This window comes from Agrobacterium sp. GD03872, assembly GCF_029840625.1.
Taxonomy (GTDB): domain Bacteria; phylum Pseudomonadota; class Alphaproteobacteria; order Rhizobiales; family Rhizobiaceae; genus Agrobacterium; species Agrobacterium fabrum_A.
The window spans coordinates 1-57,671 of record NZ_JAOCCY010000001.1 but is presented as its reverse complement, the minus strand read 5'-3'; the positions used below and the strand labels follow the sequence as shown (position 1 = coordinate 57,671).

The window sequence follows — 57,671 nt, the reverse complement described above, 5'->3', positions numbered from 1 at the left end:
CCTCTCTCAAGAACGGCCTGCTCCATATCGATCTCATCCGCAACATTCCGGAAGCCATGAAACCGCGCCGCATTGCGATCTCGTCCGACAGCGCCGACGCGCCGAAGACCATCGAAGCCCAGATCACGCCGGCTCAGGTCAACTAAGATTTCCGCGATGAAAAAAGAACGGCCCCTTTACGGGGCCGTTTTTATTTACGGAAATCCTTGCGTCAGCGAACGGATACCGCCACGGCTTCCGCAGCAGCCGCTTCCGCAATCGCCGCCTTTTCATGGGCCTTGCGGGCATAACGCTGGGCCAGAACCGCACAGACCATCAACTGGATCTGATGGAAAAGCATGATCGGCAGGACGATTGCGCCGATGCTCTGGCCGGCGAAAATCGCGCCCGCCATGGGCACGCCGCTGGCGAGGCTCTTCTTGGAGCCGCAGAAGGTTATGGTGATTTCATCCGCCTTTTCGAAACCCAGCAACCGGCTGCCGAACATCGTCAGGCACAGAACCACCGCCAGAAGCAGAATGTTGATGAGGATGACCACGCCGATGTCCCTCAGCGAAAACGTGTGCCAGATGCCCTCGATCACCGCATCGGAGAAAGCGAGATAGACCACCATCAGGATCGAACCGCGGTCGACGGGAGACAGTAATTTCTTGCGCGCCCGGATCCAGTCGCCGATCCACGGCTGCAACGCCTGGCCGACGATGAAGGGCAAAAGCAGCTGCAGGAAAATCTGCAGGAAGGCGTCCAGCGAAAAACCGCCGCCATGGCCACCGACAGTGAAGAGGAAACCGACCAGCAACGGCGTCAGAAACATGCCGAAAATATTCGACGCCGAGGCCGAGCAGATCGCGGCCGGCACATTTCCGCCGGCCATGGAGGTGAAGGCAATGGAAGACTGCACGGTGGACGGCAGCACACAGAGAAACAGCACGCCCATATAAAGCGGGGCCGGCAGGATGCTTTCCGGAATGAAGCCGATTGCCACGCCGAGAAGCGGAAAAACGCCGAAGGTGACGAGCAGGATCACCAGATGCAGGCGCCAGTGCAGGATACCGGCAATCACCACATCCCGCGAAAGCCGCGCGCCATGCAGGAAAAACAGAAGCGCAATCGCGAGTTTCGTCGCAAGGCCGAAATATTCCGCCGGCTCGCCGCTGATCGGCAAGATGGACGCCAGGATCACGGTGGCCACCAGCATCATGGTGAAACGGTCGGGCAGGAAACGGGTCATGGTAAGTCTTTCCGGCATCGGTTTTGCTTGAAACGGGCGCCACTATCGCTCATCATGATTTCGGATGCAAAGATTAACAGTTATCACGATTTGAGATAATGCTGAACCTTCAACATCTTGCCAGCTTCGTCATGCTGCAGCAAACCGGCAGTTTCACACTGGCTGCCGAGCGGCTGGGCATTGGCCAGTCCACCGTCAGCCAGCACATTCAAAGGCTTGAGGCAACGCTAGGCCGCCGGCTGATCGCACGCAGCACTCATCAGGTGAAACTGACGGGTGAGGGCGAAGCGCTTTTGGGTTATGCCCGCAACATGCTGGAAATCGACAGCAAGGTCTCCTCCCTCTTCAGCGAAAACCGCCTGCGCGGGCGGTTGCGGCTGGGTGTATCGGAGGATTTCGTCGCCAGCCGGCTGACGGCCATTCTGGAGGAATTCATCCGCCTTTATCCATTGGTGGATCTGGAACTGACGGTTTCGCTGAGCGGCGTTCTTTACCAGATGCAGGATAATGGCGAGCTGGATGTGGTGCTGGCCAAGCGGCGTCTTGGCGACAAGCTGGGTCACTTTCTTTATCGCGAACCGCTTGTCTGGCTGGCGCGCGACCCGGAGCGCATGCTGAACCAGCCGGACGCCTTGCCGCTGATCGCCTTCCCGCCGCCGAGCATTACCAGAAAGGCGGCGCAGGAAGCCTTGGACCGGGCCGGCCTCTCCTGGCGGATCGTCTGCACCTGCGGCAGCCTGAGCGGGCTGACCGCTGCGGCAAGAGCGGGCATGGGCATTCTGGTACAGCCCCGCAGCATGGCCCCCACCGGCCTCAGGGAAATTGCAGCGGGTGTATTGCCGGCTCTGGAGGACGTGGAATTCGTGCTTCAGCCGAGCAAGGGCACGGACACGAAGCTGGTGCGCGCCCTTTCCGATCTCGTATCGAGCAAGAGCATCGCGCCCGGCAGCTTCGTATAGATTTCCGGGCGCAGACCGCTTCACGCCTTTGCGGGAAATGCCCTAGTTTTGCCGTTTCGAGAGGCAGCGGCCGACGCTGTCACGCCAGCCGGCAATGGCGTCTTTCCGCTCGCCTTCTTCCATATCCGGGCTGAAACGGCGGTCACGCCGCCAATGGTCGGCAAAGGCCTTGCGGTCCGGCCAGATGCCGGCGCGGGAAGCCGCAAGCCAGGCCGCGCCGAGAATGGTCGTTTCCAGGAAGACCGGACGGTCCACCGGCGCCGCAAGAATATCCGCCAGCCGCTGCATGGTCCAATCGGAGGCGACCATGCCGCCATCGACCCTCAGCACCGTCTTGCCATTGTCCCCCGCCCAGTCCTTGCGCATGGCGTCCAGCAGATCGAAGGTCTGATAGGCGACGCTTTCCAGCGCCGCGCGCGCGAATTCAGCCGGGCCGGTGCCGCGCGTCAGGCCGAAGATCGCTCCACGCGCCTCGGCATCCCAGTAAGGCGCGCCAAGACCGGTAAAGGCCGGCACAAGATAAACGCGCTGATTGGAATCGGCCTTTTCGGCAAGCGCGCTGACTTCTGATGCAACCGAGATGAAACCGAGCTCATCGCGCAGCCATTGCACGGCGGCGCCGGCAATGAAGATCGAACCTTCCAGCGCATAGGTCGTCACGCCATCCAGACGGTAAGCGATCGTCGTCAGCAGCCGGTTGGTGGAGGCGACGCGATCCGTGCCCGTGTTGAGAAGCGCGAAGCAGCCGGTGCCATAGGTGGATTTCATCATGCCCGGCTCGAAGCAGGCATTGCCGATCACAGCCGCCTGCTGATCACCGGCCACACCGAGGATCGGGATTTCCGCACCCAGAAGCGACTTGTCGGTCACGCCGAAATCGGCCGCGCAATCCAGCACCTCCGGCAGCATGGCGCGGGGAATATCGAGGATCGACAGGAGTTCATCGTCCCATGCGTTATCCTCGATATTGTAGATCAGCGTTCGCGAGGCATTGGTGGCGTCGGTCACATGACGGCGGCCGCCGGTGAGACGGTAGATCAGGAAACTGTCGACGGTGCCGAAGCAGATGTCTCCCTTCACAGCCTTGTCGCGAAGGCCGCTGACACTATCGAGAAGCCATTTCAGTTTCGTGCCGGAAAAATAGGGATCGAGCAGCAGACCGGTCTTTTTCGAAAAGAGCGGCTCCAGCCCTCTTCTTTTCAGATCTTCGCAGATGGGGGCGGCGCGGCGATCCTGCCAGACCACGGCCCGATGCACGGCCTCGCCCGTGTTCCGGTCCCACAATACCGTCGTTTCGCGCTGGTTGGTAATACCGATCGCCTCGATATCGGAGGCGGCGATGCCGGCATCGGCAAGCGCCAGCCGGATGGTTTCGAGCACGCTTTTCCAGATATCCTCGGCATCGTGTTCGACCCAGCCGGAGGCTGGGAAATGCTGCGGAAATTCTCGCTGTCCGACACCGATGACCCGCATGTCGCGATCAAAGACCATCGACCGTGTCGATGTCGTCCCCTGATCGATCGCCAGAATATAACCGCCCATCATGCTACTCCCTTTCAGACGCAATGACCGGGGCGGCAAGCCGCCCCGGTTTCAGATTTTACGCAGACATCACTTCTGCCAGCTTTTGACCAGTTCGTCGTAATTGACGGTGACCGGCTTTTCCTTTTCGTTGGCGATCTTCAGCTGCGGCGCCAGATTGCCCTTCGAAACGGCATCCTTATTCCAGTATTCGATATCGTGCTCTTCCGCCAGTTTCGGGCCGATATCGCCCTGAACGCCAGCGCGTTCCAGACGGCTCATGACCTTTTCCTGCTCGGCGCAGAGAGAGTCCATCGCGGCCTGCGCGGTTTTCGCACCCGACGAAGCATCGCCGATCGCCTGCCACCACAGCTGCGCCAGCTTCGGATAGTCAGGAACGTTGGTGCCGGTCGGTGACCACTGTACGCGGGCCGGCGAACGATAGAACTCGATGAGACCGCCGAGTTTGGACGCCCGATCCGTGAAGCTCTTGTGGTGGATGGTGGTGTCGCGAATGAAGGTCAGGCCCACATGGCTCTTCTTCACATCCACGGTCTTGGAGGTCACGAACTGCGCGTAGAGCCAGGCGGCCTTGGCACGGTCATCGGGAGTGGATTTCATCAGCGTCCACGAACCCACATCCTGATAACCGAGCTTCATGCCGTCCTTCCAGTAAACACCATGCGGCGAAGGTGCGACGCGCCATTTCGGCGAACCGTCCTCATTCACCACAGGCAGGCCGGGCTTGGCCATATCGGCGGTAAACGCCGTGTACCAGAAGATCTGCTGGGCGATATTGCCCTGCGCCGGCACGGGGCCGGATTCGGAGAAGGTCATGCCCTGCGCTTCCGGCGGCGCATATTTCTTCAGCCATTCGAGATATTTCTCGATGGAATAGACCGATGCCGGGCCGTTGGTATCGCCGCCGCGCGCCACGCAGGAACCGACCGGCTGCGACTTGTCGTTGACCTTGATGCCCCATTCATCGACCGGCAGACCGTTCGGCAGGCCCTTGTCGCCGTTGCCGGCCATGGAGAGCCAGGCATCGGTGAAGCGCCAGCCGAGCGAGGGGTCCTTCTTGCCGTAGTCCATATGGCCGAAGACCTTCTTGCCGTCGACATCGCGGCCGGTGAAGAATTCGGCAATATCCTCATAGGCCGACCAGTTGACCGGCACGCCGAGGTCATAACCGTATTTGGCCTTGAAATCGGCCTTGTTCTTGTCGTTGTTGAACCAGTCGTAACGGAACCAGTAGAGGTTCGCGAACTGCTGGTCGGGAAGCTGGTAGAGCTTCTTGTCCGGCGCCGTCGTAAAGGCGCTGCCGATGAAGTCCTTGAGGTCGAGACCAGGGTTGGTGACGTCCTTGCCTTCATTGGCCATGAAATCGGTCAGGTTGCGCACTTGCTGGTAACGCCAATGCGTGCCGATAAGGTCGCTGTCATTGACCCAGCCGTCGTAAAGGTTCTGGCCGGTCTGCATCTGGGTCTGGATTTTTTCGACGACGTCACCTTCCTGGATCAGGTCGTGCGTGACCTTGATGCCGGTAATGGCGGTGAAGGCCGGAGCCAGAACCTTGGATTCATATTCATGGGTCGTCAGAGATTCGGAAACGACCTTGATTTCCATGCCGGCGAAGGGTTTCGCGGCATCGACAAACCATTGCAGCTCCTTTTCCTGGTCGCCACGCGAAAGCGACGAGAGATCGCCGACTTCCTTGTCCAGAAACTGCTTTGCTTCCTCCATTCCGGCGAAAGCGGAACCCGTCATTGCCAGCAGCATGGCTGCCGTCGTCGTCATCAGATGCCTTCGCATATCAGTCCTCCCAAGGGTTGCGATTGCATGAAGTCTGCGGGTGCGGTTTTCCTCCGCCGCACCTTTTTCCTGCTCTAGACAAAACGGAAAACGCCGATGGCGTAAACCAAGGATAGAGCGAGAGCCCACCACAGGTTCGGGCCGACCAGCCCGAGCCATGCGAGATTGATGAAGGCGCTGCCGAGCAGCGAGATGAACAGCCTGTCGCCGCGCGTGGTCTCGAAGCGCAACAGGCCGAAGCGGGGATTGCCGCCGGGCGAGAGATATTCCCAGAACCACATGCCGACGAGCAGCAGGGCGATGGCGCCGAAAAAGGCCGCCGTCTGCCAGGTCCAGGCCATCCATGAAAAATCGGGCATGTTCATCATGGTCAAACCCTCCCGAGCGCGAAGCCCTTGGCGATGTAATTACGCACGAACCAGATCACCAGCGCACCGGGGATCAGGGTCAGCACCCCGGCGGCGGCAAGCAGGCCCCAATCCATGCCGGCGGCCGAAACGGTGCGCGTCATGGTCGCGGCAATCGGCTTGGCGTCCGTCGTCGTCAGCGTGCGGGCGATCAGAAGCTCGACCCACGAGAACATGAAGCTGAAGAAGCAGGCGACACCGATACCCGAGGCGATGAGCGGCATGAAGATCTTCACGAAGAATTTCGGGAAGGAATAGCCGTCAATATAGGCGGTCTCGTCGATCTCCTTCGGCACACCGGACATGAAACCTTCGAGAATCCACACCGCCAGCGGCACGTTGAACAGGCAATGCGCCAGCGCAACGGCGATATGCGTGTCGATCAGCCCGAAAGCCGAATAAAGCTGGAAGAAGGGCAGCGCGAAGACGGCGGGCGGGGCCATGCGGTTGGTCAAAAGCCAGAAGAACAGGTGCTTGTCGCCAAGAAAGCGATAACGCGAGAAGGCGTAAGCCGCAGGCAGCGCCACCGCGACCGAAATCACCATGTTCATGACGACATAGATGATCGAATTGATATAGCCGGAATACCAGGAGGAATCGGTGAAGATCGTCCGGTAGTTCTGCAAGGTCGGCTGGTGCGGATAAAGCGTCATGGACGAGACGATTTCCGTGTTCGTCTTAAAGCTCATATTGACGAGCCAGTAGATCGGCACCAGCAGCAGCAGGATATAGATCGTCGGCACCAGCCAGGAAAACCGCGACGGCCCATGGTGGCGACGCCGTGTATTGACGGCGAAGCCGGATCGTCCTGTCGCGGCGGCTCTTGCCGGCGAATTGCCGATGCCGTTGCGCTCCACGCCTGTGGTGATATCAGAGGCGCTCATGTCTCAAGTCTCCGCGTCGTGGCTGGTCATGACGGTGTAGAACACCCAGGACAGCAGCAGGATGATGAGGAAATAGATCAGCGACATGGCCGCCGCCGGCCCGAGGTCGAACTGGCCGAGCGCCATCTTCACGAGATCGATGGACAGGAAGGTGGTGGAGTTGCCCGGGCCGCCGCCGGTGACGACGAAAGGCTCGGTATAGATCATGAAACTGTCCATGAAACGCAGCAGGAAAGCGATCAGCAGCACCCGCTTCATCTTCGGCAGCTGGATGTAACGGAATACTGCAAAACGCGACGCGCCATCGATCCTGGCTGCCTGATAATAGGCGTCCGGAATGGAAACGAGGCTGGCATAACACAAAAGCACGACAAGGCTCGTCCAGTGCCAGACATCCATGATGACGACGGTGATCCACGCATCGACCGGATCGTTGACATAGTTGTAATCGAGCCCGAGCTGATTGGCGTAATAACCGAGCAGGCCGATATCGCTGCGGCCGAAAACCTGCCAGATCGTGCCGACGACATTCCACGGCACAAGCAGCGGCAGCGCCATGGTGACGAGGCAGACCGGCACGCCGATGCCGGATTTCGGCATCTTGAGCGCGATGAAGATGCCGAGCGGAATTTCAATCGCCAGGATGATGCCGGAAAACAGCAGGTTGCGCCCCAGCGCATCCCAGAAACGGTCCGAGGCAAGGATTTCCTCGAACCATTGCGTTCCCGCCCAGAAGAACTGGTTATTGCCGAACGTATCCTGCACCGAATAATTCACGACGGTCATCAGCGGAATGACGGCGGAAAAGGCGACCAGCACCAGCACCGGCAGCACCATGAACCATGCCTTGTTGTTCCAGCTCTTTTCCATGGTCAGGCCCCCATCTTTACACGCCACGAGTCGGCGAAGACGCCGATGGCGGCCGGATCGAAGCGAACACCCGCTTCCGCCGGGATTTCCTCGTCTTCGGCAACAACGATCGCCAGCTTCTGGCCGGCGAACCGGGCGCGCACGATCTTCTGCCGACCGATATCCTCAACCTTGTCGACAGTGATGGGCATGCCGCCCCGTTCCAGCCGGACGAATTCCGGGCGGATGCCGATCTCGATGCGTTGGGCTCCCTCAACCTTTGGCGCACCGGCCAGCGGCACGCCGAGACCGCCGACAACAGCTGTCGCGCCGTCGATACTGGCGGGCAGCACATTCATGCCCGGCGAGCCGATGAAGTAACCGACAAACGTATGTCCCGGCCGTTCGAAAAGCTCAGCCGGCGTGCCGATCTGGACGATCTGCCCGTCATACATGACCACAACCTTGTCGGCGAAGGTCAAAGCCTCGGTCTGGTCGTGGGTGACATAAACCATGGTGAAACCGGACTGGCGGTGCAGTCGTTTCAGCTGCGAACGCAGCACCCATTTCATATGCGGGTCGATCACCGTCAGCGGCTCGTCGAAGAGGATGGCGTTGACATCGGACCGCACAAGCCCGCGCGCCAGCGAAATCTTCTGTTTCTGATCCGCCGTCAGTCCCCGCGCGCGGCGTTTGGCCATGCCGGAAAGGTCGGTCATTTCGAGGATTTCCCGCACCCGACGGTCGACTTCGGCTTCCGGCACTTGGCGGTTGCGCAGCGGAAAGGCCAGATTGTCATAGACCGTCATCGTGTCGTAGACGACCGGGAACTGGAATACCTGCGCAATATTGCGGTCTTCCGTGGCGAAATCCGTCACGTCGGTTCCGTCAAAGGCGATGCGGCCTTCGGAGGGGCGCAGCAGCCCGGAAATGATATTGAGCAGCGTGGTCTTGCCGCAGCCGGAAGGGCCGAGCAGCGCATAGGCGCCGCCGTCCTCCCATTCGTGATGGACTTCCTTCAGCGCATAGTCGCCGGCGGCCTGCGCCTTTGCGTTATAGGCGTGTCGGATGTGATCGAGCGTGATGCGTGCCATGACCGATCTCCCTCAGGCCGCTTCGCCGATGGCGCGGCCATTCGCGTCAAAGGCCATCAGGTGCTTTGTATCGAGAAACAGCTCTATGTCCCTGTCCGGCTCGATGTCGTGAATGCCATGCGCCAGCATGACCCAGCGGCGGCCCGAAAATTCCACATGCACGAAGCTTTCCGATCCGGCGATTTCCGAAATCAGCGTCCGCGCCCGAATAGATTGCCGAGCCTCGCCCTTAGCCTGCGGGAAAAGATGATGCGGCTGGAAAGCAATGGTCAAAGGTCCATCCGGCACCGCGGCAAGATGCGCCGGCACCGCAATCACCGCCTGGTCGGCACGGGTGAATGCGCCGCCCGCCTTGATGACCTCGATGGTATTGAGCGGCGGGTCTGCAAAAATTTCCGCGGTGACGATATCCACCGGACGCCGGTAAACCTCGATGGTGCGGCTGAACTGCGTTACCCTGCCCTCGTTGAGTGTTGCGGTATTGCCGCCCAGAAGCAGCGCCTCTGATGGTTCGGTGGTGGCATAAACGAAGATCGCACCTGACTCGGCGAAGATACGCGGCAGTTCCTCGCGCAGTTCCTCACGCAGCTTGTAATCGAGATTGGCCAGCGGCTCATCGAGCAGCACCAGATTGGCGTTCTTGACGATGGCGCGGGCGAGTGCCGTGCGCTGCTGCTGGCCGCCGGAAAGATTGAGCGGCGTACGGTCGAGATAGGGCGTCAGCTTCAGAAGCTCGGCGGCTTTCCTCACTTCCCTGTCGATGGTCGCCTGGTCCTTGCCGGCAACGCGCATGGGCGAGGCGATGTTTTCGTAAACGCTGAGCGCCGGATAGTTGATGAACTGCTGATAGACCATGGCGACGTTGCGCTTCTGCACCGGCCATCCCGTCACATCTTCGCCATTGAAAAAGATCGAGCCGGCGCTCGGCTTGTCCAGCCCGGCCATCAGCCGCATCAGCGTCGTCTTGCCCGAAAGTGTCGGTCCAAGCAGGACGTTCAGGCTTCCGCGCTGCAACGTCAGATCGGTCGGGTGAATATGATATTCACCGCCAACCATCTTCGAGACGTTTCGCAATTCAAGCATGGTGATCCAAAGCCTCCTCCGCTTTTATCCGGATCGTCAGATTGCCCTTAAGCGCCCACCTGCAATGTCTTCGACATAATCCTCCAGCCCACGCACCTCTTCCGGGGTAAAAAACAGCCCCTGCTTGGTGCGGCGCCACAGAATATCCTCGGCCGTCAGCGCCCATTCCCGCGCCATCAGCCAGCGAACCTCAGCCTCGTAGAGCGTACCGCCGAAATGCCGTCCCAGCGCCGCCGCCTCTGTCGCATTGCCGATCAGCACCGCCGCATCCGTTCCGTAGCAGCGCACAAGCCGCTCCGCATGACGCTCTTCAAGAAAGGGGTAACGCGACCGCAGCGCCGAAACTTCCGCGGTGTAGGCCTCGGCACCGAAATTTCCACCCGGCAAATGTGAGCCCGCCGTCCATGGCGCACCCTTTTCACCCAGTGCATCGCCGATTTTTTCAAGAGCATGTTCGGCAAGCCGCCGATAGGTGGTGAGCTTGCCGCCGAAAATATTGAGAAGCGGCGCTTCGCCTTCCGCCCCTTCGGTCTTCAGCACATAATCGCGGGTCGCCTCCTGCGCTTTTGACGCGCCATCGTCGAAAAGCGGCCGCACGCCGGAATAGGTCCAGACGATGTCGGCCGGCTTTACCGGCTCCGCGAAATATTCACTCGCCGCATTGCAAAGGTAGCTGATCTCCTCGTCGCTGATCTTAACAGCGCGCGGATCGGCGGTATAGTCGCGATCCGTTGTGCCGATCAGGGTAAAATCCTGCTCGTAGGGAATGGCGAAGATGATGCGGCCGTCCGGGTTCTGGAAGAAATAGGCGCGCGGATCGGAAAACTTCTTGCGCACGATGATATGGCTGCCCTGCACGAGGCGGACATTGTGGACATTGTTCTTGCCGAATGCCGAGGACAGCACCTTGTCCACCCAGGGACCGGCGGCATTGACCAGCATGCGCGCCCGATATGTCCTGCTTTCCCCCGCGGCGTTTTTCGTTTCCACCCGCCAGAAGGCGCCTTCGCGCCGTGCGGAAACAACCTGTGTGCGGTTGAGGATCAGGGCGCCACGCTCGGCGGCGTCGCGGGCGTTCAGCACCACAAGGCGGGCATCGTCCACCCAGCCGTCGGAATATTCGAAGGCCCGCGCAAAAATCGGTTTCAGCGGTTTGCCGGCGGGATCGCGGCGCAGATCGAGCGAGCGCGTGGCGGGCAGAAGCTTGCGACCGCCGAGATGGTCGTAAAGGAAGAGCCCGAGGCGCACGAGCCAGGCCGGGCGCACCCCACCCTTCTGGAACGGCAGAACGAAGCGCATGGGCCAGATGATATGCGGCGCCATGGCCCATAGCACCTCGCGCTCCATCAAGGCTTCGCGCACCAGGCGAAATTCGTAATGTTCGAGATAACGCAACCCGCCATGGATGAGCTTGGTTGCGGCGGACGACGTGCCGGAAGCGAAATCGTTCATTTCGGCAAGCACCACGGAATAGCCCCTGCCGACGGCGTCACGCGCGATGCCGCAGCCATTGATACCGCCGCCGATCACGAAAATATCGTGAATTGCCTCGTCAGACATGGACCCTCCCGTGCTTTCATCGACGCTCTCCTCATCGATATATTGAAAGCACAACCATCTAATTCGAAGACAAAACGAATGTCAAACGAAATCCCGAGGTGTCTTGAATCAGGCGTCGCAACCCTCGGTTTCGATCAGCCGGACATCGTGATCGGCGCAGATGCTGCGGATGGAATCAACAGGACAATGATCGGTGATGAAGGTATGGACCTGCGAAAGATGGCCGATGCGCACGGGGGCCGTCCGCTCGAATTTGAGCGAATCCGAAACCAGAATGACATGGCGCGCATTGGAGATGATCGCCTGCGCCACCTTGACCTCGCGGAAGTCGAAATCGAGCAAGGCCCCGTCCTCATCGATGGCCGAGACGCCGATAACAGCGAAATCGACCTTGAACTGACGGATGAAATCCACCGCCGCCTCGCCGACGATACCGCCATCGGAACCGCGCACCACGCCGCCGGCAATCACCACTTCGATGCCCGGAAAAACACGCAACCTGTTGGCAACATTGATATTGTTGGTGATGACCATCAGCTCGTGATGGTCTGCCAGCGCCTCTCCCACTGCCTCGGTGGTCGTGCCGATATTGATGAAAAGCGATGAATTATTGGGAATGAGGGCGGCGGCAGCGGCGCCGATCGCCTGTTTTTCGGAGGAGGCGATGGCGCGGCGCGCTTCATATTTGACGTTTTCATTGCCGCTGGGGAAAAGCGCGCCGCCGTGGATGCGGGTCAGCACCCGCGTATCGCAGAGGTCGTTCAGATCCTTGCGGATCGTCTGGGGGGTCACCGAAAACCGCGCCGCCAGCTCATCGACCAGCACCCGGCCGTTCGCTTTCGCCAGCGCAACGATTTCATCCTGACGCGGTGTGAGCAGCATTTCACCCTCCCTCCTCTTTCAATTTTTTCGTTTTATTGAAGAGCGAACGAAAAACCAATGTCAAGGGAGGGTTTACGATGGGACGGATCGCAGGTTAGCGGAAACCGGCAAAAATCTTGTTAGCCGGCTTTTTGCACCGGCACGGTATCGGTTCCCTCATTGCGGGTAACGGAAAATGCCGCGGAAACGGTATGGAACGTATCCCCGATGCCAATCAGCACGGGTTCGTTCACGCCGAGTGTCTCGACTGCTGCAGCCAGCTGCGCAAGCGAGCCGCACCATCGTTGCTCATTGGCGCGGCTGACGGAAATCATCACGACCACGGGCGTCGAAGCCGGCATTCCATGGGCGAGCAGACAGGACTGAATATCGCCAGCGGTTCGTCCACCCATATAAAAGACGGTGGTAACGGAGGGGTTCGACAGCGACTGCCAGTCGATATTCTCCGGCAGCTTCCCCTGCCGGGAGTGACCGGTGATAAAGCGCACCGACTGGGCATGGTCGCGATGGGTCAGGGAAACACCCAGGCGCGAAGCCATGGCGCTTGCGGCGGTGATGCCGGGCACAACTTCGACCGGGATATTTTCGGCCTCAAGCGCCGCAATCTCCTCGCCTGCCCGCCCGAAGATCATCGGATCGCCTGACTTCAGCCGTACCACCCGTTTGCCGGCCTTGGCGAGGCCGATCATCATCTCGTTGATATCTTCCTGCCTGCAGCTTTCCCGGCCGCCACGTTTGCCGACCAGCATGCGCTTCGCCTCCCGCCGCGCCAGTTCCAGCACCTCGGCTGAAACGAGATCGTCGAAGAGGATGACATCGGCGGCCTGCAAAGCGCGCACGGCTTTTAATGTCAGGAGTTCGGCATCCCCCGGGCCGGCGCCCACAAGCGTCACCAACCCGGCGTTCGAACGCACCCGACCGGCCTGCGTTCCGATATCCGTGAGCAATCGTTCTTCGCTGCCTTCATCAGGTCGTTCTGTGAAAGCCCGATCAACAAATTTCTCCCAGAAAGACCGCCGCGCGGCACCGGGCGCGAACCGCAGATTGACGCGCTCGCGGATGGTCTGGGCAAGCGTGCCCCAGTCCTTCAGCGAAAGCGGCAGCAATGTCTCGATGCGCCTGCGGATCGCCTGCGCCAGAATGGGCGCACCCCCATCGGTGGAGATCGACACCACCACCGGCGAGCGATTGACGATGGAGCCGAACTGGAACTGGCAGAATTCCGGCTTGTCGATGACATTGACGGGAACACCGGCCGCACGTGCGGATTCATAGAAACTCCTGGCTTCCGCTTCGGTTTCGCAATCCGCCAGAGCCAGCTCCGCGCCGGTGAAGATATCCGGACCCCAAGGACGATCATGCCATGTCAGCATCTGGCTTTTTGCGACGAATGTCGCAAAGCTTTCCGAAAACTCGCTTTCCTCGCAATAAAGATGCAATTCCGCCCCGCAGGCCAGCAGCAGTTCCGCCTTCCAGAGGGCCGCATCCGATCCGCCCGCCAGCACCACGCGCTTGCCCTCAAGCCCCCAGAAGACAGGCAACCTGGCGAGCCTCTCCATTCGGGCCGGCTCATTCCGCTGCTGTTTTAAGGCATCCATCGATGATCCCCCTGATTTCGGCGCGGCAGGAGCCGCAATTGGTTCCGGCATTCAATGCCGTACCGATGGCTTCGACGCTGTGGCAGCCTTCGCGGATGGCCGCCGTGATCTGGTTCACCCCGACATTGAAGCAGGAGCAGACGGTGGCGCCCGGATCGGCGCGGCCGGCGCCGGGGCGACCGGCAACCAGCGCAAACCGCATGCGCAAATCCTCATGGCGTTCGGTCAATTGCGAGATCGCCCAGTTGCGGGCGACGGCCACCGGCTCCCGGGCGATGAACAGCGCCGCCAGCAGGATATCGCCGTCGAAGAAGGCAAGACGCAGGTCGCCCGTCTGCCGGTCGCTGTAGCCCAGCGGCTCGATCCTGACATCAATGCCGAAGACCTGCCGCGCCCAGAATGTCCAGTCCTGCGGCTGCTCCTCGAAGGCAAGCTCCATGCGATAGCCGCCATCCGCTTTGGCCACGGCCCAATAGGCGCTATCCGGCGCGTCGGGCCGGGTGCGGGAGATGGCGAAACCATAGGCTTTCGCTTCGAAGCGCCTTGCCCTTACCGCCACGTTTTTCGAGGCGGGCTGGCCGGAATGCGGGTCCGTCACCGGCGCAACCACAACATCGATGCGCGCCTGCGAGGCGAACTGGTCGTTCCAGTGCATCGGCGCAAACACCGAGCCGCGCGCCTGCCTTTCGCTCACCAGCGCCCGCAGCAGAACCTTGCCATGGGGGCTTTCCAGCTCCACCAGATCGGCGCTTTTTACTCCCAGCGCCTGCGCATCGCGCGGATGAAGCTCGGCGAAGGGTTCGGCGATATGGGCGGTGAGACGCGCGCTTTTGCCGGTGCGGGTCATGGTGTGCCATTGGTCGCGGATGCGGCCGGTATTCAGTGTCAGCGGATAATCCGCCGATGTCCTGCCGGTCTCCGGCAGGGCGGTGGCGATGAACCGCGCCTTGCCATCGGCATGGTAAAACCGGCCATCCGCGAAAAAGCGGGTAACGACGGCATCGCCCGGCCCAGCCTTCGGCCATTGAAAGGGCGGCATCGCATCATAGGAATTCCGTTCGACACCGCTGATATCGAAATCGCGACTGCCGGCATTCTCGAAACCGGAAAGCGCGGCATGTTCGGCAAAAATCTCCGATGGCTGGCCATAGGCGAAGGCCGTGCCGAAACCCATGCGCCGGCCCACTTCCGCCATTTGCCACCAGTCTGCTTTCGCTTCGCCCGGCGCATCGAGAAAACCGCGCTGACGGGAAATGCGCCGCTCGGAATTGGTGACGGTGCCGTCCTTTTCCCCCCAGCCAAGCGATGGTAGAAACACATGGGCATGGCGGGCCGTATCGGTACTCGCCATGACATCGGACACCACGACGAAAGGGCAGGCCTTGATGGCCGCCTCGACGGCGCCGGCATCCGGCATGGAAACCACCGGGTTGGTCGCCATGATCCACAGCGCCTTGATGCGGCCGTCAGCCACCGCCTGGAACATATCCACCGCTTTCAGGCCGGGTTTTTCCGCAATGGCGGGCGAAGCCCAGAAGCGCCGTACGCGGTCGCGATCCTCAGCATTTTCGATGGCCATATGGGCGGCCAGCATATTGGCAAGCCCACCGACCTCGCGCCCGCCCATGGCGTTCGGCTGGCCGGTCAGCGAAAAAGGTCCCATGCCCGGCCTGCCGATGCGGCTGGTGGCAAGATGGCAATTGATGATCGCGTTGACCTTGTCCGTGCCGCTTTGCGACTGGTTGACGCCCTGGCTATAGCAGGTGACGGTTTTTTCGATGCGTTCGAACAATTCGTAAAAGGAAATCAGTTCGGCGACTGTCAGGCCGGTGGCCTCGGCGATCTCCGGCAGGCTATGCTCGCTTGCGGCCTGCATCGCAGCATCAAAACCGATCGTGTGGTTTTCCACATAACCTCGATCGATTGCAGGACTATCGGAAAGATGCGCCAGCAGGCCGGTAAACAGCGCCACATCTCCATCCGGGCGGATGGCGAGGTGCATGTCGGCAATATCGGCGCTCATCGTCCGACGCGGATCGATAACGACGACTTTCATTTCCGGCCGCGCGGCCTTTGCCGCCGCAAGCCTCTGGTAGAGAACCGGATGGCACCAGGCGAGATTGGAACCGGTGAGGATCACCAGATCGGCAAGCTCCATATCCTCATAGGTGCCCGGCACCGTATCGGCCCCGAAGGCACGGCGATGGCCGGCGACGGAAGACGACATGCAGAGCCTTGAATTGGTATCGATATTGGCCGAACCGATGAAGCCCTTCATCAGCTTGTTGGCGAGGTAATAATCCTCGGTCAGCAATTGGCCGGAGACATAAAAGGCAACGGAGTCCGGGCCGTGTTCGGCAATGGCTTGAGAGAACCGGGAGGCGACGAGGTCAAGCGCTTCGTCCCATGCCGCCCGCCGACCGCTGATTTCAGGGTGGAGCAAGCGACCGTCGAGGTCGATGGTTTCGGCCAGAGCCGAACCTTTGGAGCACAGCCGGCCGAAATTGGCGGGGTGGTCCTGATCGCCTCTGACGGAAACGGCACCGTTATCGTTGACAGTGGCGATGACGCCGCAGCCGACGCCGCAATAGGGACAGGTGGTTTTTGTTTCAGTGGGCATGGGTTTGCCCTCTCGGTGCGCGGCGTTTACCCCCCTCTGTCCTGCCGGACATCTCCCCCACAAGGGGGGAGATCGACAAGCGGAAGGCTTGCCGCTTCATCTCTGCGGCCGGCGACGCAAGCCGTGAATGGAAATTCGCGCCGCAAGTGATCTCCCCCCTTGAGGGGGAGATGTCCGGCAGGACAGAGGGGGGTAACGCCGCTGCCATCGCAATTCACTCCGCCGCGATCATCAGGGTTTCGAGCGCTATCGAAAGCCTTCCATCCAGATTACGCACTGGAATGGTCTTCACCTCGCCCTCATCGGCCCCAAGCGCCTTACCGGTTTCCAGCGAAATCACCCAATTATGCAAGGGACACGTCACCGAAGCCCCATGCACGATGCCCTGGCTCAGCGGCCCGCCCTTGTGCGGGCAATGATCCTCGATGGCGAAGACCTGATTTTCCGCCGTGCGGAACACGGCGATCTTGCCCATTGGCGTTTTGACGCAACGCGCGCCGCGCAGGGGAATGTCGGAGATATCGCCAATATTGATCCAGTTGCTGTCCATCGTTCTCACTCCGCCGCCTCACTGAAACCGATTGCCGCCATGGGCCTGAATTCGTGCTTGTCGTGGCCGGATACGCGTTCGGACCAGGGATCGACCTGCGCGAATTTCTGGCTGAAGACGAAGCGGTCGAAATAGGCCTTGCGCTTTTCCGCATCGTCCATGATCTGGCGGCGGATTTCGTCGTAACCGATGCGCTTGGCCCATTTGTAGATGCGCTCGAGATAGCGCGCCTGTTCGCGATACATCTGCGTCAGCGCCACGATATGCTCCAGCGCCTCGTCTTCGGTTTTGACGAGACCCAGAACTTCCGTGCCCTTGATATCGAGACCGGCGGCACCGGCAAAATGGATATCGAAACCGGAATCGACGCAGATGACGCCGATATCCTTGCAGGTCGCCTCCGCGCAGTTGCGCGGACAGCCTGAAACGGCAAGTTTCAGCTTGGCGGGCGTCCACGAGCCCCACATGAATTTTTCGATGCGGATGCCAAGGCCGGTGGAATCCTGCGTGCCGAAGCGGCACCATTGCTGGCCGACGCAGGTCTTCACGGTACGCAGGCCTTTGGCGTAAGCCTGACCGGAGATGAAGCCGGCCTTGCCGAGATCGGCCCAGACCGCCGGCAGATCCTCCTTCTCGATGCCGAGAAGATCGATGCGCTGGCCGCCCGTCACCTTCACCATCGGGATTTCGAACTTGTCGACCACATCGGCAATCGCCCGGAGTTCAGAGGAGGATGTAACGCCGCCCCACATGCGCGGCACGACGGAATAGGTGCCGTCTTTCTGGATATTGGCGTGGACGCGCTCATTGATGAAACGGGACTGGTAATCGTCGGCATATTCATCCGGCCAGTCGCAGACGAGGTAATAATTGAGCGCCGGCCGGCATTTGGCGCAGCCGCAGGAAGTCTTCCATTCCAGCTCCTGCATCACGGCTGGGATGGTCTTCAGCCCCTTGGCCTTGATGAGACGGCGCACATCGTCGTGGCCGAGATCGGTGCATTTGCACATGGGCTGCACGGCAGCGGGATTGTAGCTGTCGCCGAGCGTTATCGTCATCAGCTGCTCGACAAGGCCGGTGCAATTGCCGCAGGAGGCGGACGCCTTCGTGTGGGCGCGCACATCGTCCAGCGATGTCAGCCCCTTGGAGGTGATGGCCGATGTGATCTTGCCCTTGCAGACGCCGTTGCAGCCGCAGATTTCCGCATCATCCGGCAAGGCTGCAACGGCCGCCATAGGGTCCAGCGGCGACCCTCCCTGATAGGTCTGGCCGAAGATCAGGGTTTCGCGCATGGCGGAAATATCGGTCGATTTCTTCATCAGGTCGAAGAACCACGACCCGTCCGCCGTCTCGCCGTAAAGCACCGCGCCGATGATGCGGTTTTCCTTGAGGATCAGGCGCTTGTAGACACCGGCGGTGGCATCGCGCAGCACGATTTCCTCGCGGTCGTCGCCTTCGGCGAAATCGCCGGCGGAAAACAGGTTGATGCCTGTCACCTTCAGCTTGGTATTGGTGACGGAGCCATGATATTCGGCCGAACCGCCGCACAGCCGGTCGGCGAGCACCCGCGCCGATTCATAAAGCGGCGCGACCAGTCCATAGCACATGCCGCGATGTTCGGCGCATTCGCCGAGCGCATAGATCGAGGCGTCCGACGTCATCATGCCGTCATCCACCACGATGCCGCGATTGACGGCGATGCCGGCCTCCTTGGCGAGACCCGAGGCAGGACGGATGCCGACCGCCATCACCACCATATCGCCCTTGATGACCCGGCCGTCTTCCAGCTCGATGCCCTCGACCTTCTCCTCACCCAGAATGCATTTGGTATTGGCCTTGGTGATGATGTCGATGCCGCGCTCGTTAAGCGCTTTTTCGAGAAGATAGGCCGCTGCCGGATCGAGCTGACGCTCCATGATCGTCGGCATCAGGTGGATGACGGTGACATCCATGCCCTGGCGCTTGAGGCCATAGGCGGCTTCCAGCCCGAGAAGACCGGCGCCGATGACGATGGCGCGGCCCTTGCCCTCGGCGATGTCAAGCATCTTCGTCACATCGTCGAGATCGCGGTAGGCGAGCACGCCCGGCAATTGATGGCCGGGAACCGGGATGATGAAGGGCGACGAACCGGTGGCGATCACCAGTCTGTCGTAGGAAACCGTGATGCCGTTTTCGCTGGTCACGGTCTTTCTGTCGCGGTCGATGCCGGTGACCTTCGCGCCCTTGTGCAGCGTGACATTGTTAGCCGCATACCATTCGTCATTGTGGATGACGATGTCTTCATAGCTCTTTTCGCCAGAAAGCACCGGCGAGAGCATGATGCGGTCGTAATTGACGCGCGGCTCGGCGTTGAAAATGGTGACGTCGTAAAGGCCGGGAGCGGTTTCGAACAGGTTTTCCAGCATGCGCCCCGGCGCCATGCCATTGCCGATGATGACGAGTTTTTGCGTCATGGGCGTTACTCCGCAGCTTCGACGAAGCGGTGACGTTCGTAGAGGAACTTCAGCACGGCCTCGCGGCATTTGAGGTAGGTCTTGTCGGATGCAAGCTCGATGCGGTTGCGCGGGCGTGCCAGCGGCACCTCCAGCACTTCGCCGATATGGGCGGCCGGACCGTTGGTCATCATCACGATACGGTCGGAGAGCAGCACCGCCTCGTCGACATCATGGGTAATCATGACCATGGTGTTGCCGAGCCGGGCGTGGATTTCCATCACCGCATCCTGGAGATGGGCACGGGTCAGCGCGTCCAGCGCACCGAAAGGCTCGTCGAGCAGCAGGATCTTCGGCTCCATGGCGAGCGCGCGGGCAATGCCGACACGCTGTTTCATGCCGCCGGAAATTTCCGAAGGCTTCTTGTCCTTGGCATGGGCCATCTGCACGAGATCGAGGTTGCGCATGACCCAATCATGCCGCTCGGCCCGGGTCTTCGTGTTGCGGAAAACTTTCTCGACGGCGAGGTTGACGTTTTCATAAACCGAAAGCCATGGCAGCAGGCTGTGGTTCTGGAACACGACGGCGCGTTCCGGGCCGGGTTCGTTGACCTCGCAGTTTTCGAGAAGCACCGCGCCGGCAGACACTTTCGTCAGCCCGGCGATGAGGTTGAGCATGGTGGATTTGCCGCAGCCGGAGTGGCCGATGACGGAGACGAATTCGCCTTTTTCGATGGTGAGATTGATACCCTTCAGCACCTCGGCGCGCGAGCCGCCCTTGTCGAAATATTTGTCGATGTGATCGAGCTTCAGATAAGCGTTCATGATCGTCGCCCTCTTAATTTGCCGCAGCGCCGCGGGTGATGACCTTGCCGAGCGCCGCCACCAGCTTGTCGAGCACGAAGCCGACGACGCCGATGTAGACGAGCGCAACGATGATGTCGGGCAGGCGTGAGGAGTTCCACGCATCCCAGATAAAGAAGCCGATACCGACGCCGCCGGTCAGCATTTCCGCCGCGACGATCGCGAGCCAGGAAAGGCCGACACCGATGCGCAGGCCGGTGAAGATATAGGGAGCGGCCGAAGGCAGCATGATCTTGAAGAAGAATTCGAGCTGGTTCAGCCGCAGCACCTTCGCCACGTTGCGGTAATCCTGCGGGATGTTGCGCACGCCGACTGCGGTATTGATGATGACCGGCCAGATGGAGGTGATGAAGATCACGAAAATGGCGGAAGGGTTGCTGTCCTGAAAGGCGGCCAGCGAAAGCGGCAGCCAGGCAAGCGGCGGCACGGTGCGCAGCACCTGGAAGATCGGATCGAGACCGCGCATCGCCCAGACCGACTGGCCGATGACAGCACCGAGGATGATGCCGGCAATGGCGGCAAGGCCGAAACCGTAAGCCACACGCTCCAGCGAGACCAACACACGCAGGCCGAGGCCGATATCCTGTGAACCATTATGGAAAAACGGCGATACGATGAGATCGTAGCTTTCCTCGAAAACCTGGCTCGGCGGCGGCAGCGATGAGCCGGGGGCGGAACAGAGCAATTGCCAGACGCCGAGCAGAATGGCGAGAACGACAAATGGTGGTACGATGTTGCGGGCCGCCGCCGCACCCCATTTACGCGGATCGATCCGTGGCGACTGTTTCGTCGCAAGCGACACGACATTTGCCTTCTGCACTACCGGCTGCTGCGGCTCTTCGTTGAATTTTCGGGCCAATGCGGACATGGGCGTTTCCTCTTGATTTCGGTTGCGGTCTGGGGCTCTCCCCTCATCCGGTCTTCAGTCGCGCCGGTTGGGCAGCGCACCTGGCGGATGAGGGGCGGTACCCCCGGGTCTCCTCCTCAGGAGGCCGCCTTGATGGACAGGCTTTCGAGATAGGCCGACGGATTTTCCGGGTCGAAGACCTTGCCGTCGAAGAAGGTTTCCTTGCCACGCGAGGTGGAGGCGGGAAGATCGGCGACGCCCAGATCCTTGGCCGCCGCGCGCCAGATATCCTCGCGGTTCACCTTCTCCACCAGCGCCTTCACATCCGTATCGGGTGCGAATTTGCCCCAGCGGATATTTTCCGCGATGAACCAGCTGTCATGGCTGCGGAAGGGATAGGAGGCATGGTCCTGCCAGAACTTCATCTGCAGGCCGGTATTTTCCAGCACGCGGCCGTTGCCGTAATTGATATTGCCCTTCAGGCGGCCAAGCACATCCTTCGGCGGCACGTTGAACCATTGGCGCTTGCCGAGGATGGTGGACATTTCCTCCTTGTTCGCCATGTCATCGCACCATTGCTGCGCTTCCATTACGGCCATCAGCAGCGCCTTGGTGGCGTTGGGGTTCTTTTCCACCCAGTCCGCACGCATGCCGAGCGCCTTTTCCGGATGGCCCTTCCACAACTCTCCCGTGGTACAGGCGGTGAAACCGATGCCCTGATTGACGAGCTGCTCGTTCCAGGGTTCGCCCACACAGAAGACGTCCATATTGCCGACCTTCATATTGGCGACCATCTGCGGCGGCGGAACGACGATGGTCGACACGTCTTTGTCCGGATCGATGCCGCCGGCGGCCAGCCAGTAGCGGATCCAGAGATCATGCGTGCCGCCGGGGAAGGTCATGGCGGCCTTGATTTCCTTGCCCTCCGCCTTCTTTTTCTCGAAGGCCGCCTTCAGCCTGGAGGCATCGAGCTGAACGCCGGTTTCGGCATATTCCCTGGCGACGGAAATGCCCTGGCTGTCGAGGTTGAGGCGGGCGAGGATGGTCATCGGCACCGGCACATTGTTCTGGGTCACCTTGCCTGTATGCATGAGATAGGGCATCGGCGTCAGAATATGCGCGCCGTCGATGCCGTTCGATGCGCCGCCAAGCACGAGATTATCGCGCGTCGCCCCCCAGGAGGCCTGTTTCAGAACCTCGACGTCAGGCATGCCATGTTTGGCGAACAGGCCCTTTTCCGCCGCAATGATGAGTGGGGCGGCATCGGTGAGCGCGATAAAGCCGATTTTCACGCCTTTCACCTCGGGCTCAGCGGTGGCTGCGAAAGCACCGGACGGAAAAGCCACACGCACGGCGCTGACAAGGGCGGCGGTGGCTGTCGTCTTCAGTATTGTGCGGCGGCTGACATCGCCGGAGAATATCTTTTTCATTCGCATGTTCCCCTTATTGGGCCACCTCTGCGGGTGACGCTTTCGCTTGCGAAAAAACCTGAAAATAAAAAAACGCCGCTCGGTGTTTGCGCCTGCGGAACGGGAGGTGTTCCGGGCGGCAAAACCTTGCGACGTCTGTGTCTTTGAAGGCGCCTATACCGCGCCCTGCTTGCCCCGATCGCCGTTGACCGGTGCAAAAGACAAAAAGCAAGAGGCGTGCCAGTTTATGGAAACTGCATTACAACACTGAAAATAAAGGATATTTTCTTATATCAACTCCCTGACTAAACTTTAATCAGCGAGTTTTTTGTCTTCCATTTGTGCAAATAGAAGAATTCCGCGCTTGAATTTTGCGCAGCCTGCGAGACATGACGACGCTCAAGTCTCTCCTGGGGCGGGAGAGAAGGGCGCGGAAGTACGCACGGAAAAGCCCTTCACATAGCCCTCGATATCGGCGGGGTCGAACACAACGCCGTCGACAAAACGGTCCTGCTCTTCCTGCCCTTCGATACGGATATCGGCACCATGAGGTGCATTGGCGTCGCCAAGCGCCGCCCGATAAATATCCGGCCGGTAGGCGGACAGGGCAGCCTCCACACCCCCTCGCGAAAACTCCACCTGCCCCCAGCGGATCATCTGGCTGTAGATCCACAATGCCTGACTCTGGCGCGGATAATTGGCATGGCCGCCATGGAAGATGAAATATTTGTCGATCACCCGGCGGTTGCCCTGGCTGTCGATGCTGAATTCACCGGCGAGCACACGGCGGATGATGCCCTCAGGCGCGCCGATGTAACGGGGATCGGCAAGGGCTGCGCTGAGACCATCGTGATTTTCGGCAAGGTCGCACCAGCGCGCGGCGGCATCGAGCGCCGTCAGCAGCCGTCCGACCGTTTCCTGCTGGTTTTCCGCCCATTCGGGCCGCATGCCAATCACCTTTTCCGGTGCCGAAGGCCACAGATCCTGCTTGGCGGCAACGATGCGACCGACACCGCGCTCGGCGGCGACGATGTTCCATGGCGCTCCGACACAGAAACCGTCGATGGCCCCTGCGGCAAGCGCATCCGACGTCAATGGCGGCGGCACCACCACCAGCTTGACATCGTGATCGGGGTGAATGCCGCCGGCGGCAAGCCAGTAGCGAAACTCGTAATTATGCGATGAAAACGGATAGGTCATGCCGAGCGTCGGCGGCGGTTCACCGCGGGCGCGCATATCATCGAGCACCCGCTTCAACGCCTCGGCATTTTCGAGCGCTCCCGCCGTTTCAGAAAGCCCGGTCAAAGCCTTCATCCGGTCAAACAGCCGGGTCGAAAGCGTGATAGCATTGCCGCCGCGCCCCAGTGAAAAGGGCGTAATCGTCGGCGACGGGTTGGAGCCGAGCCCGAGCATCGAGGCAACGGGCATCGGTGAGAGCATATGAGCAATATCGAATTGCCGGAACGCCAACCTGTCGCGCACATTCGCCCAGGAGACATCCTTGACGAGATCGAGCGAAAGCCCTTCGCGTTCGGCGAAACCGAATTCGGCCGCGGCGATCAGGACGGATGCGTCGACAAGGGGAATAAAACCGGCACGCAGGATTTTCTGCCGGTCGCTGCCGACGGTTGCCGGTGCGCCCGGGGTTTGCGTTACTGCGCTGTCTGATCCGGCCGTTTTTTCCGGTGTCGCCATATCATTCACTCCACACTGTCCGACCGGCGGTTCGTCACATCAACAGACCGGCCGCGGTGACCACGCTTTGCGCGATCTCGGAAATCTTCTTTTTTTCGTTCATCGCCGTCTGGCGCAGAAGGGCAAAGGCCTCCTCTTCGGAAAGACCGCGCATCTTCATCAATATGCCCTTGGCGCGTTCGATGACCTTGCGTTCCTCCAGCGCCGATTTCGCGTCGGCGAGTTCCCGCTGCAATCGGCTGAAGGCGTTGAAGCGGCTGACCGCCATATCGAGAATGGGTTTCACCCGCTCCTTCTTCAATCCGTCCACCACATAGGCGGAAACGCCCGCCTCGACGGCCGCCTCGATGGACGCGGTGTCGGAACGGTCGACAAACATGGCAATGGGGCGACCGACGGTACGGGTGAGCTGGAACAGGTGCTCCATCATGTCGCGGTTGGGATTTTCGAGATCGATGAAGATGACATCGGGCTGCAATGTCTCGATGGTGCGCGCCACCCCGTTCACCTCGTGGATGACGGTAACGCGCTGATAGCCGGCCTCGCGCAGCCCCTCTTCGATGATGGAGGCGCGGATGGCGTTTTCGTCGATAACAAGAATGGTCAGGTCGCGAAGCGTCATGTCGACATTGATGACGCAGCGCAGCAAACTTGGCAATCGGCTGCGGCGGCAAAAATTAAGGGAGCGGCAAGGGTTGTTTTCCCCTGTCGCCCTTCATGTCAGGAAACGTGTTCGACAGCGCGTTCCAGCGCCTTCAGCACGGTGCGCTCGGACAGATTGAGATAGACTTCCATCTCGTCGCCGGCCTCTTGCGCCTTGCCTTCTTCCATCAGCGACAGGATCTTGCTGTTCATGTCCACAAAGGGGGAATGAAGCTGTTCGGGATCTTTCAGCAGCCCGAAACAAAGCCGGAGTTCGGCGGCGATACGCTCGTAAAAATCGCTGAGCCGGGCGCTGTCGAGGAGATCGACGACCGCGGCGTGGAATTTCATGTTGGCGCTGCCCACGCCCAGCCAGTCGGCGTCTTCACGCCTCACCTTGGCGTCTTCGACCGCAGCCCGCATAGCCTTGATGGCCGGGTGCTTATGCCACGCTTGCCGCAGCGCACCACACTCCACCATGCGTCGCACCCGGTAAATATCGATCACCGAGGACATGGTGGGAACGGCAACGAACACGCCGCGATTGGCCTCGTGACGCAGCAGACCGTCCTTCGTCAGAAGCCGGAAAGCTTCACGCAGCGAATTGCGGGAGACGTCGAAGCGTTCACTGAAGGCTGCCTCTGAAAGGCGCTGTCCCGGCATCAGCTCGCCGGAGATCAGCAGGGTGCGAATACCCTTGGCCAATCGATCCGCAAGCGGCAGACCCTCTATCGTTTCCGTCATGGCGCTCCTTTCCTAAGAGCAATGCAGCATCGGGAATTCCGTGACAGGCATGTTCGGACACGGCATGATTGCCCATAGCACAAAGCATTAGCAAAGCACGAAAAAAACGTGATGATTTCATGCGCATAACGTCCAACAAATAGACAGAATAAGAGAACGATTATTATTTATTGTTGAACAATATTGACAATTTCGCGGAACACGACAAGATCGGCGACATAAAGCATCCGCGAGGGGCGGATTGCGACAGGAGCGGAGAAAATCCATGGAGCAGCAAAAGCTCACCCCGACTGCCGATATCAAAATGTCAAAACGCGCATCCCTGATGGGAGCGATCTTCCTGATGGCGACATCCGCCATCGGTCCCGGTTTCATCACGCAGACGGCGACATTCACGACCCAGCTCGGTGCCGCCTTCGCCTTCGGCATTCTCGCCTCCATCCTCATCGACTTCGTCGTCCAGCTCAATATCTGGCGTATCGTGACACTGACGCGCATGCGCGCATCCGATATTGCCAATGCCGCCATTCCCGGCTCCGGTTATCTTCTGGCCATTCTCGTCATCGTTGGCGGCCTGTTCTTCAACATCGGCAATATTGGCGGCACCGGCCTTGGCCTGAACGCCATTTTCGGGCTCGATCCGAAAATCGGCGGCGCCATCAGCGCGATCTTTTCCATCGCCATCTTCGTTTCCAAGCGCGCGGGCCTTGCCGTCGACCGGTTCATCATTTTCGCCGGTATATTGATGATCGTGCTGACGCTTTATGTGGCCTTCGTTTCCGCACCGCCGGTGGGTGACGCCTTCCGCCAGACCTTCCTGCCCGATACGATCAATTTCGCCACCATCACCACCATCGTCGGCGGCACGGTCGGCGGCTACATCACCTATTCCGGCGCCCACCGGCTGCTGGACCGGGGCATGGTCGGCATTGAAAACCTGCCTGCCGTCAACCGCGCGGCGCTGACCGGCATCGCCGTCACCGGCGTCATGCGCTACGTGCTGTTCCTCGCCATTCTCGGCGTTGTCGCCAGCGGCGTCATCATCGACACCTCCAGCCAGGCCGCCAACCCTGCCGCACAGGCCTTCCGTTCGGCTGCGGGCGATCTCGGCTTCCGCCTCTTCGGCATCATCTTCTGGGCGGCGGCCATCACCAGCGTCATCGGCGCGGCCTATACGTCTGTTTCATTCCTGCCCGTCTTCAAGCAGGACATGAGCGAGCGCGCCCGCAACATGGCAACGGTGGTTTTCATTGCCATCTCACTCGTCTGCTACCTGCTGATCACGACGCCGCCGGCCGCCATGCTGGTCTTCGTTGGCGGTCTGAACGGCCTCATCCTGCCCATCGGCCTCAGCATCTTCCTGTTTGCCGCGTGGAAACGCGAAGACCTGATGGGCGGCCATCGCTACTCGCGTGTTCTGCTGGGGCTTGGCGTTCTGACTTGCGCATTGACATGGTACATGGGCTACAAGTCCGCCGGCACCATCTTCGGCCTGCTCGGCCTGTAAGCAATAAACCAAAGGGAGGCAAACATGGCCGCTATCGATCTCAACAGCGATCTTGGCGAAAGCTACGGCGCTTGGCGCATGGGGGATGACGAAGCGATGCTCGCCATCGTTTCCAGCGCCAACATCGCCTGCGGATTTCACGCAGGCGATCCGGCCGGTATCTACCGCACCGTCAAGGCCGCCGCCGAAAAGGGCGTGGTCGTCGGCGCCCATGTCTCCTATCCCGACCGCGTCGGCTTCGGCCGCCGCGATCTGGACGCGACCTCGGAAGAACTGATTGCCGATGTCATCTACCAGATCGGCGCGCTGAAAGGCGTCGCCGCCGCTGCCGGCACCGCGGTGCGTTACGTCAAGCCGCATGGCGCGCTTTACAACCGCATCGCCAACGATGCGAAACAGGGGCAGGCCGTGATCGACGGCATCAAGGCGATTGACCCTTCGCTGGTGCTGATGGGCCTTGCCAATGCGCCCATTCTCGATCTCGCCCGCAAGGCCGGTCTTGCCGTCGTTGCCGAAGCCTTTGCGGATCGTGCCTATACGCCTGAAGGGCAGCTCGTCTCCCGTCGCGAAGCCGGCGCCGTGCTGCATGACGCGGCCAAAATCGCTGACCGCATGGTGCAGCTTGCCCGCGAGGGCACGCTGGAGGCCATCGACGGCAGCATCATAAAAATCGAGGCGCAATCCATTTGCGTGCATGGCGACAGCCCCGGCGCGGTCGCTATCGCCCAGGAAATCCGCCGCCGTTTCGAGGCAGAAGGTATCGACATCCGCTCCTTCGCGTCCAAACGCTGAAAAGGGCAACCGATGACGATACCGACATCCTATCTCAACCACACGGACGCGGAGGCCGCGCGAAAGGCTCGTGCGACCTATCGCGACGGCCTCGTCGCCCCAACTTCCGGCATTGCGCCCGGCTTCACGCAAGCGAACATGATCGTGCTGCCGCGCGACTGGGCCTTCGATTTCCTGCTTTACGCGCAACGCAATCCAAAACCCTGCCCGGTGCTCGATGTCTCCGATCCCGGCTCGCCAACCACGCTTCTGGCCCCCGGCGCCGATCTCAGAACAGACCTGCCGCTTTACCGCATCTGGCGGGATGGCAAGCTTGCCGAGGAAACGGCCGATGCCACAGCCGCCTGGGCGGAGCGCGACGATCTTGTCGCCTTCCTGATCGGCTGCAGCTTCACCTTCGAAACGCCGATGGTGGAAGCGGGCATCGAAATCCGCCACATGACGGATAAAAGCAATGTGCCGATGTACCTCACCAACCGGCCCTGCCGCCCGGCCGGTCGGCTGAAGGGCAACATGGTCGTTTCCATGCGACCGATCCCGGCGTCGCGCGTCGCCGATGCCGCGACGATTTCCGGGCGTTTTCCGGCCGTACACGGATCACCGGTACATGTCGGTGCGCCGGAAGAGATCGGCATCACCGATCTGGCAAAACCCGACTTCGGTGACACGGTGCGGATCGAGCCGGGCGAGGTTCCGGTGTTCTGGGCCTGCGGCGTCACACCCCAGGCTGCCGTCATGGCATCCGGTGTGCCCTTTGCGATCACCCATGCGCCGGGCCACATGTTCATCACCGATATTCCCGATTCCGCCTATCACGCATGAGGATATGATGCGTTTTCTCCCCGTCAGCCTCACCACCATTCTTGTCGAACTTACCGATCTCGATGAAACCCTGGCGCTTTTCGCCTCGCTTCAGAACGATCCGGTCGAAGGCATCGAAGAGACGGTGCCGGCTGCCCGCACCCTGATGATCCGCTTTCGCCCCGAGAAGATCGGTGCCGAAGCGCTGGCCGCGCGGCTGGCAAGCCGTGATCTCTCGGCAAAAATCGCGCCTTCGGACAATCTCGTTGAAATCCCCGTCCACTATAATGGTGAGGATCTCGCCGATGTTGCCGAACTGACCGGCATGAGCATCGAAGAAGTCATCCGCCGCCATACCGAAAGCGAATTCACCGTGGCCTTCTGCGGTTTCGCTCCCGGCTTCGGGTATCTGGTCGGCGGCGATCCGGCGCTGCATGTGCCGCGTCGGCAAAGCCCGCGCACCCGCATTCCGGCAGGTTCGGTGGCGCTGGCCGGCGCCTTCAGCGGCGTTTATCCGCAAAACAGCCCCGGCGGCTGGCAGATCATCGGCACCACGCCGGTGAAGATGTGGGACATTGATCGCGATCCCGGTGCACTTTTCCAGCCGGGCTACCGGGTGCGTTTCTTCGACATGGACAAGGCCGGCAAAACGGTCGACATCCCCGTCTCGGCACCGCGCAGCGCCGGGAAAGACCGGGCAAAAGCAGGCCCGCATTTCGAAGTGCGCGCCGCCCCCATGCCCGCCATCTTTCAGGATCTCGGCCGCTTCGGCCAGACCGGTCAGGGTGTATCGGCTTCCGGCGCGCTGGATCGCGGCGCGTTCAATGCCGCAAACCGCATCGTCGGCAATCCCGTCAACACGCCCTGTCTCGAACTGACGCTCGGCGGATTTTCCTTCAGGAGCGCGAGCCGCACCGTCATTGGCGTAACCGGTGCACCCTGCCCCGTCACCATCACCACGGCGGATCGCAGCTTCGCGGCCAAGACCCATGGTCCGGTCTCTCTTGAGCCCGGTGATGTCGTGACCTTCGGCCAGCCGCCGAAGGGCATGCGCTGTTATCTTGCCGTGCGCGGCGGTTTCGATATCGAGCCGGTGCTCGGCAGTTTCGCAACGGATACACTGGCTGTCGTCGGCCCGGAACCGGTGGGTGCGGGCGCCGTCCTGCCGCTCAAGGGCGAGACGTCCGGTCTTGCCAGCGTATCGATTGACGAAGTTTCGGCATTTGAACCGCCGGCAACCGGTGAAGTCGTGACGCTGGACGTCGTTCTCGGCCCCCGCGCCGACTGGTTCACGCAGAAGGGTATGGAGACGCTGACCAGCCAGCTCTGGCAGGTCACGCCACAGTCTAACCGCGTCGGCATCCGCCTTGCCGGCGAAGTGCCGGTCGAGCGCAAGGACAGCGCCGAATTGCCAAGCGAGGGCACCGCGACAGGGGCGATCCAGATACCGCATAGCGGCCAGCCGGTTCTGTTCCTTGCCGACCATCCGCTGACGGGCGGTTATCCCGTCATCGGCGCTGTCGCCGAATATCATCTCGATCTTGCCGGGCAGATCCCCGTCAACGCCAAAATCAAATTCCGCCCGATCGGCCCCTTCGCCGAAATCGCGGCCAAGAACATAGAATTCCGAGGAGAAAAGCGATGAAAAAAGTGCTGATTGCCAATCGCGGCGAGATCGCGGTCCGCATCATCCGCGCATGTCGCGATTACGGCCTGCAATCGGTCGCCGTTTATGCCGATCCCGATCAGGACGCGCTTTTCGTCCGGCTGGCGGATGAGGCCTATGCACTGGAGGGCGTGCGCCCGGCCGAGACCTATCTCGATATCGCCAAGCTGATCGCAATCGCCAAACGCGCCGGTGCGGATGCTGTGCATCCCGGTTACGGCTTCCTGTCCGAGCGCGCCGAGTTTGCGCGTGCCGTTCTCGATGCCGGCCTCATCTGGATCGGCCCCGATCCGCATGTCATCGAGGCACTGGGCGACAAGGTCGAGGCACGGCGCATTGCCACCGGCGTCGGCGCACCGCTGGTCGCCGGCAGTGACGGCCCGGTCGCTTCCGCTGCCGAAGTGACGGCGTTCGCCGAAGAACACGGCCTGCCCGTCGCCATCAAGGCGGCCCATGGCGGCGGTGGTCGCGGCCTGAAGGTTGCGTGGAAGATGGAAGAGATCGCCGATCTCTACGAATCCGCCGTGCGCGAGGCGACGGCCGCCTTTGGCCGTGGCGAATGTTTCCTTGAACGTTTCCTTGACCGGCCGCGCCATATCGAGGCGCAGGTTCTGGCCGACAAGCACGGCAATGTGCTGGTCCTCGGCACCCGCGACTGCTCGCTGCAGCGCCGGAACCAGAAGCTCATCGAAGAGGCTCCCGCCCCCTTCCTCTCCGACGAACAGCGGCAGAAAATCCATGCGGCTGCCAAGGCTATCTGCGCCGCTGCCGGTTATTCCGGCGCCGGCACCGTCGAATTCCTGCTCGGCGTCGATGGCACGATTTCTTTCCTCGAGGTCAATACGCGCCTGCAGGTGGAGCATCCCGTTACCGAAGAAACCACCGGTATCGATCTCGTCATCGAGCAGTTCCGTATTGCCAAAGGCCATAAGCTGCGGGTTCTCGAAACGCCGGAACCGCGTGGACATTCGATGGAATTCCGCATCAATGCCGAAGATCCCGGCCGGGGCTTCCTGCCGACCCCCGGCTCAATCTCGGTTTTCGACGCCCCTTCCGGTCCCGGCATTCGCGTGGATAGCGGCGTCGTCAGCGGCTCCAGCGTGCCGGGCGTATTCGACTCGCTGATGGCAAAGCTGATCGTCACGGGTGCCGACCGCGATCAGGTCCTGCGCCGCGCCCGCCGCGCGCTGAAGGAGTTCCGCATCGAAGGCATCGCCACGGTGCTGCCCTTCCATCGCGCCGCAATCGAAACCGAAGACTTCATCGGCACGGACGGTTTCAAGGTTCACACCCGCTGGATCGAAACCGACTTCGCCGCCATGCCTGAAGCCATGGAGCGCCCGGCGCCGGCCGACGACCCTTCCGTAACCCGCACTTTCCTGGAAATCGACGGCAAGCGCGTATCGGTTGGCCTGCCCAGCCTGCTGCTCTCCAGCCTCGGTGCGGTTAGCGGCGGCAGCGCGGCTGTTCCCGGCGCGGCCGCGACCGGGCAAAAGGAAGGCGAAATCACCGCCCCGGTTTCCGGCACCCTGCAATCCTTCAAGGTGAAAGACGGCGAAACGGTTTCGCAAGGCGATCTTCTGGCCGTCATGGAAGCCATGAAGATGGAAACGCAGATCGTCGCCACCAAGGCCGGCAAGGTCCGCCTGATCGTCAAGGAAGGCGATTACCTGCAGGCGGGCGCTGCCCTTCTCGACATAGCCGGCTAATATACGGACGGCCAGCCGGCCTCACAATTGCAGATCGCGCATTTCCGGCGGCGGAACCCTTTCGCCGCCGGGCCGTTTATGGCGCGACCTGCTAACGACTGTGAGGGAAATATGGCCGGACGCACCTTGCTTCAGTTCTTCCATTGGTATTATCCGGACGGAGGGAAATTATGGAGCGAGGTGGCCGAAAAGGCCGAAAGCCTTGCCAGAATGGGCATCACCGATATCTGGCTGCCACCCGCCTACAAGGGCGCCGCCGGCGGTTATTCGGTCGGTTACGACACCTACGATCTCTTCGACCTTGGCGAATTCGACCAGAAGGGCACCGTCGCAACCAAATATGGCGACCGCGCCGCCCTCGAACATGCCGGCCGGACGCTGAAGGAAAACGGCATCCGCGTCATTCATGACGTGGTTCTCAATCACAAGATGGGTGCGGATGAGAAGGAAAAGGTGCGGGTTCGCCGAGTCAATCCCGAAGACCGTACCGAGATCGACGATGAAGACTTTCAGGCGCTCGCCTATACACGCTTCACCTTTCCCGGCCGCAACGGCAAATACTCCAAATTCATCTGGGACCTGAAGTGCTTCAGCGGTGTCGACCACATCGAGGAGCCGACCGAAGACGGCATTTTCCGCCTCGTCAACGAATATGGCGATGGTGAATGGAATGAGGAAGTCGATCAGGAAAACGGCAATTTCGACTATCTGATGGGTGCGGATGTCGAGTTCAGGAACCGGGCGGTTTACGAGGAACTCAAATATTGGGGCCGCTGGCTCGCCGAACAGGTGCAGGTGGATGGCTTCCGCCTCGATGCCGCCAAACATATTCCGGCCTGGTTCTTCCGCGACTGGGTCGGCCATATGCGCGATACGGTCGATCCCGATCTTTTCGTCGTGGCGGAATATTGGCATCCCGATCTCGAGGCGCTTAAAAGCTATCTCGAACTCGTCGACAAGCAGCTGATGCTTTTCGATGTCGCCCTCCACCACCGCTTCCACGATGCCTCCAAACAGGGCGGCGATTTCGACATGCGCAGCATCTTCGATGGCTCACTGGTGTCGGCCGTTCCCGACCATGCCGTCACGCTGGTCGACAATCACGACACGCAGCCGCTGCAATCGCTGGAAGCGCCGGTGGAGCCCTGGTTCAAGCCTCTGGCCTATGCAATCATTCTGCTGCGCGAAGAGGGTGTTCCCTGCGTTTTCTATCCCGATCTGTTCGGCACGAGCTATACAGACGCCGGCAATGACGGCAACGAATATAAAATCGACATGCCCGCCATTGAATGCCTGCCGAAGCTCATCGAAGCCCGCAGCCGTTTCGCCAATGGCGCCCAGACGGATATTCTCGACGATGCAAGCTGCATCGCCTTTATTCGCCACGGCGCCGCCGATGCACCGGGCTGCGTGGTGGTGATGTCGAATGGAGAGCCGGCGGAAAAGCAGATCGATCTCGGAACCGATCACGCCGGCGCAGTCTGGCGCGACTTTCTCGGGCACCGCGAAGAACGGATTACCCTTGATGACAGCGGCAAGGGCGTCTTTCCCACCAATGGCGGCAGCGTCAGCGTCTGGGTTCCTGACGGTACCGAGTGAAGAACAACCGCTCCCACCCGGAAATCCTGCTCACTCTGCAGACACGAGACGGCGCGGCCCTGCGCCGTCGTCGGCGAGAACGTCATTGGGGTTTCGTAGAGGACAATCATCCAGCGAAAGACATCCGCAACCGATACAGCCGGTAAGCTGATCGCGCAGCATGATCAGGTTGTTGATGCGAAGCTGCAGCATTTCCCGCCAGGATTGGGAAAACCTGCGCCAATCGGCCGTCGTCGCCACCCGATCCTGCGGCAGATCGGCCATCGCATCCCTGATGATGCTGAGCTGGATACCCGCTCGCTGTGCGATGCGGATGATGGCGATACGCCGCAGGACGGCACGGTGATAACGCCGCTGGTTACCGGCGGTGCGCCAGCCTTCGATCAGCCCCTTCGCCTCGTAAAAATGGATGGTGGAAACGGCGATGCCGCTGCGGCGCGCAACCTCGCCTACCGTCAGGCTGTGTTTGAATACGGTATTTTCCATCTAGGCTCCTGCTTCCGGACCGATTTCCGCTCGGAAACCGCGGAAACATCGTAAAGAGCAGCCGGTATAATTCCTCAACTATAGTTGAGGTCAATAGGCGATAGCCAAAAAAAAGAGGCGCCAGAAGGCGCCTCCCAATTTCGTGAATATGGCCGCGGATCAGAACTTCGCCGTCATGCTGATCCAGAAACGGCGGCCTTCCATGACGGTGTTGAAATCGTCAGTGCCGACATCCTTGTCGAAGACATTGTAGATGGCGGCATTGAGATCGACATTTTCCGCGACCGCATATTTCGCGCCGATATCCAGCGTGGCGTAGGCATCATATTTGCGACCCGCCTTGCCGTTGATCGTGACAGGCGTACCGTTGGTGCCGATGCGCGGTCCGGCATTGATTTCCGATCCGTGATAGTTCAACGAAGCCCAGGCTTCCAGACCATCGATCGGGGTCACCCAGTCGCCGCGCAGATTGGCCATATGCTCAGGCGTGCGCGCCAGCGGGAAACCTTCATAGTCACCGGTTTTCTGCTCGGAATGCGTATAGGTGTAGTTGCCGCGCAGCGTCAGTTCCGGCGTCGCATACCAGGTCGCCGTCAGTTCCACACCCTGAATGACCGCGTCGTCGATATTGTAATTATACCAGAGGCGATAGTTGCGGTCTTCGCTCCAGCGGGCAGGCGTCCCATCCGGATTGAGCACAAGCGCGTTGGAAATCTTGTCCTTGAAATCGGTGTAGAAATAGGTGGCGCCGAGAGCGACGTCGCCATTGTCCCAAAGCGCGGCCACTTCATAGCTCGTGCTCTTTTCCGCTTCGAGGTTGGGATCGCCGATGATCACGCCGCAGGTGCCGCTCGGGCCATAGGTGCAACCGCCACCGCCCGTCGTATAGGCGTAACCCGGCGCAATCTGGCGGATTTCCGGGGCGCGGAAACCGGTGGAGATGCCGCCCTTGATGGTCAATTCTTCGGTTGCGCTCCAGACGCCATACAGGCGCGGGCTGAAGTGATTGCCGTATTTTTCGTGGTTATCGAGACGAAGACCGCCCGTCAGCGCGAAATTGTCGACAATGCGCCACTCATCCTCAAGGAAGAGCGCCCATTGCGTCGCCGAGAAGGTTTCATCGCGGCCGGTGCGGCGTCCCGGATTCTGGTCCGTCAGCCGCGCCTCGAAATATTGGCCGCCCGTGACCAGCGTGTGGTTGCCGAACAATTCGAATGGCGTGGTGAACTTGCCGTCGAGAACGGTGTTGCGCACCTCCGGCGAGCGCGGGTTTTCGGTCACGCGGCCGGTGCGAATGTTTCGGGTGAAATTGGTGCGCTCCGCCCATTCCTGCTGGAACGAAAATTCGGACGTCGTCGGTCCCCAGCGTCCGGTATGGGACAGCGACCAATGATCGCGCGTATTGGTATTGTAGGTTCCGTCGCTGTTGCGCGCCAGCGTCTCGCCAGGTTCGGCGTCGCGGCGCAGCCGCGTCTTGCCGCCTTCGAGGTAGATGTCGTGATCTTCGTTCGGCGTGAATGTCAGGCGGCCGTTGAAATCATATTCCTTGGCGCCGGTGGTGCCGTTCAGAATACCGTCTTCGCCGCGCGTGAAGCCCCTGCCCCAGACCTGCAGACCGAGCTGGTCCTTCAGGATCGGCCCGTTGGCGTACCAGGAGACCTGACCGCTATTGCCGAATTTGGAATGCTGCTGAACCGTGCCTTCGGTCGTGACCGAGCCGGACCAGACATCGCCGACCTTGCGGGTGATGATGTTGATGACGCCGCCCATGGCATCCGAACCATAAAGCGAGGACATGGGGCCGCGTACCACTTCGATGCGCTCGATCGCCGAGACCGGCGGCACGAAACTCTGTTCGAAGCCGGAATTGCCGTTGGTGCGGGCATCGCGCGTGCTCTGCCTCTTGCCATCAACCAGGATCAGCGTGTAGGCGCCGGGCAGACCACGGATGAAAACATCCTTTTCATTGGCGATGCCGGTGACGGACACGCCCTGAACTTCACGCAGGGCATCGGTCAGGTCGCGATAGGACCCTTTTTCCAGATCTTCCCGCGTCACAACCGTGATGCTGGCCGGAGCGTCCTTCACATTCTGCTCGAAGCCGGATGCGGTGACGACAATCTGCTGAAGAACCGTGGTTCCCTCGGATGCCTGCTGCGCAAAAGCCGGCGGGGCAAGGCCCAAAGCCGTGCCCGCCATTGCCGCCGAAAGACCGGCCTTTATTATCGTCGCGGCCTGTTCGCGACCGCGGTACTTCAATTCCATGTTATGCCCCCGCATTTAACTTGAGAATTTAACCCCACTTATTTAGGAGGGGGTGCGGGCGCAATGCGTTTGTTTTCGAACAGTTCTAAATTCCAGAAATTGCAAAAAGGGCTCCCCGGATGAGCGGGGGAGTAAAAAAATCGCAAGATGACAACCGGCAAGAGAAAAGAAGAACCAGCTTCCACGGCAAAACCCGACAGGCTTGGACAGCTGAAATTACTTGTCGCTTTCGATGCGCTGTTGCGGGAAGGCAGCGTCAGCCGCGCCGCGGCGGGAATGGGACTGCCGACATCGTCGATGAGCCGCATCTTGCAGCAGCTCCGGGAAAGATACGGCGACCAGCTTTTTCTGCGCACTGGGCAAGGCCTGCGCCCCACCCCCTTTGCGGAGACGATGCGGCTGCGCATTCGTTCGCTGGCGGCGGAGGCCGAAAACCTGATCGATTATTCACAGGACAAGCGGGAAGCACCGGCCACCCCCGAAAAAAGCGGGTGGGAGCAGCCGGTATTGATGAAGGCGCCACCGCTTTCGCTTCGTCCCAGCGTTCTTCTCGAAGGTCAGCCGACACCGGAAAATATTGCCGACCGCCTCGCCCGCATCGGACACAATGCCGATCCGCAGCACCGGCTTGCCAAATATATCGCAACCTCGGCGATGGGCATCGGCAACAGCCGGCCGCTCGCCCAGGACGAGGCGATGGATGCGCTGTCGATCATTCTCGAGGGCGATGCCGATCCCATACAGATCGGCGCGCTGCTCGCCACCATGCACTATCGCGGCGTGACCGCAGCCGAACTTGCCGGTTTCATCGAGGCGATGTGGCAACATATCGAAAGGGATCGGCAGCCGGCGGCGGCGGTGGATATCGACTGGCCGGCCTATATGTCGCCGAAACATCGCGATGCGCCGTGGTTCCTGCATTCCGCCCGCCTGGTTTCCATGGCGGGATACAGCGTCCTGCTGCACGGCCACGTGGGTCAGGGAGACAATGGCGGCAAGCTCGAACTTGCCGCACAGGCCTGCGGCATTCCCCTTTGCCACTCGCTTTCACAGGCCGCCGAAGCCACATCTTCAGAGCGCATCGCCTATCTGCCGATCGGCGGCCTGTCCCTGCAGTTCCAGAGCCTGCTTGGCCTGCATGGCATTCTGGAGATGCGCCTGCCGCTCAACACCGTCGTCCACCTTCTCAACCCGCTTCGCGCCCGAAGCACTATCATCGGCGTCGCCCGGCCATCCTATCAGGAACTTCACCGGGACACGGCGCGGCTGCTTTCGGTGGAAAACCTCGCCATTCTCGGCAATACGCGGGATTTTGCGCAATTCACTCCTTTCCGCACCACCCGGATCTTCGGCCTTTCCAGAGGCAGGGATGTCGAATTTCTCATTCCCGCCCGCGAAGCGCCGCCCGCGGAAATGCCGACCATGTTCACCACCTTCGAATATTGGCGGGCGGTCTGGACGGGAGCGGCGAGGGACGAAAGGGCGGAAACCATCGTCATTTCCACCGCCGCCATCGCGCTGATGCTGGTCAATGACATGGAGCTGCCCTTTGAGGAAGCCTATGCCCGCAGCCTGTCGCTCTGGAACGACAGGGCCCGTAATCTGGTCACCGCCTGACGATTATATATCAGGCAGTGGCCACCGCCCTTTTCAGCGCCAGATATTCCCAGAGGGCGACAAGCAGCAGGATGCCGGTGCTGGCCAGCTGCAGAAAGAAAAGCGGAATGCCCGGCACCGGCAAAAGCAGGCAGAGCGCCGCCACGCCGGCAAAATGCGAGACCGGCCGCTGATAGGCCGCGGCGATCTTGACGCCGATATTGCCGGCCAGAAACAGGATGGGACCGCCGAGAATGGCAACCGCTTCCCGCATCGTTGCGCCGTCGCGCGCATGGGAAAGGCTGAAATCCTCACCCACGGCCGTCAGGATGATGCCGGCCACGATGGGCAAATGCCCGTAGTTGAAAAGATTATGGGCGATCTTCGCCTTTTCGTCGGCATTTTCAGCTTTTTTTGACGCCTCCTCCTGCCCGTGATGGAAATAGATCCACCACATCGCGACGGTGCTGACAAAAGCCGAACAGAAGACGATGAATGTCAGACCCGAATTCATATATTCCGTCGCCGTGCGGCCCGTGGTCAGGATGGTTTCCCCGAGGCAGATGATGACGAAGAGCGCGCAGCGCTCGGCCAGATGCTCGCCGGAAAGATGCAGCCTGTCTTCGTCGCTCGAAGCCACGCCCGGCACCACGTAACGGCAGGCGGGACCGGCATATTCGATGGCGAGCGCGATGCCCCATAACAGAATGCGATCCGCCAGGTCGACGAGCCCCCCGGCAAGCCAGAACAGACTTGAAATGACAAGCCAGATCGTCACGCGCACGAACACCAGGAAAGATTGCCGGTCTTCACCCTTGAAGGCATAAAGCGCAAAAAGGCTCCGCCCCACCTGCATGGCGCTATAGATGAGCGCAAAGACCAGGCCCTGTTCCGCAAAGGCGTCCGGCAGCGCAATGGCCAGCAAAACCCCGCCGAACATCAGAGCAAACAGCAGCAGTCTGACAGGCTCCTTCTCCGTGTTCAGCAGATTGGTGATCCAGGCAGTATGTATCCATAACCACCACAGCGACAGGATCAGGATACCGGCTTCAAGCGCCGCCGTCGGCCCGAAATCCCTGGCAAGCGCGTGGGAAAGCTGGATCAACGCAAAGACAAAGACCAGATCGAAGAACAATTCGGGAAAACTGGCCTTTCCAGCGTTCTGACCCTCCTGCCTTATCCAGCTTTTCGCATCCGGTTTATCGCCGGAAGTATCACTCCTGGTTTTCATTCCGCCCCTGCCAATTCGATATTGATCGTTCCGCCCGCCATATACTTCACCGCAGTGACAGGGCGTCTCCTCCAGACGAGGTTGCAGGGTTTATCCTCCGGCCCGGAAATTCCAGCATCCGTGCGCTGTCGGGATAAAATCGCGGACCCACCAACCGGACTTTCTCACCGGAGACATCGGTAATGTAGTTTGGGGCGGTGACTGCCGGCGATAATGAAGCGTCCTGGGCTTTGTCAGCCTCAAGCCTGCTGACTTCGACGGGTTGGGCGGCGACCGGCAAGGCAACCACGGCGGCGAGCGCAATTGCGAAAAAGGATGATCTGGAACACATGGGGCGAATATCCTGGCACGATTATCTGCGCAATAAACAGACCGCGCCGGCTTTGGTTCCCGCCCTTATGTGTCGCCCTCGAGATAGGAGCGATATTGGACATAGTCAGCGCTCGGTCGGCCATCGGCGATTTCGGGTGGTCTGCCCTCACCGCCGGGCAGATGGCCCGTCCTTTCAAGCCCCGCTCTCAGAAGTCTTTCAATGGCCCCGTGCCGGGGCAAGGCGTAATCGGCCATATAAAGAGCGACAGCCAGTTCGACATCATCAGGAAAAATCATCGGCTCAGCAATCCGTTGAAGCAATCAACGCAAACGCAGAAGCTTATCGAAGGTTCATTCCCATCCCGCGGTCGGAGCTAATTCACCTTCCCTCCCGGGCGGTCCGGTTTCAGCAGCTTCTAGTTCCGGTTCTTGCCCGGCGCATGTCCGATTTCCGGGGACGATCCAGTGTCAAAAGGCGCAACTTCCGACCTTTCTGGCAGCATTGCGAGCAAAAAGCACCGGGACTCAAGCGATTGAAACCAATCACGGAAAAACGCAAACGAAAGCTAATTTCCACTTTGCTTTCATTACCTTGCATTAACCATAGAATTCCCGCGGCCCCGGGCAACATCGGGTAGCCTGAAAGCGAATCTCTTGGTACTTGCGGAAGCAGCGTTAATGTAACTTCGGACCGGTTTTTCTGCAAGCGGTGAGCATTTTCGGGGCTGGGAATTTGCTACTCCATGCCAGCCTCCATCTTATCCTTGCGCCCGCGCAGCTGGGCGAGAAGCATTGTCTGCACATCGAAACCGCCATCCTGGGCCTTGCGCGTCAGATTGCGCAGGTATCCGCCGAGTGAACTTATCTGGTCCGCCTTCTGCAGCAGGCAGGCGAGAATGGCTGCGGTTCCCTGTCGGCCGAAGGTCGCGAGGGCGTCCTGATGGGCAGACTGGCTGATGTTGAACATGGTTTTGATGACCGAGGTTGCGACCTCCAGATCGCGCCAGCCGGTTACCGCGCCTCCTGGGGCATAGAGCGAAATATCCGGGCAAGCCTTCAAAACCAAAACAATATCAGGAACAAAAAATTGTTTACGAAGAACTGGCTTAGACGCCAGCGGTGATGGCTTTGGACCAACGGGGGCTGTCTGGCTGGGCTGGGTGGCTGTGATGCTGGCAGGTGCGACGGTTATCGCTTCACACAAATTGTGCCGTTCAGATATGGATTCGGATTCTGAATTCTTTATGAGGCGCTCATTTTGGCAGTCATTGCCGCCCGTTTTTTCCAGTTTTTCAATATTTTCCAGATAGTTGGTCACCTCGGCACGCAGCGAGGCCAGAAAACCGGCGATTTCCTTGAGTTCCGCAGGCTTGGCGTTTCGGCCAAGAGAGCGTGCAATGGCATTGTAGCGGGTCTGGAATCCCTCGAAGATTTCGACGTCACCACGGGCGGAAATCATTTCGCAAAACTTCTGGATATCGCGGCGGCAGAGGCTGATGCTTTCACGAAGCCGCTGAAGGTCGAGCCTTTCGCGAATGATGCGTTCAGCCAGTTCCTCGATTTCTGCTTTGCGGGCAAGAAGCGGCGCCAGCGAGAAACCGTAAGCTTCGCTGATCTCCCCTCCCCTGTGTTTGCGGGCGTAACGTTTTCCGTTCGGGCTGTCCTTGCGAATGATGAGGCCGGCCTCGACAAGGGCCGAAAGATGCCGGCGCAATGTCTGTTCCGCCATGCCATGCGCTCTCAGCGATAATTGCGCATTCGACGGGAACACGACCAGTCCGGTGTCGCTGGAAAGCTCGTTTTTCGGATAAAAGCTCAAAAGCGCATTTAGAACCGCAAGCGAGCGGTCGGTCACGCCGAGCAATGGCCTGGCTTCACAGACGGAACGATAGAGTTTCCATTTATCGACGGCTTCCGTCTTTTTGTTTTTCTGCGCGGCAAACTGGGTTGCGAGGACGCCAAACGACATCGCTCGCCGCCCAAAGGGCGTCGTTACACATGTGCTGTTCATGTCTTTCACCTTTCACAAGGCAAAAGAAAATCGCTCACCGAAAAATTCGATGCCAAGACTCTTGACTATGATTCGCGGAAATGAGATTCTTCGGGTGCTTAAATCAAAGAAAGGCTTCCGCGCGGCAACGTTCGGGGGCTTTTTTCTTTTGTGATGCGTCTCCTGTTAATCGTTGGCGTTAAAAATCACTGTTTGGACCGGTATTCGGTAAACAGCGTCTGAAGATGTTCCAGAACGAATTCGGCAAACTCCGGGGCTTCGTTCTTGTCGATCGATATATCCAGCTTGCGGTCGCTCTCGACCACCTTTGCCAGCCGACCGCCGGTTTCCGATGACCAGACGCCGGTTTTCTTGGCCTGCGCCTTAGGTTTCAGAAAATCGAGCAGCGACTTGAACCGGTCCTCCGACGGCAAGGCGGCAACCGATGTATCCTTGACATAGGCACGGGCCGCTTCCTTGACCTGCGAGGAGGAAAGCTGATCGGCAAGGTCCATCCAGTTGCGGCGGCCGACGCTTGGGGCCGGGCCGATGAGATCGACCAGATCTTCCGGAATGCGGCCGACGACCGACAGCATGTTGGAGAGATCGCCCTTGTGCAGCGACATGGCGGCCATGATCGTATCCCGCGGAAACCGCATCTGCAGTTTCTGGGCGAAACGCGCCTTTTCAATGTAGGTGAGGTCGCGGCGTTCATTGTTTTCCTGCCCCTGGGCAACGACCAGCTGCTCATCGCTGAGATCGCGAACGACCGCCTTGACCGGAATGCCGAGGCTTGAGACCGCACGCAGACGGCGATGGCCGAAAGCGACCTGATAACGGCCGGGAGTATCGGGATGCGGGCGCACCAGAATGGGAACCTGCTGGCCCTGCTCACGAATGGCCTCCACCAGACCCGCATCCGCCTCTTCGGAGGCCGGCATGCGATCGGGTATGAAAGACGGATCGATATCGGCGGGATTGAGCGAAACGATCGTCAGACCTTCCGCGAGCTGCTTTTCGATCTCTTCCGCGCGCTTGGCGCGTTCCGATACCTCATTGAGCGATTGCCCGATCATACCGACCGGCGAATTCAGCACATCCGTTACGAGTTCCGGGGAACCGAGAATGGGCCTGATACGCGGACGCGACCGCTCGGGTGCGGCCTCGTTGCTGTCGGCGCCGGGTGTGCCGAGATTGGCAAATATCTGTTTTCTGCTCATGCTGCCCTACCCCACGCTTTTTTAATCAATCCCTCGATTTCAGCGTTTACGTTGTTCATGGCTTCCAGCGCACGGTCATAGGTGGACCGGGTGAACTGGGTTCTTTCCACTTCAAAAAGTGTCTGGTTGGTCAGTCCTGCATCCGAGACCGCCGTGCTCTTCAACATGGGATGAATGAGGACATTCTCCCCGAAGATCGAGCGAAGGAATGCCACCATCTGATTTTGCGGCCCGTCGCTCGGCTCGAAGCGGGTGATCAGGTAACGCATCCAGTTGTAATCCGAACGCGCGCCGGCCCTGCCGATTTCGGCGAGAAGATCGCCGGTCATGGCAAGGAACTGGTTCATCGACATCACATCAAGCATTTGCGGATGAACGGTGACGAGAACCGATGTGGCCGCCGTCAGCGCTGAAAGTGTCAGGTAACCGAGCTGCGGCGGGCAATCGATCACGACGACATCGTAAAAATTCTGCGCCTGCGCAATCGCCTGGCCAATGCGGGCGAAAAACAGCGTATCACCCGGCGCGCGGCGCATCAGGGCGCGGGGCGTATCGTGTTCGAATTCCATAAGCTCCAGATTACCAGGAACGATATGGAGGTTGGGAATATAGGTGCCGCGAACGATCTCGGCGATTGGCCGGCGTTCATCGTCATAACGGATCGCACCGTAGAGCGTCTCGTTGGGGCCGACATCGATCTCGGGCTGATGTCCGAAGAGAGCCGAGAGGCTGGCCTGCGGATCGAGATCGATGGCAAGCACGCGGTAACCGCGCAGCGCCAGATATTGCGCAAGATGCGCCGACGTCGTGGTTTTCCCCGAGCCGCCCTTGAAGTTCATGACTGCGATGACCTGCAGCTCTTCGCCATCACGGCGATGCGGCAGATAACGACGTGTGCCGCGTGCGCCCTGATCGAGGAGCTTTCGGATCTCGTCCATATCCTCGACCGAATAGGAGCGGCGGCCGGAAGCCTGGGCGGCGTCGAGCTCCGGACGTTCGGCGGCGATCTGGCGAAGATAAGCCTCGCCAATGCCGATCAGCCGCGCGGTCTCCGCCGGCGAAAAATGGCGCATGCTCTTTTCGGTGTGCGGTGAAAATGTATTTGCATTATGAGCCTGCAATTGGGCTGACAACGCAGCCGAATGCTGTTGTATAAGACTCGTCAGGTCGGGTGCTCCTGCGGCACGTCTTAAATCGGCACTCTGTGTCATCGGTCTTCTTTCGCTCGAAATTGCAGTAGCGGTTTTTTTCGAAAAAGGCGGTTTTTTCCGCAACTGAGATATAAGCGCCGATTCTCTTTTTGGCGCAATAGGCTTTTTTCTCAGGTTGGAAAGTGCCGCTAAGGCATTGTGGAAGAATCACATTTGCTTTTTGTGACAGTTTGACGGTTAGCCGCGGCTAACTTCTCCCCAATGACGGTCGCGATGTATGGGGCGACGGTTTTTGGATAGCAGCATGCGGGCCACGCTGCAGTTAGCCGCGGCTAACTTTCGGTATGATCTGCCATCCCATGAATGATTGCGGTGGAAAGTGAAGGATGGACATTCGCAGGTGTTTAATCTCTACTCATTGACTAGAGTATCGTTGGGTTCGGCGCCCGTTGCCGGCTGTTCAAGCTGTCGCAGGTTGGAGGAATGAATGTCCTATGATGTCGCTCTCGTTGGGTCGGGTTTTTCGGCCATCTGTACCGCCGCTCATCTTTTATCATCTCTGCCACCGTATGCTTCGGTCGCTATCGTTGGCGACGAATCTGATTTCGGGCGCGGCACGGCCTACCGCACGGAGTTGCCCTATCATCGGCTGAATGTGCCCGCCGGAAGAATGAGCGTTTTTCCTGACCAACCCGACGACTTTGTCGACTGGCTCGTGGAGCGTGGCATCGCCACCGAAGCGTCGGTATTCGCCTCGCGCGGAGATTATGGTCTTTACCTCCGGGACAGGCTGGCCGGCTTGCTCCGGAGCAGGGAGCAACGGGCGCGGGTGGATTTCATTCGCGCCAAGGCTTCGGCCTGCCGATCGGATGCAGCCGGGGGATTTGCCTTCACACTCGAAAATGGCGAGCGGCTGCGCGCGCATAATGTGGTTCTTTGCCTTGGTGTCGGTTCGGCGAGTTTGCCGGTGCAAACCGTTGCGAAAGACGATGACGGTCCGGGCCGTATCATCGGTCATTGCTGGCAGCCGGGATGGTTGTCCAGGGTGAAAGCGGGGGACCGTATCTGTATCCTCGGCTCAGGTCTGACGATGATCGATCAGGTTTTGACACTGCGTGGAAAAGGGCACCGAGGGCCGATCCATGTCCTGTCGCGCCGTGGGCTGGTGCCACATCCGCATGTCAGCCCGTCTCCGTCAGCCTCGGAGCCGAAATTGCCCGAGGGCTCAACGGAAATCAGCCGGTTGTTGCAATCCCTGCGCAGGCAGGTCAGGGACGGTACGCAATGGCGCGCCGTGATGGATGGTTTGCGGCCGAAAACGCAGGGGCTCTGGCAAAGTCTCTCAGCTGCACAGCGCGGCCGGTTTCTCCGGCATGCGCTGCCGTGGTGGAACATTCATCGGCACCGGATCGCGCCTGAGGTCTCCGCTGCTTTTGTGAAACTGCTTTCGGATGGCGTCCTGGAAATCCACGCGGGTTATCTTCGTGGCATCGAGGAGCAGGAGGAGGGGATTGCGGTCCGTTATCGCCGCAGGCATACGCAGATTTTGAGGGAATTGCAGGTCGATTGGGTCATCAATTGCACGGGCATGGAACGGGCCGGCATCGGCCACTCGCACCTTCTTGAAACGATGTGCAATGACGGCGTTCTTCTGCTCGATCCTTTCGGGCTCGGAATCGAGGTTGACGCCCAATCCCGTTTGCTGCGAACGGATGGGCAGGGCTGGCCCGGTCTCTTTGCCGCTGGCGCACTGACGGCGGGCCGTTTCTGGGAAATAACTGCAGTTCCGGATATTCGTGTGCAGGCGAAAAAGATCGCAGAAATTATTACGGACAGGGTGGCTTCCAACGACCGCATTGCCGCGCAGCGTTGAGCCAGTCTGGCTGCTCAGCCCACATAAATTTTTACCGCAGTCATTTTGGAAATTCCCCTCAGATGTTAGCCGCGGCAAACTTTTTGTGCAAACAGGTGTGGCGGAGACTTGTTGGAATGGGCAGTTCAGCGGTGGCAGGTGAAAATGCCCTGCGGGTTGGCCGGATTTTAGAGCGCACTCTTTCTTGAGATAATTTCGATTCCTACGGGTGAGCCATCGCGGTTTACAGTCGCGAGACGAAATGCGACGCAATGACAGGATTTACGCGTATGATTGCATATTGCTAAATAATTTACATAACTTGTGGAAAGTTGCCATTAAATCGGCTATAAAGTGTGAAAAATTCTAAGATTATGAAAATAATTTGCGAGGACTCCATGGAAAAACAGAGGCTGGTAAGATACGAGACGGCGGATAATCAGGCTGGCGGGCAGCGCCGGCCATTTGCCAAGGCGGTGCGAGCCGGCGATTTTGTCTATGTATCCGGGCAGGTGCCGACTGTTGATGGCGAGGTGGTGACGGGCGGTATCGTGGCCCAGACCGAGCAGGTCGTCGCCAATATCAGGGATGTTCTGGCGCTTGCCGATTGCACGCTGGCCGACGTGGTCAAGGTCAATGTCTGGCTGGACGACGCGCGGGATTTTTCGAGCTTCAACGCCGTTTTCCAGAAATATTTCATCGATCATCCGCCAGCGCGCTCGACCGTGCAATCGCCGCTGATGGTTGACGCCAAGGTGGAAATGGACGTTATCGCTTATAAACCTCTGGTCTGAAGCCCGGTCTGCCGCTTTTTGAGAGTATATGATGACCTATCCCTGGCCTGACGCAGGCACCCCCCTTGATGCGATCTCGACGCCGATGCCTGTCATTGACGAGGATAGACTCAGTGCCAATATCCTCAGGGCGCAGTCCTATCTGGATGGATACGGCAAGGCCTTCCGGCCGCATATCAAGACGCACAAAATACCCGCCATCGCAAAACAGCAGCTTCAGGCGGGTGCGATCGGCATTAACTGCCAGAAAGTCAGCGAAGCAGAGGTTTTTGCGGATGCCGGCTTTGACGATATTCTGATCACCTACAACATTCTCGGTGCGGCAAAGCTTCAGCGGCTGAAGGCGCTGAATGCGCGTATCGGTGGGTTGAGCGTGGTTGCCGATAGCGCGGTGACGATTGCCGGCCTTGCCGGTACATTCGAGGCGGCAAGACCGCTTGCCGTGCTGGTCGAATGCGATACGGGCGGCAAGCGCTGCGGTGTGCAGACGCCGCAAGCGGCACTGGCGCTTGCGGAAAAGATCGCTGCGGCGCCGGGCCTCACGTTCAAGGGCATATTGACCTATCCGGCACCGGGCGGCGCCGAGACCGTGGAAAAATTCCTTCGCGAGACCATGGCACTGCTTGATGCAAAGGGCATAGATTGCCCGGTGCGATCCAGCGGCGGTTCGCCGGACTTTTACGCCGCCCATCTCGTTCCGTCCGCTACCGAACATCGGGCCGGCACCTATGTCTATAATGATCGCGCCATGCTGCGCGCGGGACATTGCACGGTCGACGATCTTGCCATGCATGTTCTCGCCACCGTCGTATCGAGGCCCACGGCCGATCGCGCCGTGCTGGATTGCGGTTCCAAGGCCCTGACCTCGGATCTGCTGGGTTTTAGCGATTACGGGCTGCTCGAAGGTTATGAGGGCGCAAAAATCGTCTCGCTTTCGGAAGAACATGCGGTTGTCGATCTATCCGGTTGCGCCTTGGGCCGGCCCGAAATCGGCGATGTGGTCAAGGTCGTTCCGAACCATACCTGCGTCGTCAGCAATCTTTTCGACAGGATGGTTTTCCATCGAAATGGTATCGTGACACGGGTTGAGCCGGTCGCGGCCCGCGGCACGGTCTGGTAAATTACCCGGCTAATTAAATTCTGAAATGAACACTGCCCATGGGCAGATTGCGGTAACGAGAATCAAGAGACATGCGCATCTTCACGGCGTCGCTCGCCACCGAAACCAACACGTTTTCACCTGTCCCGACGGATATGGACGCTTTTCGTGCGGCTTTTTATGCCGGGCCGGGGGAACACCCCGAAACGCCGACGCTCTGCTCGTCGCCAGTGCCGATATTGCGCCGTCGCGGCAAGGCGGAAGGGTTTACGGTAATCGAGGGAACCTCCTGCTGGGCGGAACCGGCGGGCCTTATCCAGCGCCAGACCTATGAAACGCTGCGGGACACCATTCTTGCCGAACTCAGTGCCGCCCTGCCGGTCGATGCGGTGGTGCTCGGTCTGCACGGCGCCATGGTGGCGCAGGGTTATGACGATCCGGAAGGCGATTTCCTGTCGCGCGTCCGCGCCATGGTCGGGCCGGATGTGCTGGTCGCGGCGGAATTTGATCCGCACAGTCATCTGACGGCGCTTCGGGTTCAAAATCTCGATATTATGGCAACGTTTCTGGAGTTTCCGCATACGGATTTCGAGGAGCGCGGCGAGCATGTGGTGGAACTGGCGCTGCGAACGCTTCGGGGAGAGATCAAACCGGTTATCTCCACTTTCAATTGTCGCATGATCACTATTTATCCCACCAGCCGCGAGCCGATGCGTTCTTATGTCGACCGGTTAAAGGCGATGGAAGGCAAGGATGGCATCCTGTCGATTTCCGTCATTCACGGTTTCATGGCCGGTGACGTGCCGGATATGGGAACACGCATCGTTGTCGTGACGGATAATGCCAGGGCAAGGGGCGATGTGCTGGCTGAAAAGCTCGGCCATGAGCTTTATGCCATGCGCAAACTGACCGCCATGCCGATGCTGGATACGGAAACGGGTCTCGACCAGGTTCTTGCCATTCGCAGCAACAATCCGGACAATCCGGTCGTCGTCTCTGATATCTGGGATAATCCGGGCGGCGGTGTCGCCGGTGACGCCACCCATATTCTGCGGCGCATGGTGGAGCGCGGCATGGACAATATCGCCGTCGCGACGATCTGGGACCCGATTGCGGTTTCCTTCTGTCACGCGGCGGGCGAGGGCGCGGAGATAGATCTGCGCATCGGCGGCAAATCCAGCCCGGAAGGCGGCGAGCCGCTCGATTTCCGCATAAAGGTGATGCGCACGGCCGAGGCCGGCTGGCAGAGTTTCCGCAACAGCCGCGTAACGCTCGGCCGTGCCGCTGTCGTTCGGCCGCTCGGCACGCAGATCGATATCATCCTTATTACCAGCCGCACCCAAACTTATGAGCCGGATATCTTTTCCAATCTCGGCATCGATTTTGCGAAAAAAGATGTGCTGCTGGTCAAGTCCACCAACCATTTCCATGCGGGGTTTGCGCCTGTAGCCTCCGAGATCGTTTATATCGCCGCCCCGACATCCTATCCGACCGATCCGGCAAAAACGCCCTATCGCAAGGCGAGCCTTGAGCTTTGGCCACGGTTGGCCGATCCGCTGGGTCTGGATTGAGGCGGCAGCGGTTTGAGTATTATCTGGACGGAACTGTGAAGCCTTTTCCGGAAGGCTTCAGAGACGCTCGAGGGTGATGAGGAAAAACGCGCTTTCGCTTCGATCTCCTTCGACGGTGAACGGTAAACCGCCTTCGATCAGCAGACCATCCAGCTTCCCCAGCTGGTCATTACCGTCACCGGTGGAAACCCTCAGCGGGTCGAGCGCCAGGACTAGCGTCATGTTTCCGTCGGCTTTTCCCGAAAACGGGCCGGAATGCCTTTTAACGACATGACGAAAGTGTGAACGGCGGGTCATGACGTTGAGATCGGTGATCGCGCCGTCGGGCAGGGTCGCATTCACGGGAACATCGGCCGGAAAGGGCAGGGGCGGGCTTGCCATTGTCAGCAGCAGCGGATCGTCCGTCGCAATTGCCAGCGCCATACCGTTTCCCTCAAGAATGGAGAGGGTGCGGTCTATGCCGGGGAAGATCGAAAACGGCCCGTCGCTCGCCACCGTTGCCATGCTGATGCGCCAGTCGAAATTCTCGACGGAAGAGCCGGATGGAAAGATGGCGATTTCCACCGTCTCGCCGCCGCCGTTTTTCCAGGGCATTCGCTTGTAATCGCTTGCGCGCAGCAGGGTCATGGTTTTCCACTTTTGAGAAAGATCGGCCGGAAAGAGGTGTTTCTCTTTCCGGCCGAAAGAGGATCAATTGCCGAGAATGCCGGGCAGGCGCAGGCCCTGTTCCTTTGCGCATTCCACGGCGATGTCGTAACCGGCATCGGCATGACGCATGACGCCGGTTGCCGGGTCATTCCACAGCACGCGCTCCAGCCGGCGAGCCGCATCGTCGGTGCCATCGGCGCAGATGACCATGCCGGAATGCTGCGAGAAGCCCATGCCGACGCCGCCGCCGTGATGCAACGACACCCAGGTCGCGCCGGATGCGGTGTTGAGCAGCGCATTGAGAAGCGGCCAGTCGGAAACGGCGTCCGAGCCGTCCTTCATGGCCTCGGTCTCGCGGTTGGGCGAGGCGACGGAGCCGGAATCCAGATGGTCGCGTCCGATGACAACAGGCGCCTTCAGCTCACCGTTTTTGACCATTTCGTTGAAGGCAAGGCCGAGACGGTGACGGTCGCCAAGGCCGACCCAGCAAATGCGCGCCGGCAGGCCCTGAAAAGCGATGCGCTCGCGCGCCATGTCCAGCCAGTTGTGCAGGTGCTTGTTGTCAGGCAGCAGTTCCTTCACCTTGGCGTCGGTCTTGTAGATGTCTTCCGGATCGCCGGAAAGGGCCGCCCAGCGGAACGGGCCGATGCCGCGGCAAAAAAGCGGGCGGATATAGGCCGGCACGAAGCCCGGAAAGGCGAAGGCGTTTTCCAGGCCCTCATCCTTGGCGACCTGACGGATATTGTTGCCGTAATCGAGCGTCGGAACGCCGGCGTTCCAGAAATCGACCATGGCCTGCACATGCACCTTCATGGAGGCGCGGGCGGCGGCGGCAACGGCCTTCGGGTCGCTTTCCTGCTTGGCGCGCCATTCGGCAACGGTCCATCCGGCCGGAAGGTAACCATGGACGGGATCGTGCGCCGAGGTCTGGTCGGTAACGATATCGGGACGAACACCGCGACGGACGAGTTCCGGGAAGATTTCCGCCGCATTGCCGATCAGGCCGACGGATTTCGCCTCGCCCGCCTTGGTCCATTGGTCGATCAGCGCCAGCGCCTCATCGAGCGTATGCGCCTTCGCATCGACATAACGGGTGCGCAGGCGGAAATCGACGCGGGTTTCATCGCATTCGACGGCGAGGCAGCAGGCGCCGGCCATGACGGCGGCGAGCGGCTGTGCGCCGCCCATGCCGCCGAGACCGCCGGTGAGAATCCACTTGCCCTTCAGGTTGCCGTCATAGTGCTGGCGGCCGGCCTCGACAAAGGTCTCATAGGTGCCCTGCACGATACCCTGCGTACCGATGTAAATCCATGAACCGGCCGTCATCTGGCCGTACATGGCAAGGCCCTTCTTATCCAGCTCGTTGAAATGATCCCAGTTCGCCCAGTGCGGTACGAGGTTGGAGTTGGCGATCAGGACGCGCGGCGCATCCTTGTGGGTGCGGAACACGCCGACCGGCTTGCCGGACTGCACGATGAGGGTTTCATCCTCGTTCAGATCCTTCAGCGTGGCGACGATACGGTCGAAATCCTCCCAGGTGCGGGCGGCGCGGCCGATGCCGCCATAAACCACCAGCTCATGCGGGCGCTCGGCCACGTCAGGGTCGAGATTGTTCATCAGCATGCGCAGCGGCGCTTCCGTCATCCAGCTTTTGGCATTGAGGTCAGTGCCCTGCGGCGAGCGGACATCGCGGATATTGTGGCGTGGATTGTTCATGTGTTTTCCCCTTATCGTTTCGTGTCGAGCGCAAATTTTTCCATGCGCGTGAGAATGGTTTTGAGATGGGAGCGAAGCCGTTCGGCCTTGCCCGTGTCATAGGTAAAAGGCGGCGTCTCGCTGTGAAGATGGGTGGCTTGCGCCAGCTCCATTTGAATGGCGTGCACGCCGTTCTGCGGTTTTCCGTAATGGCGCGTCGTCCAGCCGCCCTTGAAACGACCGTTCAGGATGCTGTCGTAACCCTCCGCTGCGGCGGTCACTTCGACGGCGATTTTTTCGATGGCCGGATCGCAGGTCTTGCCCATATCCGTGCCGATGTTGAAATCCGGCAGCTTGCCTTCGAACAGGAAGGGAATATGCGAACGGATCGAATGGCAATCATAGAGAATGGCGATGCCGTGGATGGATTTGACCCGCTCGATTTCCGCCGCAAGCGCTGCGTGATAAGGCGCGTGGAAGTTTTCCAGACGGTACGCAATATCGTCCGCCGCGGGTTCCTGTCCTTCATTCCAGATCGGCTCGCCGTCGAAGTCGGTCTCCGGAACAAGCCCGGTTGTGTTCTGGCCCGGATAAAGGCTGACCCCGGCCGGGTCGCGGTTGGCGTCGATCACATAACGGTGGAAGGTCGCCCTCACCGTTGTCGCATCCGCGAGAAGCCCGTCATAGAGCTCATGGATATGCCAGTCCGTATCGGCGAGAATCTTGCCATTATCGTTCAGGCGTTGCCAGATATCCGCCGGTACATCCGTGCCGGTGTGGGGGAGGCCGAGAATGATCGGCGATGAACCTTCCCTGACGTCGAAGACACGCATTTCAGGCCTCCAGCTTCGGCAGAATGCCGTCCGAAATGGCCGCGACCAGCGCGCCGGAAGCGATCAGTTCCGCCGCCGCCTTCAGGTCCGGGGCCATATAACGGTCTTCCTCCAGCGAAGGGATCGCCGCGCGTAATGCCGCAATCACCTTTTGCAGTTCGGGGCTTGTTTTCAGCGGCCCACGCAGCTCCACGCCCTGCACGGCTGAAAGCGCCTCGATGCCGAGAATGGCGAAAAGATTGTCCGTCATCGGCAGCAGGCGGCGCGCGCCATGGCAGGCCATGGAGACATGGTCTTCCTGATTGGCGGAGGTGGGTGTGGAATCCACCGAGGCTGGATGCGCCATCTGCTTGTTCTCGCTCATCAGCGCGGCGGAGGTGACTTCGGCGATCATCAGGCCGGAATTCAGCCCCGGCTTCTTCGAAAGAAAGGCGGGCAGGCCATAGGAGAGGGCCGGATCGACCAGCAGCGCCACGCGGCGCTGGGCGATTGCGCCGATTTCGCAGATGGCGAGCGCCGTCTGGTCGGCGGCGAAAGCCACCGGTTCGGCGTGGAAATTGCCGCCGGAGACGACGGAATTGTCGGAAAGAACCAGCGGATTGTCGGTCACAGCATTGGCTTCGATTTCCAGCGTCCGGGCCACCTGCCGCAGAAGATCGAGGCAGGCGCCGTCCACCTGCGGCTGGCAGCGAATGCAATAGGGATCCTGCACCCGCTCATCGCCCTCGATATGGCTGACGCGGATTTCCGAACCTTCCAGCAGATTACGAAGCGCCGCTCCCGCGTCGATCTGGCCCTTATGGCCACGCAATGTGTGAATATCGGGATGGAAAGGTGCAGATGAGCCCATGGCGGCATCGGTGGAAAGCGCGCCGGTAATCAGCGCCGCCTGTGCCGCGCGATGGGCTCGGAAGAGACCGGCGAGCGCCAGCGCCGTCGAAGTCTGGGTGCCGTTGATCAGCGCCAGCCCTTCCTTGGCGGCCAGAACCACCGGGGTTAGCCGAGCCTTTGCAAGCGCGTCGCCGGCCGGCAGAAGCGCGCCCGCATAAAAGGCCTCGCCTTCGCCCATCATCACCGCCGCCATATGCGCAAGCGGCGCGAGATCGCCGGAAGCCCCGACCGAGCCCTTTTCGGGAATGACGGGGATGACGCCTTTCTCAAGCATGGCTTCGATCAGCCGCACCAGTTCCAGCCGCACGCCGGATGCGCCGCGACCGAGCGAGACCAGCTTCAGCGCCATGATCAGCCGCACGACATTTTCAGGAAGCGGTGCGCCGACCCCGCAGCAATGCGACAGGATGAGATTGCGCTGCAGCGTCGCCACGTCGGCCGCGTCGATCTTGATGGAAGCGAGCTTGCCGAAGCCGGTATTGATGCCATAGACCGGCGCATTGCCGGCAGCAATCTCCGCGATGCGGGCCGCCGCCTTTTCAATGCCCGCATCGAAGCTGCGGTCGAGTCTGGCGCTACCGTTTTCCCAGTATATGGCGGCGAGATCGGCTAAGGTCACGTGGCCGGGGTGAAGCGTGATGGTCTTCATGGTCATGGGCGAACCTTCTCTCCCTTGAAAATGCGGGCGTGGAGCGGATTAAAACCGATGCGGTAGACAAGCTCCGCCGGTCGCTCAATGTCCCAGATGGCGAAATCAGCGGATTTTCCGGTCTCCAGCGTGCCGGTTTCCGCAAACAGGCCGAGCGCCTTTGCCGCGTTGCGTGTCGTCGCCGTCAGGCACTCTTCCACGGTCATGCGGAAAAGCGTGGCGCCCATATTCATGGTCAGCAGCAGGGAGGTGAGCGGCGACGTGCCGGGGTTGCAGTCCGTTGCCAGCGCAATGTCGGCTCCTGCGTCGCGCAGCGCCTGCACCGGCGGCAGTTGTTTTTCCCTGAGCGCGTAGAAAGCGCCGGGAAGAAGCACGGCCACGGTTCCTGCTTTCGCCAGCGCCTTAGCACCGGCCTCATCAAGATATTCGAGGTGATCGGCCGAAAGCGCGTTATAGGATGCCGCGAGCTCTGAACCGCCAAGGTTGGAAAGCTGCTCGGCATGCAGTTTGACGGGAAGTCCGCGCTGTTTTGCTGCCTTGAAAACCCGGTCGATTTCCTCGACGGAAAAGGCGATGCCTTCGCAGAAGCCGTCAACCGCATCCGCCAGCCCTTCCGCATGGGCTTTTTCCAGCCCCGGCAGAACGACATCGTTAATGTAATCGGCGTTGCGCCCCTTATAGTCCGCAGGTGTCGCATGCGCGGCGAGATAGCTGGTGACGATGCGCACCGGCCGCAATGTTTCAAGCCTGCGGGCGACGCGCAGCATTTTCAGCTCGGTTTCGATGTCGAGACCGTAACCGGATTTGATTTCGACCGTGGAAACGCCTTCGGAAAGAAGCGTGTCGAGACGCGGCAAAGCCTGCGCCACCAGATCGTCCTCCGAAAGCGCGCGCGTGTCGCGCACCGAAGAAACGATGCCGCCGCCCGCTTTGGCGATCTCTTCGTAGGTCGCGCCATTCAGCCGCATCTCGAATTCCATGGCGCGGTTGCCGCCGAAGACAAGATGGGTGTGGCAGTCGATCAGGGCAGGGGTGATCCAGCGGCCGCCGCAATCGTTGGTCTCATCGGCCGTTGCCAGATCGGCGGGCAGATCGCTTTCAGGGCCGGCAAAGGCGATGCGGCCGTTACGCACGGCAATGACGGCGTTTTCGACGGTGCCGATGCCTTCCATGGCGGGATTGAAGGTCGCCAGCCGGGCGTTGCGCCACAAAGCCGTGGCGTTCCCCGTCGCCGTTCCGTTTGCAGATTTGTTCCCTGGCATTTGCTTTTCGCCTTTCCTTTGTGGCTTAAATGTATATACATAATAATCGGCTTGGCAAGCTGCAATTTCGTGTTTGAAATGGCCTTGCCGGATAGAACCGAAGGAGAGGGTGGCATGACGGTAATTCACGCGGGCGCAGCGCTTCTGGCGGATGGATGGGCGAAGGATGTTCGCATCGTTTGCGGTGACGGCGTCATCTTATCCGTGGAAACCGGCGTTTCCCCGCAGCCGCAGGATGAGCGTCACGCCGTCATCGTCCCGGCCATGCCCAATCTTCACAGTCACGCCTTCCAGCGCGCCATGGCCGGGCTTGCCGAAATCCGTGGTCCCGGCGATGACAGCTTCTGGAGCTGGCGCACCGTCATGTATAAATTCGCGCTCTCCATGACGCCTGACCATGTCGAGGCGGTTGCCGCTCAGCTTTATATGGAAATGCTGGAAGCGGGCTTTGGCCGGGTCGGCGAATTCCACTATCTGCATAATGACAGGGATGGCTCGCATTACGGCAATATCGCCGAAATGGCCGAACGTATCGGCGTGGCCGCCTCGCAGACGGGCATCGGCCTCACATTGCTGCCGGTCTTTTACGCCCATTCCGGTTTCGGCGGCCAGACGCCGATCGACGGGCAGAAGCGTTTCATCCATTCGCTTGACAGTTACGGAAAACTGATGCAGGGCGCACAGGCCGTGGTGGACAGGCTGCCGGGCGCCACCCTCGGCATAGCGCCGCACAGCCTGCGGGCGGTAACCGGCGACGAGCTGGCAGCCATCGAGCCGCTGGCAAAAGGCGGGCCGATCCATATTCATGTGGCGGAACAGACGAAAGAAGTGGAAGATTCGCTCGCCTTTTCCGGTGCGAGACCGGTGCAATGGCTGCTTGAAAACGTGCCGGTCGATGGTCGCTGGTGCCTTATCCATGCGACACACATGACGGAAACCGAAACGCGAGGCATGGCAAAAAGCGGTGCTGTTGCCGGTCTCTGCCCGATCACGGAAGCCAATCTCGGCGATGGCATCTTCCCGGCTCCGGCTTTTCTCGCTGAAAACGGCCACTATGGTGTCGGATCGGATTCCAACATTCTGATTTCCGTGCCGGAAGAATTGCGAACGCTCGAATATTCGCAGCGACTCTCGCATCGGGCACGCAATGTCATCGCCGATGCCGGCCATTCCACGGGAGAAAAGCTCTTCCGGCAGGCGCTCGAAGGCGGCGGCAGGGCTCTTGCGTCGCGAAACGGCCTTGAAAATGGAAAAAGCGCCGATTTTGTTGCGCTTGATGTTTCCGCCGTTTCTTATCTTCCGATATCCCAGATTCTCGATCAGTGGATATTCGCGGGTGGCGTTGGCGTCGATTCCGTCTGGGTGCGTGGCAAAAAACGCGTGCAGGCTGGCCGCCATATCCACCGCCGGGAAATATCCGATCGCTTCAACAAGGTCATGGCCGAACTCCTCGATAGCTGATATGGGCTCGGCAGAAACGGAAAAAAGCCAGCGGGGAAAGGCATTGCGGACGTGACGAAAGCATCGGCCGGACAGACCCTGCATCAGCGTATCCTCAGCGACATCGAGGGCCGGATCGTCTCGGGAGAATGGCCGCCGGGTCACCGGCTGCCTTTCGAGGTCGATCTTGCCGATCAATATCATTGCTCGCGCATGACAGTGAACAAGGTCATGGGTCAGCTCGCCAAGGCCGGTTTGATCGAACGCCGCAAGAAATCCGGCAGTTTCGTTCGCCAGCCGCAGATTCAGTCTGCCGTTCTGCAAATTCACGACATCGGCGCCGAGGTCGCGTCCCTTGGCCTCGACTACGGCTTCAAGATACTGGAGCGCCAAAGGCGCAATGCGAAAAGCGGGGATCGCGAGCGGATCGACGTTTCCGTCGGCACCCCCATGATCGAGATCATCTGCATTCATTTTGCGGGTGCGCGCGAATTCTGCGTCGAGCAGCGTCTCATCAATCTCGATGCCGTGCCGGAGGCGGCTGAAACCGACTTTCACAAAATCGCGCCAGGCCCCTGGTTGCTAGGCCATGTTCCGTGGAGTACTGCCGAACACCGCATCAGCGCCGAAACACCGTCAAAGGAGACTGCGCGCCTGCTCGGCATCTCCGACAGGCAGGCCTGTCTTGTCGTGGAACGACGCACCTGGAGCAATTCCGGCGCGGTCACCTATGTGCGTTTCACTTATCCGGGCAATGCGCATGCTCTGGTCGCCCGTTTCAGCCCGTCTTCCGACTGATATAGCGAGGCCCTTCGGGTCCTTTAATTGCGAAATCGAAACCCTATATAGGGGAGGGTGTGCGGAGCTTGCCGCTTGCCTGTCCGAAAACGGTTAAAATCTGTTAAGCCATACGGAAACTTCAAATACCAT

At 60.1% G+C, this 57,671-nt stretch carries 47 protein-coding genes (1 of these 47 running past the window's edge); 15 read left to right on the top strand and 32 right to left on the bottom strand.

The window, feature by feature from the left end; all coding sequences use genetic code 11:
- Window positions 1-146, top strand: partial view of a heat shock protein HspL gene (gene hspL, locus N5D22_RS00235; protein WP_279655542.1) — the 3' end only. Its footprint begins 337 nt before the window's first position; 146 of the gene's 483 nt are visible here — the last part of the coding sequence; its start codon lies beyond the left edge, outside the window; the stop codon is at window positions 144-146.
- 65 nt (window positions 147-211) lie between these two features.
- Here the strand turns inward: hspL and N5D22_RS00230 are convergent, their stop codons facing one another.
- Window positions 212-1,231: a bile acid:sodium symporter gene (locus N5D22_RS00230; protein WP_279655541.1), complete on the bottom strand. Its 1,020-nt coding sequence runs from the start codon at window positions 1,229-1,231 to the stop codon at window positions 212-214.
- A gap of 98 nt (window positions 1,232-1,329) precedes the next feature.
- On the opposite strand from N5D22_RS00230, the gene N5D22_RS00225 reads away from it, so the two are divergent.
- Window positions 1,330-2,190, top strand: a complete 861-nt coding sequence (locus N5D22_RS00225; protein WP_279655540.1) for a LysR family transcriptional regulator — start codon at window positions 1,330-1,332, stop codon at window positions 2,188-2,190.
- Between the two features lie 42 nt (window positions 2,191-2,232).
- On the opposite strand, the gene glpK is transcribed toward N5D22_RS00225, so the two are convergent.
- From glpK to N5D22_RS00130, 19 genes are all read right to left on the bottom strand, one after another.
- Window positions 2,233-3,732, bottom strand: a complete 1,500-nt coding sequence (gene glpK, locus N5D22_RS00220) for a glycerol kinase GlpK (protein ID WP_279655539.1) — start codon at window positions 3,730-3,732, stop codon at window positions 2,233-2,235.
- A gap of 69 nt (window positions 3,733-3,801) precedes the next feature.
- Window positions 3,802-5,523 (bottom strand): ABC transporter substrate-binding protein, encoded by a 1,722-nt coding sequence (locus N5D22_RS00215; RefSeq protein WP_279655538.1) that lies wholly within the window; start codon window positions 5,521-5,523, stop codon window positions 3,802-3,804.
- A gap of 74 nt (window positions 5,524-5,597) precedes the next feature.
- On the bottom strand, window positions 5,598-5,891 hold the full coding sequence (locus N5D22_RS00210; protein WP_279655537.1) for a DUF2160 domain-containing protein: 294 nt from the start codon (window positions 5,889-5,891) through the stop codon (window positions 5,598-5,600).
- Between the two features lie 2 nt (window positions 5,892-5,893).
- Window positions 5,894-6,814: a carbohydrate ABC transporter permease gene (locus tag N5D22_RS00205; RefSeq protein WP_279655536.1), complete on the bottom strand. Its 921-nt coding sequence runs from the start codon at window positions 6,812-6,814 to the stop codon at window positions 5,894-5,896.
- A 3-nt stretch (window positions 6,815-6,817) separates the two neighbouring features.
- Entirely contained in the window at window positions 6,818-7,684 is an 867-nt protein-coding gene (locus tag N5D22_RS00200; RefSeq protein WP_035261095.1) for a sugar ABC transporter permease, read from the bottom strand.
- 2 nt (window positions 7,685-7,686) lie between these two features.
- Entirely contained in the window at window positions 7,687-8,757 is a 1,071-nt protein-coding gene (locus N5D22_RS00195) for an ABC transporter ATP-binding protein (RefSeq protein ID WP_279655535.1), read from the bottom strand.
- 12 nt (window positions 8,758-8,769) lie between these two features.
- Window positions 8,770-9,840: an ABC transporter ATP-binding protein gene (locus N5D22_RS00190; protein WP_078052184.1), complete on the bottom strand. Its 1,071-nt coding sequence runs from the start codon at window positions 9,838-9,840 to the stop codon at window positions 8,770-8,772.
- 36 nt (window positions 9,841-9,876) lie between these two features.
- Window positions 9,877-11,400 carry a glycerol-3-phosphate dehydrogenase gene (locus tag N5D22_RS00185; protein WP_279655533.1) on the bottom strand — a complete coding sequence of 508 codons (1,524 nt, stop codon included), beginning with the start codon at window positions 11,398-11,400 and terminating at the stop codon, window positions 9,877-9,879.
- Window positions 11,401-11,508: 108 nt separating this feature from the next.
- On the bottom strand, window positions 11,509-12,282 hold the full coding sequence (locus tag N5D22_RS00180) for a DeoR/GlpR family DNA-binding transcription regulator (RefSeq protein WP_279655532.1): 774 nt from the start codon (window positions 12,280-12,282) through the stop codon (window positions 11,509-11,511).
- A 119-nt stretch (window positions 12,283-12,401) separates the two neighbouring features.
- Window positions 12,402-13,880, bottom strand: a complete 1,479-nt coding sequence (gene cysG / locus N5D22_RS00175) for a siroheme synthase CysG (protein WP_279655531.1) — start codon at window positions 13,878-13,880, stop codon at window positions 12,402-12,404.
- Window positions 13,852-16,500, bottom strand: a complete 2,649-nt coding sequence (locus N5D22_RS00170; protein ID WP_279655530.1) for a nitrate reductase — start codon at window positions 16,498-16,500, stop codon at window positions 13,852-13,854. Before N5D22_RS00170 ends, cysG begins: the two co-directional genes overlap by 29 nt.
- Before the next feature lie 214 nt (window positions 16,501-16,714).
- Window positions 16,715-17,050: a nitrite reductase small subunit NirD gene (gene nirD / locus N5D22_RS00165; RefSeq protein ID WP_279658856.1), complete on the bottom strand. Its 336-nt coding sequence runs from the start codon at window positions 17,048-17,050 to the stop codon at window positions 16,715-16,717.
- Window positions 17,051-17,055: 5 nt separating this feature from the next.
- On the bottom strand, window positions 17,056-19,503 hold the full coding sequence (nirB, locus tag N5D22_RS00160; protein ID WP_279658855.1) for a nitrite reductase large subunit NirB: 2,448 nt from the start codon (window positions 19,501-19,503) through the stop codon (window positions 17,056-17,058).
- Between the two features lie 5 nt (window positions 19,504-19,508).
- The gene (locus tag N5D22_RS00155) at window positions 19,509-20,306 is read right to left on the bottom strand and encodes an ABC transporter ATP-binding protein (RefSeq protein WP_279658854.1); all 798 of its coding nucleotides are present in this window, start codon (window positions 20,304-20,306) and stop codon (window positions 19,509-19,511) included.
- 13 nt (window positions 20,307-20,319) lie between these two features.
- On the bottom strand, window positions 20,320-21,213 hold the full coding sequence (gene ntrB / locus N5D22_RS00150) for a nitrate ABC transporter permease (protein ID WP_279658853.1): 894 nt from the start codon (window positions 21,211-21,213) through the stop codon (window positions 20,320-20,322).
- A gap of 116 nt (window positions 21,214-21,329) precedes the next feature.
- Window positions 21,330-22,622, bottom strand: coding sequence for a CmpA/NrtA family ABC transporter substrate-binding protein (locus N5D22_RS00145; protein ID WP_279658852.1), 1,293 nt, complete (start codon window positions 22,620-22,622; stop codon window positions 21,330-21,332).
- Window positions 22,623-23,000: 378 nt separating this feature from the next.
- The gene (locus N5D22_RS00140) at window positions 23,001-24,296 is read right to left on the bottom strand and encodes a CmpA/NrtA family ABC transporter substrate-binding protein (RefSeq protein WP_279658851.1); all 1,296 of its coding nucleotides are present in this window, start codon (window positions 24,294-24,296) and stop codon (window positions 23,001-23,003) included.
- Between the two features lie 34 nt (window positions 24,297-24,330).
- A complete protein-coding gene (locus N5D22_RS00135) occupies window positions 24,331-24,918 on the bottom strand; it encodes an ANTAR domain-containing response regulator (protein WP_006699921.1) in 588 nt (195 codons plus the stop codon).
- Between the two features lie 98 nt (window positions 24,919-25,016).
- On the bottom strand, window positions 25,017-25,682 hold the full coding sequence (locus N5D22_RS00130) for a GntR family transcriptional regulator (protein ID WP_279658850.1): 666 nt from the start codon (window positions 25,680-25,682) through the stop codon (window positions 25,017-25,019).
- A 265-nt stretch (window positions 25,683-25,947) separates the two neighbouring features.
- On the opposite strand from N5D22_RS00130, the gene N5D22_RS00125 reads away from it, so the two are divergent.
- From N5D22_RS00125 to amyA, 6 genes are all read left to right on the top strand, one after another.
- Window positions 25,948-27,189, top strand: coding sequence for a divalent metal cation transporter (locus tag N5D22_RS00125; RefSeq protein ID WP_279658849.1), 1,242 nt, complete (start codon window positions 25,948-25,950; stop codon window positions 27,187-27,189).
- A 24-nt stretch (window positions 27,190-27,213) separates the two neighbouring features.
- Entirely contained in the window at window positions 27,214-27,981 is a 768-nt protein-coding gene (locus N5D22_RS00120; RefSeq protein ID WP_279658848.1) for a LamB/YcsF family protein, read from the top strand.
- A gap of 12 nt (window positions 27,982-27,993) precedes the next feature.
- The gene (locus N5D22_RS00115) at window positions 27,994-28,803 is read left to right on the top strand and encodes a putative hydro-lyase (protein ID WP_279658847.1); all 810 of its coding nucleotides are present in this window, start codon (window positions 27,994-27,996) and stop codon (window positions 28,801-28,803) included.
- A 7-nt stretch (window positions 28,804-28,810) separates the two neighbouring features.
- Window positions 28,811-30,427 (top strand): 5-oxoprolinase/urea amidolyase family protein, encoded by a 1,617-nt coding sequence (locus N5D22_RS00110; RefSeq protein ID WP_279658846.1) that lies wholly within the window; start codon window positions 28,811-28,813, stop codon window positions 30,425-30,427.
- Entirely contained in the window at window positions 30,424-32,157 is a 1,734-nt protein-coding gene (locus N5D22_RS00105; RefSeq protein WP_279658845.1) for a biotin carboxylase N-terminal domain-containing protein, read from the top strand. Before N5D22_RS00110 ends, N5D22_RS00105 begins: the two co-directional genes overlap by 4 nt.
- Window positions 32,158-32,268: 111 nt before the next feature.
- The gene (gene amyA / locus N5D22_RS00100; protein WP_279658844.1) at window positions 32,269-33,756 is read left to right on the top strand and encodes an alpha-amylase; all 1,488 of its coding nucleotides are present in this window, start codon (window positions 32,269-32,271) and stop codon (window positions 33,754-33,756) included.
- A 30-nt stretch (window positions 33,757-33,786) separates the two neighbouring features.
- Here amyA and soxR read toward each other — a convergent pair whose 3' ends face one another.
- Both soxR and N5D22_RS00090 read right to left on the bottom strand, forming a co-directional pair.
- A complete protein-coding gene (soxR, locus tag N5D22_RS00095) occupies window positions 33,787-34,242 on the bottom strand; it encodes a redox-sensitive transcriptional activator SoxR (protein ID WP_279658843.1) in 456 nt (151 codons plus the stop codon).
- 159 nt (window positions 34,243-34,401) lie between these two features.
- Window positions 34,402-36,507: a TonB-dependent siderophore receptor gene (locus N5D22_RS00090; protein WP_279658842.1), complete on the bottom strand. Its 2,106-nt coding sequence runs from the start codon at window positions 36,505-36,507 to the stop codon at window positions 34,402-34,404.
- 147 nt (window positions 36,508-36,654) lie between these two features.
- On the opposite strand from N5D22_RS00090, the gene N5D22_RS00085 reads away from it, so the two are divergent.
- Window positions 36,655-38,124 carry a glycosyl transferase family protein gene (locus N5D22_RS00085; RefSeq protein ID WP_279658841.1) on the top strand — a complete coding sequence of 490 codons (1,470 nt, stop codon included), beginning with the start codon at window positions 36,655-36,657 and terminating at the stop codon, window positions 38,122-38,124.
- Window positions 38,125-38,134: 10 nt separating this feature from the next.
- Here N5D22_RS00085 and N5D22_RS00080 read toward each other — a convergent pair whose 3' ends face one another.
- The 5 genes from N5D22_RS00080 to repA form a co-directional block, all read right to left on the bottom strand.
- Window positions 38,135-39,334 (bottom strand): low temperature requirement protein A, encoded by a 1,200-nt coding sequence (locus N5D22_RS00080; RefSeq protein WP_279658840.1) that lies wholly within the window; start codon window positions 39,332-39,334, stop codon window positions 38,135-38,137.
- 396 nt (window positions 39,335-39,730) lie between these two features.
- Window positions 39,731-39,943, bottom strand: a complete 213-nt coding sequence (locus N5D22_RS00075) for a hypothetical protein (RefSeq protein WP_279658839.1) — start codon at window positions 39,941-39,943, stop codon at window positions 39,731-39,733.
- A 439-nt stretch (window positions 39,944-40,382) separates the two neighbouring features.
- A complete protein-coding gene (gene repC / locus N5D22_RS00070; RefSeq protein ID WP_279658838.1) occupies window positions 40,383-41,657 on the bottom strand; it encodes a plasmid replication protein RepC in 1,275 nt (424 codons plus the stop codon).
- Window positions 41,658-41,842: 185 nt separating this feature from the next.
- Window positions 41,843-42,856, bottom strand: a complete 1,014-nt coding sequence (gene repB, locus N5D22_RS00065) for a plasmid partitioning protein RepB (RefSeq protein ID WP_279658837.1) — start codon at window positions 42,854-42,856, stop codon at window positions 41,843-41,845.
- On the bottom strand, window positions 42,853-44,067 hold the full coding sequence (gene repA, locus N5D22_RS00060) for a plasmid partitioning protein RepA (RefSeq protein WP_269346360.1): 1,215 nt from the start codon (window positions 44,065-44,067) through the stop codon (window positions 42,853-42,855). The genes repB and repA overlap by 4 nt, the downstream gene beginning before the upstream one ends.
- Window positions 44,068-44,494: 427 nt before the next feature.
- Here repA and N5D22_RS00055 point away from each other — a divergent pair, with 427 nt between their 5' ends.
- The 4 genes from N5D22_RS00055 (at window position 44,495) to N5D22_RS00040 (ending at window position 49,323) form a co-directional block, all read left to right on the top strand.
- Window positions 44,495-45,880 carry an FAD/NAD(P)-binding domain-containing protein gene (locus N5D22_RS00055; RefSeq protein ID WP_279658836.1) on the top strand — a complete coding sequence of 462 codons (1,386 nt, stop codon included), beginning with the start codon at window positions 44,495-44,497 and terminating at the stop codon, window positions 45,878-45,880.
- A 377-nt stretch (window positions 45,881-46,257) separates the two neighbouring features.
- On the top strand, window positions 46,258-46,653 hold the full coding sequence (locus tag N5D22_RS00050) for a RidA family protein (RefSeq protein ID WP_279658835.1): 396 nt from the start codon (window positions 46,258-46,260) through the stop codon (window positions 46,651-46,653).
- A 31-nt stretch (window positions 46,654-46,684) separates the two neighbouring features.
- A complete protein-coding gene (locus N5D22_RS00045; RefSeq protein ID WP_279658834.1) occupies window positions 46,685-47,773 on the top strand; it encodes a D-TA family PLP-dependent enzyme in 1,089 nt (362 codons plus the stop codon).
- A 71-nt stretch (window positions 47,774-47,844) separates the two neighbouring features.
- Entirely contained in the window at window positions 47,845-49,323 is a 1,479-nt protein-coding gene (locus tag N5D22_RS00040) for a M81 family metallopeptidase (protein ID WP_279658833.1), read from the top strand.
- A gap of 57 nt (window positions 49,324-49,380) precedes the next feature.
- Here the strand turns inward: N5D22_RS00040 and N5D22_RS00035 are convergent, their stop codons facing one another.
- The 5 genes from N5D22_RS00035 to hutI all read right to left on the bottom strand — a co-directional run bounded on the left by N5D22_RS00035 (window position 49,381) and on the right by hutI (window position 55,301).
- Entirely contained in the window at window positions 49,381-49,950 is a 570-nt protein-coding gene (locus N5D22_RS00035) for a HutD family protein (RefSeq protein WP_279658832.1), read from the bottom strand.
- A 63-nt stretch (window positions 49,951-50,013) separates the two neighbouring features.
- Window positions 50,014-51,687 carry a urocanate hydratase gene (gene hutU, locus N5D22_RS00030; protein ID WP_279658831.1) on the bottom strand — a complete coding sequence of 558 codons (1,674 nt, stop codon included), beginning with the start codon at window positions 51,685-51,687 and terminating at the stop codon, window positions 50,014-50,016.
- Between the two features lie 11 nt (window positions 51,688-51,698).
- The gene (hutG, locus tag N5D22_RS00025) at window positions 51,699-52,499 is read right to left on the bottom strand and encodes an N-formylglutamate deformylase (RefSeq protein WP_279658830.1); all 801 of its coding nucleotides are present in this window, start codon (window positions 52,497-52,499) and stop codon (window positions 51,699-51,701) included.
- Between the two features lies 1 nt (window position 52,500).
- The gene (hutH, locus tag N5D22_RS00020) at window positions 52,501-54,045 is read right to left on the bottom strand and encodes a histidine ammonia-lyase (RefSeq protein ID WP_279658829.1); all 1,545 of its coding nucleotides are present in this window, start codon (window positions 54,043-54,045) and stop codon (window positions 52,501-52,503) included.
- Window positions 54,042-55,301 (bottom strand): imidazolonepropionase, encoded by a 1,260-nt coding sequence (hutI, locus tag N5D22_RS00015; protein WP_279658828.1) that lies wholly within the window; start codon window positions 55,299-55,301, stop codon window positions 54,042-54,044. Before hutI ends, hutH begins: the two co-directional genes overlap by 4 nt.
- Before the next feature lie 114 nt (window positions 55,302-55,415).
- Here hutI and N5D22_RS00010 point away from each other — a divergent pair, with 114 nt between their 5' ends.
- Both N5D22_RS00010 and hutC read left to right on the top strand, forming a co-directional pair.
- Complete coding sequence (locus tag N5D22_RS00010) at window positions 55,416-56,762, top strand: formimidoylglutamate deiminase (RefSeq protein ID WP_279658827.1); 1,347 nt, start codon at window positions 55,416-55,418, stop codon at window positions 56,760-56,762.
- A gap of 51 nt (window positions 56,763-56,813) precedes the next feature.
- Window positions 56,814-57,539 carry a histidine utilization repressor gene (gene hutC, locus N5D22_RS00005; RefSeq protein WP_279658826.1) on the top strand — a complete coding sequence of 242 codons (726 nt, stop codon included), beginning with the start codon at window positions 56,814-56,816 and terminating at the stop codon, window positions 57,537-57,539.
- Window positions 57,540-57,671: the final 132 nt, after the last annotated feature.

What these genes read in the sequence shown, in the direction of transcription:
- N5D22_RS00130 (WP_279658850.1), bottom strand. Translation starts at nt 25,682, where the DNA reads ATGACGGAAACGATAGAGGGTCTGCCGCTTGCGGATCGATTGGCCAAG.
- nirD (WP_279658856.1), bottom strand. Translation starts at nt 17,050, where the DNA reads ATGGACAGCAACTGGATCAATATTGGCGATATCTCCGACATTCCCCTG.
- N5D22_RS00230 (WP_279655541.1), bottom strand. Translation starts at nt 1,231, where the DNA reads ATGACCCGTTTCCTGCCCGACCGTTTCACCATGATGCTGGTGGCCACC.
- N5D22_RS00045 (WP_279658834.1), top strand. Translation starts at nt 46,685, where the DNA reads ATGACCTATCCCTGGCCTGACGCAGGCACCCCCCTTGATGCGATCTCG.
- N5D22_RS00170 (WP_279655530.1), bottom strand. Translation starts at nt 16,500, where the DNA reads ATGCCCACTGAAACAAAAACCACCTGTCCCTATTGCGGCGTCGGCTGC.
- N5D22_RS00180 (WP_279655532.1), bottom strand. Translation starts at nt 12,282, where the DNA reads ATGCTGCTCACACCGCGTCAGGATGAAATCGTTGCGCTGGCGAAAGCG.
- N5D22_RS00215 (WP_279655538.1), bottom strand. Translation starts at nt 5,523, where the DNA reads ATGCGAAGGCATCTGATGACGACGACGGCAGCCATGCTGCTGGCAATG.
- N5D22_RS00185 (WP_279655533.1), bottom strand. Translation starts at nt 11,400, where the DNA reads ATGTCTGACGAGGCAATTCACGATATTTTCGTGATCGGCGGCGGTATC.
- N5D22_RS00205 (WP_279655536.1), bottom strand. Translation starts at nt 6,814, where the DNA reads ATGAGCGCCTCTGATATCACCACAGGCGTGGAGCGCAACGGCATCGGC.
- N5D22_RS00080 (WP_279658840.1), bottom strand. Translation starts at nt 39,334, where the DNA reads ATGAAAACCAGGAGTGATACTTCCGGCGATAAACCGGATGCGAAAAGC.
- hutI (WP_279658828.1), bottom strand. Translation starts at nt 55,301, where the DNA reads ATGCCAGGGAACAAATCTGCAAACGGAACGGCGACGGGGAACGCCACG.
- repA (WP_269346360.1), bottom strand. Translation starts at nt 44,067, where the DNA reads ATGACACAGAGTGCCGATTTAAGACGTGCCGCAGGAGCACCCGACCTG.
- amyA (WP_279658844.1), top strand. Translation starts at nt 32,269, where the DNA reads ATGGCCGGACGCACCTTGCTTCAGTTCTTCCATTGGTATTATCCGGAC.
- repB (WP_279658837.1), bottom strand. Translation starts at nt 42,856, where the DNA reads ATGAGCAGAAAACAGATATTTGCCAATCTCGGCACACCCGGCGCCGAC.
- N5D22_RS00200 (WP_035261095.1), bottom strand. Translation starts at nt 7,684, where the DNA reads ATGGAAAAGAGCTGGAACAACAAGGCATGGTTCATGGTGCTGCCGGTG.
- N5D22_RS00090 (WP_279658842.1), bottom strand. Translation starts at nt 36,507, where the DNA reads ATGGAATTGAAGTACCGCGGTCGCGAACAGGCCGCGACGATAATAAAG.
- N5D22_RS00195 (WP_279655535.1), bottom strand. Translation starts at nt 8,757, where the DNA reads ATGGCACGCATCACGCTCGATCACATCCGACACGCCTATAACGCAAAG.
- N5D22_RS00145 (WP_279658852.1), bottom strand. Translation starts at nt 22,622, where the DNA reads ATGAAAAAGATATTCTCCGGCGATGTCAGCCGCCGCACAATACTGAAG.
- N5D22_RS00135 (WP_006699921.1), bottom strand. Translation starts at nt 24,918, where the DNA reads ATGACGCTTCGCGACCTGACCATTCTTGTTATCGACGAAAACGCCATC.
- N5D22_RS00115 (WP_279658847.1), top strand. Translation starts at nt 27,994, where the DNA reads ATGACGATACCGACATCCTATCTCAACCACACGGACGCGGAGGCCGCG.
- N5D22_RS00010 (WP_279658827.1), top strand. Translation starts at nt 55,416, where the DNA reads ATGACGGTAATTCACGCGGGCGCAGCGCTTCTGGCGGATGGATGGGCG.
- soxR (WP_279658843.1), bottom strand. Translation starts at nt 34,242, where the DNA reads ATGGAAAATACCGTATTCAAACACAGCCTGACGGTAGGCGAGGTTGCG.
- hutH (WP_279658829.1), bottom strand. Translation starts at nt 54,045, where the DNA reads ATGACCATGAAGACCATCACGCTTCACCCCGGCCACGTGACCTTAGCC.
- nirB (WP_279658855.1), bottom strand. Translation starts at nt 19,503, where the DNA reads ATGACGCAAAAACTCGTCATCATCGGCAATGGCATGGCGCCGGGGCGC.
- N5D22_RS00035 (WP_279658832.1), bottom strand. Translation starts at nt 49,950, where the DNA reads ATGACCCTGCTGCGCGCAAGCGATTACAAGCGAATGCCCTGGAAAAAC.
- N5D22_RS00210 (WP_279655537.1), bottom strand. Translation starts at nt 5,891, where the DNA reads ATGATGAACATGCCCGATTTTTCATGGATGGCCTGGACCTGGCAGACG.
- N5D22_RS00120 (WP_279658848.1), top strand. Translation starts at nt 27,214, where the DNA reads ATGGCCGCTATCGATCTCAACAGCGATCTTGGCGAAAGCTACGGCGCT.
- N5D22_RS00105 (WP_279658845.1), top strand. Translation starts at nt 30,424, where the DNA reads ATGAAAAAAGTGCTGATTGCCAATCGCGGCGAGATCGCGGTCCGCATC.
- hutU (WP_279658831.1), bottom strand. Translation starts at nt 51,687, where the DNA reads ATGAACAATCCACGCCACAATATCCGCGATGTCCGCTCGCCGCAGGGC.
- N5D22_RS00075 (WP_279658839.1), bottom strand. Translation starts at nt 39,943, where the DNA reads ATGATTTTTCCTGATGATGTCGAACTGGCTGTCGCTCTTTATATGGCC.
- glpK (WP_279655539.1), bottom strand. Translation starts at nt 3,732, where the DNA reads ATGGGCGGTTATATTCTGGCGATCGATCAGGGGACGACATCGACACGG.
- N5D22_RS00055 (WP_279658836.1), top strand. Translation starts at nt 44,495, where the DNA reads ATGTCCTATGATGTCGCTCTCGTTGGGTCGGGTTTTTCGGCCATCTGT.
- N5D22_RS00125 (WP_279658849.1), top strand. Translation starts at nt 25,948, where the DNA reads ATGGAGCAGCAAAAGCTCACCCCGACTGCCGATATCAAAATGTCAAAA.
- N5D22_RS00155 (WP_279658854.1), bottom strand. Translation starts at nt 20,306, where the DNA reads ATGAACGCTTATCTGAAGCTCGATCACATCGACAAATATTTCGACAAG.
- N5D22_RS00040 (WP_279658833.1), top strand. Translation starts at nt 47,845, where the DNA reads ATGCGCATCTTCACGGCGTCGCTCGCCACCGAAACCAACACGTTTTCA.
- N5D22_RS00140 (WP_279658851.1), bottom strand. Translation starts at nt 24,296, where the DNA reads ATGGCGACACCGGAAAAAACGGCCGGATCAGACAGCGCAGTAACGCAA.
- hutG (WP_279658830.1), bottom strand. Translation starts at nt 52,499, where the DNA reads ATGCGTGTCTTCGACGTCAGGGAAGGTTCATCGCCGATCATTCTCGGC.
- cysG (WP_279655531.1), bottom strand. Translation starts at nt 13,880, where the DNA reads ATGGATGCCTTAAAACAGCAGCGGAATGAGCCGGCCCGAATGGAGAGG.
- repC (WP_279658838.1), bottom strand. Translation starts at nt 41,657, where the DNA reads ATGAACAGCACATGTGTAACGACGCCCTTTGGGCGGCGAGCGATGTCG.
- ntrB (WP_279658853.1), bottom strand. Translation starts at nt 21,213, where the DNA reads ATGTCCGCATTGGCCCGAAAATTCAACGAAGAGCCGCAGCAGCCGGTA.
- N5D22_RS00225 (WP_279655540.1), top strand. Translation starts at nt 1,330, where the DNA reads ATGCTGAACCTTCAACATCTTGCCAGCTTCGTCATGCTGCAGCAAACC.
- N5D22_RS00050 (WP_279658835.1), top strand. Translation starts at nt 46,258, where the DNA reads ATGGAAAAACAGAGGCTGGTAAGATACGAGACGGCGGATAATCAGGCT.
- N5D22_RS00190 (WP_078052184.1), bottom strand. Translation starts at nt 9,840, where the DNA reads ATGCTTGAATTGCGAAACGTCTCGAAGATGGTTGGCGGTGAATATCAT.
- N5D22_RS00110 (WP_279658846.1), top strand. Translation starts at nt 28,811, where the DNA reads ATGCGTTTTCTCCCCGTCAGCCTCACCACCATTCTTGTCGAACTTACC.
- N5D22_RS00085 (WP_279658841.1), top strand. Translation starts at nt 36,655, where the DNA reads ATGACAACCGGCAAGAGAAAAGAAGAACCAGCTTCCACGGCAAAACCC.